This is a genomic window from Nonomuraea sp. NPDC054003, from assembly GCF_055585125.1.
Map to the genome: position 1 here is coordinate 555162 of NZ_JBVJKR010000003.1, position 57048 is coordinate 612209.

48 protein-coding genes and 1 pseudogene (2 of these 49 running past the window's edge) are annotated in these 57048 nt (G+C 73.3%); 23 read left to right on the forward strand and 26 right to left on the reverse strand.

What is annotated here, in order from left to right; translation table 11 throughout:
- A protein-coding gene (locus tag ACZ6YG_RS10150; protein WP_466017736.1) for a phosphotransferase crosses the window boundary here: on the reverse strand, position 1 shows a 1-nt sliver of it. The gene continues 698 nt to the left of window position 1, outside the view; only 1 of the gene's 699 nt is visible here; its start codon straddles the left edge of the window (only 1 of its three bases is visible, at position 1); its stop codon lies off the left edge, out of view.
- Positions 2-328: 327 nt separating this feature from the next.
- Here ACZ6YG_RS10150 and ACZ6YG_RS10155 point away from each other — a divergent pair, with 327 nt between their 5' ends.
- Both ACZ6YG_RS10155 and ACZ6YG_RS10160 read left to right on the forward strand, forming a co-directional pair.
- On the forward strand, positions 329-3241 hold the full coding sequence (locus ACZ6YG_RS10155) for a M36 family metallopeptidase (RefSeq protein ID WP_466017737.1): 2913 nt from the start codon (positions 329-331) through the stop codon (positions 3239-3241).
- Positions 3242-3345: 104 nt separating this feature from the next.
- A complete protein-coding gene (locus tag ACZ6YG_RS10160; RefSeq protein ID WP_466017738.1) occupies positions 3346-5904 on the forward strand; it encodes a M14 family zinc carboxypeptidase in 2559 nt (852 codons plus the stop codon).
- A gap of 43 nt (positions 5905-5947) precedes the next feature.
- On the opposite strand, the gene ACZ6YG_RS10165 is transcribed toward ACZ6YG_RS10160, so the two are convergent.
- The gene (locus tag ACZ6YG_RS10165) at positions 5948-6679 is read right to left on the reverse strand and encodes a hypothetical protein (protein ID WP_466017739.1); all 732 of its coding nucleotides are present in this window, start codon (positions 6677-6679) and stop codon (positions 5948-5950) included.
- Entirely contained in the window at positions 6676-7524 is an 849-nt protein-coding gene (locus tag ACZ6YG_RS10170; protein WP_466017740.1) for a hypothetical protein, read from the reverse strand. Before ACZ6YG_RS10170 ends, ACZ6YG_RS10165 begins: the two co-directional genes overlap by 4 nt.
- A 182-nt stretch (positions 7525-7706) precedes the next feature.
- Here ACZ6YG_RS10170 and folP point away from each other — a divergent pair, with 182 nt between their 5' ends.
- Positions 7707-8567, forward strand: a complete 861-nt coding sequence (gene folP / locus ACZ6YG_RS10175; protein WP_148033262.1) for a dihydropteroate synthase — start codon at positions 7707-7709, stop codon at positions 8565-8567.
- A complete protein-coding gene (locus tag ACZ6YG_RS10180) occupies positions 8564-9499 on the forward strand; it encodes a class III extradiol ring-cleavage dioxygenase family protein (RefSeq protein ID WP_466017741.1) in 936 nt (311 codons plus the stop codon). Before folP ends, ACZ6YG_RS10180 begins: the two co-directional genes overlap by 4 nt.
- A 78-nt stretch (positions 9500-9577) precedes the next feature.
- Here the strand turns inward: ACZ6YG_RS10180 and ACZ6YG_RS10185 are convergent, their stop codons facing one another.
- From ACZ6YG_RS10185 to ACZ6YG_RS10215, 7 genes are all read right to left on the reverse strand, one after another.
- Positions 9578-11191, reverse strand: a complete 1614-nt coding sequence (locus ACZ6YG_RS10185; RefSeq protein ID WP_466017742.1) for a Coagulation factor 5/8 type domain-containing protein — start codon at positions 11189-11191, stop codon at positions 9578-9580.
- A gap of 80 nt (positions 11192-11271) precedes the next feature.
- Complete coding sequence (locus ACZ6YG_RS10190) at positions 11272-12681, reverse strand: serine hydrolase domain-containing protein (RefSeq protein WP_466017743.1); 1410 nt, start codon at positions 12679-12681, stop codon at positions 11272-11274.
- Between the two features lie 89 nt (positions 12682-12770).
- Positions 12771-13379: a dihydrofolate reductase family protein gene (locus ACZ6YG_RS10195; protein ID WP_397198003.1), complete on the reverse strand. Its 609-nt coding sequence runs from the start codon at positions 13377-13379 to the stop codon at positions 12771-12773.
- A 151-nt stretch (positions 13380-13530) separates the two neighbouring features.
- Positions 13531-15549: an elongation factor G gene (gene fusA, locus ACZ6YG_RS10200; protein WP_466017744.1), complete on the reverse strand. Its 2019-nt coding sequence runs from the start codon at positions 15547-15549 to the stop codon at positions 13531-13533.
- Between the two features lie 315 nt (positions 15550-15864).
- Positions 15865-17043: a glycosyltransferase family 4 protein gene (locus ACZ6YG_RS10205; RefSeq protein ID WP_148033256.1), complete on the reverse strand. Its 1179-nt coding sequence runs from the start codon at positions 17041-17043 to the stop codon at positions 15865-15867.
- A gap of 165 nt (positions 17044-17208) precedes the next feature.
- On the reverse strand, positions 17209-17757 hold the full coding sequence (locus ACZ6YG_RS10210) for a TetR family transcriptional regulator (RefSeq protein WP_219552397.1): 549 nt from the start codon (positions 17755-17757) through the stop codon (positions 17209-17211).
- 78 nt (positions 17758-17835) lie between these two features.
- Positions 17836-18615, reverse strand: coding sequence for an IclR family transcriptional regulator (locus ACZ6YG_RS10215; protein WP_466017745.1), 780 nt, complete (start codon positions 18613-18615; stop codon positions 17836-17838).
- A gap of 104 nt (positions 18616-18719) precedes the next feature.
- Between ACZ6YG_RS10215 and ACZ6YG_RS10220 the strand changes: the two genes are divergently transcribed.
- Genes ACZ6YG_RS10220 through ACZ6YG_RS10230 form a run of 3 tightly spaced genes read left to right on the forward strand, consistent with a single transcriptional unit; the run spans position 18720 to position 22011 of the window.
- Positions 18720-19595 (forward strand): dioxygenase family protein, encoded by an 876-nt coding sequence (locus ACZ6YG_RS10220; protein WP_466017746.1) that lies wholly within the window; start codon positions 18720-18722, stop codon positions 19593-19595.
- Positions 19592-20440, forward strand: a complete 849-nt coding sequence (locus tag ACZ6YG_RS10225; protein WP_466017747.1) for a fumarylacetoacetate hydrolase family protein — start codon at positions 19592-19594, stop codon at positions 20438-20440. The genes ACZ6YG_RS10220 and ACZ6YG_RS10225 overlap by 4 nt, the downstream gene beginning before the upstream one ends.
- A complete protein-coding gene (locus ACZ6YG_RS10230; RefSeq protein ID WP_466017748.1) occupies positions 20437-22011 on the forward strand; it encodes an FAD-dependent monooxygenase in 1575 nt (524 codons plus the stop codon). The genes ACZ6YG_RS10225 and ACZ6YG_RS10230 overlap by 4 nt, the downstream gene beginning before the upstream one ends.
- Here the strand turns inward: ACZ6YG_RS10230 and ACZ6YG_RS10235 are convergent.
- The 5 genes from ACZ6YG_RS10235 to ACZ6YG_RS10255 form a co-directional block, all read right to left on the reverse strand.
- The gene (locus tag ACZ6YG_RS10235; protein ID WP_466017749.1) at positions 21998-23887 is read right to left on the reverse strand and encodes a protein kinase domain-containing protein; all 1890 of its coding nucleotides are present in this window, start codon (positions 23885-23887) and stop codon (positions 21998-22000) included. The genes ACZ6YG_RS10230 and ACZ6YG_RS10235 overlap by 14 nt on opposite strands.
- The gene (locus ACZ6YG_RS10240) at positions 23884-25800 is read right to left on the reverse strand and encodes a protein kinase domain-containing protein (protein WP_466017750.1); all 1917 of its coding nucleotides are present in this window, start codon (positions 25798-25800) and stop codon (positions 23884-23886) included. Before ACZ6YG_RS10240 ends, ACZ6YG_RS10235 begins: the two co-directional genes overlap by 4 nt.
- Positions 25801-25916: 116 nt before the next feature.
- Positions 25917-26249 (reverse strand): SdpI family protein, encoded by a 333-nt coding sequence (locus ACZ6YG_RS10245; protein ID WP_219551170.1) that lies wholly within the window; start codon positions 26247-26249, stop codon positions 25917-25919.
- Positions 26250-26275: 26 nt separating this feature from the next.
- Positions 26276-27403 carry a serine hydrolase domain-containing protein gene (locus ACZ6YG_RS10250; RefSeq protein ID WP_148033248.1) on the reverse strand — a complete coding sequence of 376 codons (1128 nt, stop codon included), beginning with the start codon at positions 27401-27403 and terminating at the stop codon, positions 26276-26278.
- A gap of 107 nt (positions 27404-27510) precedes the next feature.
- On the reverse strand, positions 27511-28824 hold the full coding sequence (locus tag ACZ6YG_RS10255) for an amidase (protein ID WP_466017751.1): 1314 nt from the start codon (positions 28822-28824) through the stop codon (positions 27511-27513).
- Positions 28825-29026: 202 nt separating this feature from the next.
- On the opposite strand from ACZ6YG_RS10255, the gene ACZ6YG_RS10260 reads away from it, so the two are divergent.
- Positions 29027-31480, forward strand: a complete 2454-nt coding sequence (locus tag ACZ6YG_RS10260; protein WP_466017752.1) for an NPCBM/NEW2 domain-containing protein — start codon at positions 29027-29029, stop codon at positions 31478-31480.
- Between the two features lie 106 nt (positions 31481-31586).
- Here the strand turns inward: ACZ6YG_RS10260 and ACZ6YG_RS10265 are convergent, their stop codons facing one another.
- On the reverse strand, positions 31587-32297 hold the full coding sequence (locus tag ACZ6YG_RS10265) for a SpoIIE family protein phosphatase (protein WP_219551180.1): 711 nt from the start codon (positions 32295-32297) through the stop codon (positions 31587-31589).
- Between the two features lie 237 nt (positions 32298-32534).
- Between ACZ6YG_RS10265 and ACZ6YG_RS10270 the strand changes: the two genes are divergently transcribed.
- From ACZ6YG_RS10270 to ACZ6YG_RS10280, 3 genes are read left to right on the forward strand one after another with little or no spacing between them, the layout of a single operon-like run.
- Positions 32535-33689, forward strand: a complete 1155-nt coding sequence (locus tag ACZ6YG_RS10270; protein ID WP_466017753.1) for a sensor histidine kinase — start codon at positions 32535-32537, stop codon at positions 33687-33689.
- A complete protein-coding gene (locus tag ACZ6YG_RS10275) occupies positions 33686-34807 on the forward strand; it encodes a hypothetical protein (protein ID WP_148033244.1) in 1122 nt (373 codons plus the stop codon). Before ACZ6YG_RS10270 ends, ACZ6YG_RS10275 begins: the two co-directional genes overlap by 4 nt.
- Positions 34777-35466 carry a response regulator gene (locus tag ACZ6YG_RS10280; protein ID WP_148033243.1) on the forward strand — a complete coding sequence of 230 codons (690 nt, stop codon included), beginning with the start codon at positions 34777-34779 and terminating at the stop codon, positions 35464-35466. The genes ACZ6YG_RS10275 and ACZ6YG_RS10280 overlap by 31 nt, the downstream gene beginning before the upstream one ends.
- Here ACZ6YG_RS10280 and ACZ6YG_RS10285 read toward each other — a convergent pair.
- Positions 35433-37061, reverse strand: coding sequence for an amidohydrolase (locus ACZ6YG_RS10285; RefSeq protein ID WP_466017754.1), 1629 nt, complete (start codon positions 37059-37061; stop codon positions 35433-35435). The genes ACZ6YG_RS10280 and ACZ6YG_RS10285 overlap by 34 nt on opposite strands.
- A gap of 18 nt (positions 37062-37079) precedes the next feature.
- Positions 37080-38354, reverse strand: a complete 1275-nt coding sequence (locus tag ACZ6YG_RS10290; RefSeq protein WP_246641233.1) for an MFS transporter — start codon at positions 38352-38354, stop codon at positions 37080-37082.
- A 125-nt stretch (positions 38355-38479) separates the two neighbouring features.
- Here ACZ6YG_RS10290 and ACZ6YG_RS10295 point away from each other — a divergent pair, with 125 nt between their 5' ends.
- Together ACZ6YG_RS10295 and ACZ6YG_RS10300 are read left to right on the forward strand one after the other, a co-directional pair.
- Positions 38480-39955 (forward strand): PucR family transcriptional regulator, encoded by a 1476-nt coding sequence (locus ACZ6YG_RS10295; protein ID WP_397197992.1) that lies wholly within the window; start codon positions 38480-38482, stop codon positions 39953-39955.
- Positions 39956-40091: 136 nt separating this feature from the next.
- Positions 40092-41375, forward strand: coding sequence for an extracellular catalytic domain type 1 short-chain-length polyhydroxyalkanoate depolymerase (locus tag ACZ6YG_RS10300; protein ID WP_466017755.1), 1284 nt, complete (start codon positions 40092-40094; stop codon positions 41373-41375).
- Between the two features lie 164 nt (positions 41376-41539).
- On the opposite strand, the gene ACZ6YG_RS10305 is transcribed toward ACZ6YG_RS10300, so the two are convergent.
- The 3 genes from ACZ6YG_RS10305 to ACZ6YG_RS10315 all read right to left on the reverse strand — a co-directional run bounded on the left by ACZ6YG_RS10305 (position 41540) and on the right by ACZ6YG_RS10315 (position 44104).
- Positions 41540-42466: an alpha/beta fold hydrolase gene (locus ACZ6YG_RS10305; protein WP_466017756.1), complete on the reverse strand. Its 927-nt coding sequence runs from the start codon at positions 42464-42466 to the stop codon at positions 41540-41542.
- A 71-nt stretch (positions 42467-42537) separates the two neighbouring features.
- Positions 42538-43167, reverse strand: coding sequence for a TetR/AcrR family transcriptional regulator (locus ACZ6YG_RS10310; RefSeq protein WP_466017757.1), 630 nt, complete (start codon positions 43165-43167; stop codon positions 42538-42540).
- A gap of 55 nt (positions 43168-43222) precedes the next feature.
- A complete protein-coding gene (locus tag ACZ6YG_RS10315) occupies positions 43223-44104 on the reverse strand; it encodes a class I SAM-dependent methyltransferase (protein ID WP_466017758.1) in 882 nt (293 codons plus the stop codon).
- 112 nt (positions 44105-44216) lie between these two features.
- Here ACZ6YG_RS10315 and ACZ6YG_RS10320 point away from each other — a divergent pair, with 112 nt between their 5' ends.
- Positions 44217-45596 carry a pyridoxal phosphate-dependent decarboxylase family protein gene (locus ACZ6YG_RS10320; protein ID WP_466017759.1) on the forward strand — a complete coding sequence of 460 codons (1380 nt, stop codon included), beginning with the start codon at positions 44217-44219 and terminating at the stop codon, positions 45594-45596.
- On the opposite strand, the gene ACZ6YG_RS10325 is transcribed toward ACZ6YG_RS10320, so the two are convergent.
- On the reverse strand, positions 45593-46714 hold the full coding sequence (locus ACZ6YG_RS10325; RefSeq protein ID WP_219551200.1) for a cobalamin-independent methionine synthase II family protein: 1122 nt from the start codon (positions 46712-46714) through the stop codon (positions 45593-45595). The two genes, ACZ6YG_RS10320 and ACZ6YG_RS10325, sit on opposite strands and share 4 nt — an antisense overlap.
- A 199-nt stretch (positions 46715-46913) precedes the next feature.
- Between ACZ6YG_RS10325 and ACZ6YG_RS10330 the strand changes: the two genes are divergently transcribed.
- Together ACZ6YG_RS10330 and ACZ6YG_RS10335 are read left to right on the forward strand one after the other, a co-directional pair.
- Positions 46914-47777 carry a hypothetical protein gene (locus ACZ6YG_RS10330; protein ID WP_466017760.1) on the forward strand — a complete coding sequence of 288 codons (864 nt, stop codon included), beginning with the start codon at positions 46914-46916 and terminating at the stop codon, positions 47775-47777.
- Positions 47778-47851: 74 nt separating this feature from the next.
- Positions 47852-48229 carry a peptidase inhibitor family I36 protein gene (locus ACZ6YG_RS10335; RefSeq protein ID WP_271276973.1) on the forward strand — a complete coding sequence of 126 codons (378 nt, stop codon included), beginning with the start codon at positions 47852-47854 and terminating at the stop codon, positions 48227-48229.
- 38 nt (positions 48230-48267) lie between these two features.
- Here ACZ6YG_RS10335 and ACZ6YG_RS10340 read toward each other — a convergent pair whose 3' ends face one another.
- The 4 genes from ACZ6YG_RS10340 to ACZ6YG_RS10355 are packed head-to-tail and all read right to left on the reverse strand — an operon-like array spanning position 48268 to position 52536.
- Complete coding sequence (locus tag ACZ6YG_RS10340; RefSeq protein ID WP_219551206.1) at positions 48268-49536, reverse strand: cytochrome P450; 1269 nt, start codon at positions 49534-49536, stop codon at positions 48268-48270.
- Position 49537: 1 nt separating this feature from the next.
- Positions 49538-49738, reverse strand: coding sequence for a ferredoxin (locus tag ACZ6YG_RS10345; RefSeq protein WP_148033233.1), 201 nt, complete (start codon positions 49736-49738; stop codon positions 49538-49540).
- The gene (locus ACZ6YG_RS10350) at positions 49735-50352 is read right to left on the reverse strand and encodes a TetR family transcriptional regulator (RefSeq protein WP_466017761.1); all 618 of its coding nucleotides are present in this window, start codon (positions 50350-50352) and stop codon (positions 49735-49737) included. Before ACZ6YG_RS10350 ends, ACZ6YG_RS10345 begins: the two co-directional genes overlap by 4 nt.
- Positions 50353-50400: 48 nt before the next feature.
- A complete protein-coding gene (locus ACZ6YG_RS10355; RefSeq protein WP_466017762.1) occupies positions 50401-52536 on the reverse strand; it encodes an NACHT domain-containing protein in 2136 nt (711 codons plus the stop codon).
- Between the two features lie 215 nt (positions 52537-52751).
- On the opposite strand from ACZ6YG_RS10355, the pseudogene ACZ6YG_RS10360 reads away from it, so the two are divergent.
- From ACZ6YG_RS10360 to ACZ6YG_RS10390, 7 genes and pseudogenes are all read left to right on the forward strand, one after another.
- Positions 52752-52823, forward strand: a pseudogene (locus tag ACZ6YG_RS10360) (LD-carboxypeptidase); the annotation flags it as partial.
- A 72-nt stretch (positions 52824-52895) separates the two neighbouring features.
- Positions 52896-53345 (forward strand): hypothetical protein, encoded by a 450-nt coding sequence (locus ACZ6YG_RS10365; protein ID WP_466017809.1) that lies wholly within the window; start codon positions 52896-52898, stop codon positions 53343-53345.
- Positions 53346-53401: 56 nt separating this feature from the next.
- On the forward strand, positions 53402-54121 hold the full coding sequence (locus ACZ6YG_RS10370) for an ABC transporter ATP-binding protein (protein ID WP_271276989.1): 720 nt from the start codon (positions 53402-53404) through the stop codon (positions 54119-54121).
- Positions 54118-54843 (forward strand): ABC transporter permease, encoded by a 726-nt coding sequence (locus tag ACZ6YG_RS10375; protein ID WP_466017763.1) that lies wholly within the window; start codon positions 54118-54120, stop codon positions 54841-54843. Before ACZ6YG_RS10370 ends, ACZ6YG_RS10375 begins: the two co-directional genes overlap by 4 nt.
- Positions 54837-56051 (forward strand): sensor histidine kinase, encoded by a 1215-nt coding sequence (locus ACZ6YG_RS10380; protein ID WP_466017764.1) that lies wholly within the window; start codon positions 54837-54839, stop codon positions 56049-56051. Before ACZ6YG_RS10375 ends, ACZ6YG_RS10380 begins: the two co-directional genes overlap by 7 nt.
- Positions 56052-56055: 4 nt before the next feature.
- On the forward strand, positions 56056-56700 hold the full coding sequence (locus tag ACZ6YG_RS10385; RefSeq protein WP_148033211.1) for a response regulator: 645 nt from the start codon (positions 56056-56058) through the stop codon (positions 56698-56700).
- A gap of 54 nt (positions 56701-56754) precedes the next feature.
- Positions 56755-57048, forward strand: partial view of a N,N-dimethylformamidase beta subunit family domain-containing protein gene (locus ACZ6YG_RS10390; protein WP_466017765.1) — the 5' end (the start) only. Its footprint extends 1086 nt past the window's final position; 294 of the gene's 1380 nt are visible here — the first part of the coding sequence; it begins with the start codon at positions 56755-56757; the stop codon falls past the right edge of the window.

A 57048-nucleotide genomic window follows, 5' to 3' on the forward strand; every position in this document is an offset into this window, starting at 1 on the left:
CGGTCCTCCTCACTGTCGCGCCCAAGCGGGTCGCGCCCCCGTCGTTGCCTCCATCGAGGCGAGTCTCCAACTCTCACCCACCTGCCTCTGGGCTCGCAGGAACGCCTCAGCTCAGGCTCTCAACAGGCAGGGCAATCTCCAAGATGGAGAACTGCCAAGGAACAAGCTTTGTCCACATTTGGACATACAAAAAAGCCAGCTAAACGGGTGTATCTGCTTATACGCCGATTTTTCGTGCTTGACAAGATCTTGTCAGGCCATCCGGCCGGTGCTACCTCTTGCGGATGCGGGTGAAACCGCGCGTCCCGGGCACCACTGGAGGGAAAACGTGCCGACCATACCCTGGTTACGCAGCACCGTTGTCGTCGCCGCCACCGCGGCGTTAGTCCTGCCCCTCGCCACGCCGGCCCTGAGCGAGCAGACCCGAACCGCCGGCAACGACCCGATCGTCCACGACTTCCAAGCAGAGGAACACGGCAAACCCGACGTCGACAACCGGCAGGGAACGGTCCCGCCGCCGATCGGGGCCAACGCGCGCACCGCCGCGCCCGAGGCGACCGTCCGATGGAACGCTCTCGGCACCCCTGCCGTCGTCACCGCCGCCCAACCGCTCGCCGAGGGCCTCGGGTCAGACCCTGAGCAGGCCGCGCGCGCGTACCTCAAGAACAACGAGCGGCTGTTCGGCCTGTCCGCCGAGGCGGTCGACGCGCTGGAGAAGGTCGCCGTCAACCCGATCGGCGACGGCCACGCCGTGCTCCTGCGCCAGCGCTTCGGCGACCTGCCCGCAGGGGTGGACGGCATGGTCGCCGTCGGCGTCCATGACGGGACCGTACGGCACGTCACCTCGACGCTGTCACGCGAGAGCGCCGCGCCGCCGGCGGCCACGCTCAGCGAGCAGCAGGCGCTGGAGATCGCGGCGAGGGACGGCGAGATCGACCTGGCCACCGCCGTCACCAAGCGGGTCACCAAGGTCGCGGTGCCCGCGCCCGACGGCGTGCACAGCGCGTACGAGGTCGTCCTGATCGGCGGCGCCGACGGCGAGGCCGCCGCGTACACCACGCACGTGGACGCGGTGAGCGGCCAGATCCTGGTCCGCGAGAACCTCGTCGACCACCACCACGACGCGGACAACCCGAAGTGGGACGTCTTCCCCGCCAACCCGCCGGCGAACTACTCCTCCCGCGACACCCGCGAGACCTGGTGCCACGAGGGCGAGCGTGGCTGTGACTACGTGCCCGGCGGGGACCCGGCGACCGGCAAGGCGTGGGACGTGGACCACGCCACGGACCAGCCCACCGGCACCAGCCTCGGCAACGCCGCGCGCACGTACGAGAACCGCGCCAGCGGCGACCCGTTCACCGTCGGCACCCGCAGCAACGTGCTCACGCCGGGCCGGAACTACCAGTACCCGTGGCGCAACACCTGGTTCGAGGCCAAGTGCAACCCGGCCGTGTTCGACCAGGAGGGCGAGGCCGACCTGGAGGCGGCGATCGCCAACCTGCACGTGATGCACAACCGCATGCACGACTGGTCCTACCGGCTCGGCTTCACCGAGACCGCGTGGAACATGCAGCAGGACAACGGCGAGCGCGGCGGGCTCGGCGGCGACCCCGAGCAGGGAAACGCGCAGGCCGGCGCCCGCGACCTGACCGTGCGCGACAACGCCAACCAGATCACCGGCCCCGACGGGGTCGCGCCGATCACCAACATGTACCTGTGGCAGCCCATCGCCGGCGCCTTCTACGCGCCGTGCGTCGACGGCGACTACGACATGTCCGTGATCGGGCACGAGTACAGCCACGCGATTTCCGGGCGCATGATCGGCGGCCCGAACGCCGGCTGGAGCGGCGCCCAGGCCGGCGCCATGAACGAGAGCACCTCCGACCTGATCTCGATGGAGTACCTGTTCGAGTACGGGTTCCGCCCCGCGGGCAAGACCCCGTACGTGACCGGCGGGTACGTCACCGGTGACCCGGAGCGCGGCATCCGCAACTACGACATGTCCAAGTCGCCGCTGAACTACAGCGACATCGCCTACGACCTGGTGGGCCAGCAGGTCCACGCCGACGGCGAGATCTGGACGGCGACCCAGTTCGACGTGCGCGAGGCGTTCGTCAAGCGGTACGGCAAGGGCACCGCCAAGCAGCAGCGGGAGTGCGCGGACGGCAAGAGGCCGGTGGACAAGTGCCCGGGCAACCGGCGCTGGGCGCAGATCTCGTTCGACGCGCTGCTGCTCATGGCCTCCGGCGCGGTCAGCTACGTCGACCACCGCGACGCGCTGCTCGCCGCCGACACCATCCGGTTCGGCGGCAGGAACCACGACATCATGTGGCGCGCGTTCGCCGCTCGGGGCCTGGGCGCGGACGCGGCCAGCAACGGCTCCGGCGACCCGGACCCGACGCCGAGCTTCGTCGACCCCGAAGGCCGTAACGGCTCGCTCAAGCTCAAGCCGCTGGGTGAGGCCAAGGGCGCGGCGCTGCGGCTGTACGTGGGCGACTACGAGGGCCGCGCGGTGCCGGTCGCCGACACCGACCCGGCCACCGAGCTGGGCGACACCGTCGAGATGACGCCCGGCGTGTACGACTTCGTGGTCACCGGAGCCGGCTTCGGGCACACCAGGATCAAGGGCGCGGTGGTGCCCGGCGTCACGCTGCCGCTCCCGCTGGCCCTGACCCGCAACCACGCCTCCGGCGCGGCCGGCGCCACGGCGGCGGGCGACGGCGTCAACCACGGCAGGCTCATCGACGAGACCGAGGCCACGAACTGGGCCTCGCTCACCGGCGCCCCGGCCGGCAAGTCGGTCACCGTGGACCTGGCGGGCGACAAGCCCGTCAAGATCCGCCGCGTCCAGGTGAGCGCCATGCTGCGGCCCAACGTCAACGACCCGGCCGACCCGGGCGGCCAGAACCGGTTCTCGGCCCTGCGCTCGTTCGAGGTGCTGGCCTGCGCCAAGGACTGCGCCGACCCGGCGAAGTTCAGGAAGATCTACACCAGCCGGGCGGACGCCTTCGACACGGCGCTGCCCCGGCCCCGCGGAGCCGACCTGCTCATCAAGTCGTTCCGCGTGCCCGCCACCGACGCCACCCACCTCATGATCCGCGCGCTGACCACCCAGTGCACGGGCAACCCGCTGTACGCCGGAGAGCAGGACGAGGACCCCAACTCGGCGACCGACTGCGGAACGGCCAGCCCGCTCCGCGACCAGGTCAGGGCCGCCGAGTTCCAGGCGTTCTCGCACTGACGTCCCGGATCGCGGCCCGCGCCCGGCACGGGCGCGGGCCGCGGTGACGGCGCGGACCCCCGGATCCGCGCCGTCGCATCGCACAACACCCGTGGAGGCCTTCCGTGCGTCTACCCGCCGCCCTCGCGGCCGTCGCCTTCTCCGTCGCGCTGCTCGCCCCAGGAGTGGCCGTCGCCGAGCCCGTACCGCCCTCCCGAGACTTCGGCAACGGGCCGGAGCGCAACGAAGAGGCCGCCGGCCTCGGCGAGCGGGCCTCCGCCCTGCGCGCCGCCCCCGGCGCGGACTTCCGCCGCCGTCCCGGCCATGACCAGGGCTACCCCCGGCGGAACACGCTGCCCGTCCCCGCCGAGAACCCCGCCGACGCCGCCATCAAGCTCGGTCTCGTCCCGTACCACGGCATCGCCGCCAAGCTGAACGACCTGCAGAAGCGCAGCGACCGGGTGAGCGCCGAGATCACCGGCCGCAGCCACGACGGCCACGACCTCTACCTGGTGACCGTCACCGCGCCCGAGAGCCGCGGCGAGGCGCGCGAGCAGGACCGGATCCGCGAGCGCATCGAGAACGACCCCGCCGGGGCGGCCCGCGACCGGAAGCTCGTCAAGAAGTACAAGGCGCCGGTCTTCTTCAACGGCAACATCCACGGCAACGAGTGGGAGGGCACCGACGCCGTCCTGCGCGTCATCGAGGAGCTCGCCACCAGCACCGACCCCAGGACCGCCGCCCTGCTGGGGCGGACCAGGCTGTACTTCAACGTGACCGCCAACCCCGACGGCCGCATCGCCGGGACCCGGCAGAACGGCGCCGGGTTCGACCTGAACCGCGACTTCATCACGGCCTCCCAGCCGGAGACCCGGGTGATGCGCCAGATCATGATCGACACGCAGCCGGTGGCCATGCTCGACCTGCACGGGTACGTCAACGGCACGCTCGTCGAGCCCACCACGCCGCCGCACGGCGCCAACTACGAGTACGACCTGTTCATCACCAACGCCTACCCCAACGGCCTGGGCATCGAGGCGGCCATCCTGGAGCTCGGCTACACGCCGGAGGCGGACGGGGTGTTCCCGCCGCAGATCCCGTTCCGGGACTCCGCCGAGGGCTGGGACGACTGGCCGCCGATCTTCACCCCGCAGTACGCGCCGTTCCAGGGGGCGGTCGCCTCGCACACGATCGAGTTCCCGATGCGGGTGAACGGCTCCGACTACACCAACCGGCCCGTCGAGGAGCTGCGCCGCCGCTCCGCCATCAACGTCGACATCGCCGCCGCGGCCGTCCGGGCCACGTACGCGTTCGTGGACTCCCGGCACGACCGGATCATCGCCGACCAGATCGAGGTGTTCAGGCGCGGCGCGGCGGGCGAGCCGGCCAAGGAGGTGCCGCTGGGCATCGTGCCCGGGTTCGGGCCCGAGGACGTCTACACCACCACCTACCCGCGCGCGTACGTCATCCCTGCGGGGAACGCGCAGCGCTCGGCCACGGCGGCGGCCCGCCTGGTGGACCACCTGGTCGCCAACGACGTCCGGGTGGAGCGGGCGAAGCTGCCGTTCCGGGCCGGCGGGAAGACCTATCCGGCGGGCTCGTACGTGGTCGACATGCGCCAGCCCAAGCGGGGGCTGGCGAACGTGATGCTGGAGCCGGGGCAGGACATCTCCCCACGGGTGGATGCCATGTACGACATCTCCGGCTGGAGCCACGCCCTGCTCTGGGGCGCCACGGTGGACACCGTCGCCTCCGGCTCGCTCCACGTGCTCGGCGTGCCGGTGAGCGCGGCCGCGCCGACCGGGTCCGTGCCGGACGGGCGCGGGCCGCTGGCGCTGGCCGTGCGTGACGCCAAGGAGGTGCGGGCCGTGAACGACCTGCTCTCCCAGGGGGTCGAGGCGGTCTGGGCGGACGGGGCCGTGGTCGTCCCCGCCGGGACCCGCGGCGCCGCCGAAGCCGTGGCCGACCGCTACGGCGTGGCCTTCACCAGGGCGCGCTCGGGCGACGGCGTCCCGCTGACGCCGGTCCGCGTCGCCGCGGCGGTCTCCGCCGACGAGCTGTTCACGCTGCGCGAGCTGGGCTTCGCCGTCACCCCGGTCTCCACCGCCGTGCTGAACGCCGGCTTCGACTGGAGCGGCGCGGACGTGCTCGTCGTCTCCAGCGGGCTCAGCTACGCCGCGCTCGACCCGCAGGCCAGGGCGGCGCTCGACGCGTTCCTCGCGAGCGGCGGCGTGGTCACACGCGGCGGCACCGGCGCGGCCTTCAACGCCGCCGCGGGGCTGCTCACCGCGACCTCCGTGGCGGGCCGGGGCGACGCCAACGGCGTCGTCAGGGTGACGAACGGCGACGGGCAGGTGGCCGGTGACGCGCCCGCCCACGCGTTCGTCTACTCGCCGCGCTGGTTCACCGGCCTCGGGCCCGAGGTCACGGTCGAGCAGTCGTACGCGGCCGGCGACCCGCTCGTCTCCGGCCACTGGCGTCCGAACCCGGACGGCACCGGCGGCCAGGACGCGGCGGCTGGTCAGGCGGCCGTGGTGAGCGGGCGGGACGAGCGGGGCGCGGCGGTGGTGCTCTTCGGCACCGAGCCACTGTTCCGCAACCACCCGAAGGGCCTGTTCCCGCAGGTCGCCCGGGCGCTCTACTGGTCCGCCGCCGTCACCGGCAGCCCCGTGACCACCCGATAGCCGGCGTGGCCGGCGGCCCCGCGCGGGGCCGCCGGCCCGTCCGTCAGTCCGGCGCCGGGACCAGGGGCAGGAACTGGTCGTAGAAGTCCGTCTTGATCCGCAGGACCCGCTGCTCGGTCTCGCGGAAGCCCGCCGCGGACTCCTCCCCGGTGACCAGCTCGGCCAGCCGGGCGCCGAGCTGGTCGGAGTGCGTCCCGGACGGGAGCGACTCCGCGCCGAGGGGGTGCGCCTTCGCGTCGTGGACGAGATGGGGATGGTAGAACCTCGACCGGTTCACGCCGTCGCCGGTCAGCACCTCGGCCATCCTCGGCCAGAGCCGCCCGTACTCGGCCGCCACCAGGATCTCGCCCCAGAACCGCAGGATCGTCACGAGCCTCAGGTCGGCGTCGGGCCCGCGGCCCGCCTCGGCGATCAGCCGGAAGATCGCGGTGGTCGCCTCCACCGTGACGGCGGTCGGCGCGGTCTCCACCAGCGCCTTCCTGGACACGCCCAGCCGGAGCATGTCCGCCTTCATGTCCTCCCGGTGCGAGGGCACGCGGCCGTCGCCGCCGGGGTACTCCTCGCGCAGGATGACGCGCGCGATCCGGCGGCTGGCCTCGTCCTCCAGCAGGTCGATGGCCAGGTCGTAGGCGGGGGTGAAGGCGAGCGACAGGAACCGCCGCTGGAGCAGCACGGCGGCGAAGCCGTCGGCGGAGAGCAGGGCCGCGCCGGCCAGCACCGGGTGCCGCTCGAACCGCTCGACGAGGTCGTCCTCGAACGCGTCCAGCTCCTTCATGTGGGCCTCCTGGGCGGGATGTCCTTGAGTGATGTGCGCCAGTCGGAGAGGTCGACGTCGTGGCCGACGGCCCAGAGCATGTCCAGCTCGCCCTGGATCTCCGCGCCCATCGGGGTGTCGGCGCCGTCGATCTCCAGCTGCGTCGAGTCGACGGCCAGCTTGCCGTGCAGGAACGAGCTGACGAAGTAGCGGTCGTCGGCGCGGTAGACGGCTATCGACGGCAGGGAGTCGTAGATGCGGACGCCGAGCAGGTGCTTCCTCGCCCCGGCCTTCTTGTGCACCGAGGCGAGGACGGACAGGCACCGCTCCACGTTCGCCGGCACGTCCTCTTCGAGCGCCGGGTCGCGCACCACCCGCAGCGCCTCCTCCCGGAGCTTGGCCACGGCCGACCGGGGATGCAGGAGCAGGACGCGCACCCGGACGCCGCGGTGCAGGGCCTCCTCCAGCGCGTCCTCCAGCCGGTGCAGGTGAGGTATCCACGTCTGCAGGATCGCGGCCTCGCGCCTGGCCGCGACCAGGTGGTCGATGAACACGTCCTCGGCGAAGCGGCGGTGGATCCGGGTGACGCCGCCGTAGTGGGAGACCTTGCGGTCGCGGGCGATGGCCTCGACGTCGAGGGTGACGATCAGGTCCTTGATCTTCTCGATCGCCCTGAGCCGGTCCAGCTCCAGGAGCAGGAAAAGCGTCACCGTGCTCAGGATGAGCAGCGTGATCTTCGGAATGGCCGCGCCGAGCATGCCCGGGTCGAACCAGCCGAACAGGGCGGCGGCCGAGACCACCGCGCCCAGGCCCACCGTGAGGGTGAGGGTGACGCGCTCCGCTATGTGACGTATTCCGCTGGCCATGGCAGATCCCGGGGGGTTGCGCGCTGCGATTACTTGCGACGATAACCGGGGATCGGCCGCCGCGCCGAGGGAGTGGTGAAGTGCGGTGTTTCGTCCCCGCGCAGGGCGGTCCCCGAGGCGCTGGCGTAGGATGGAGCGATGTTCTGCCGCGTCAGGGACGGCGTCGTGCCGGAGAGGGACGGATGAGGCTCACGCTCGGCTCCCGGACGTTCGGAGAGACGCCGCTGCTGATGGCGATCGTCAACCGCACCCCCGACTCCTTCTACGACCGCGGCGCGACGTTCGCCCGTGAGGAGGCGCTGCGCCGGGTCGACCAGGTGGTGGCCGAGGGGGCCGACATCGTCGACATCGGCGGGGTGAAGGCGGCGCCCGGCGGCGACGTCGACGTGCGCGAGGAGATCGAGCGCACCGCCCCGTTCGTGGCCGAGGTGCGCGAGCGCCACCCCGACCTGGTGATCAGCGTCGACACCTGGCGTCACGAGGTGGGCCGCGAGGTCTGCCAGGCCGGGGCCGACCTGCTCAACGACGCCTGGGGCGGGGCCGATCCCAAGCTGGCCGAGGTGGCCGCCGAGTTCGGTGCGGGGCTGGTGTGCGCCCACACCGGCGGGGTCGAGCCGCGCACCCGGCCGCACCGGGTGGAGTACGACGACGTGGTGGCCGACGTGATCGAGCGGACCGTCGCGCTGGCCGAGCGGGCGGTGGCGGCCGGGGTGCCGCGCGAGCGCGTGATCATCGACCCGGCTCACGACTTCGGCAAGAACACCTGGCACTCCCTGGAGGTGACCCGGCGCGTCGACGAGCTGGTGGCCACCGGCTGGCCGGTGCTGGTGTCACTGTCCAACAAGGATTTCGTGGGCGAGTCGCTCGACCTGCCCGTGGGGGAGCGGCTGATGGGCACGCTCGCCGTGACCGCGCTGTGCGCCTGGCAGGGGGCGCTGGTGTTCCGGGCGCACAACGTGCCGGAGACGCGGCAGGTGCTCGACATGGTCGCGGTGACGCGCGGCGTCCGCCCGCCCGCGCGCACCGTACGGGGGCTGGCATGATCGTCGCGGCGGCGACCGTTCCCGGCGCGCCGCTGCTGCTGCCCGGCGTCACCGGCGGGCCCGTGCGGGAGGTCGACAAGGCGCGCGAGGCGATGGCCGCGGCCGTCACCGCGCTGCTCGACCAGGGGGCGGAGGAGATCGTCGTGGTGGGCGGCGCGCCCGCCACCCGCCCGTTCCCGCCCGACGCCCCCGGCCCCGAACAACGCGTGGCACCGGGCTGGCGACGGCCGCATCGTGACCGCCGGTCCGCGCCCGACGGGCGGCGGGGCGGGGCGGGTGCTTCGCCGGAGGTGCCCGGCGGCCCTGAAGAACGGGTGGCACCCGGCAGCCCCGGTCGGCGATGGCCGGGTCTTGACCATCGGTCCGCGCCCAACGGGCGGCGGGGCGACGAGGTGCTGCCCGAGGGTGCTTACTCAGAGGTGTCCGAGCCGGGTGGCGAGAGTGTGCCGGGGCCGGCTGGTTCCGGGGGGAGAGACGGTGCGGGGGTGGCGGTGGAGGATCTTCTTCCGGTGTCGCTCGCCGTCGGGCGGTCCCTGCTGGGAGGGTGTCCGGTGCCGTGGACCTTGCGGGGGGTGGGTCGTCATGAGTCGCGTGACCGTTGCCTTGAGCTCGGCCGCGAGCTGAGGGAGGGCGGGCGTCCGGCGGGGCTGCTGGTCGTCGCCGACGGCAGCGCTCGGCGGAGTGAGAAGGCTCCCGGTCATCTCGACCCGTCCGCGATCGAGCTCGACGCCCGGATCGGGGCCGCGCTCACGGCGGCCGACGCCGGCGCGCTGCTGCGCCTGGATCCCGCCGCCTGCGAGCGCGCCCTGGTCGCCGGGCGGGCCGCCTGGCAGGTCATGGCCGCCGCCTGCGAGGACCGGCCATGGCAGGCCCAGGTCCTGTACGAGGAGGACCCGTTCGGCGTCGCCTACTGGGTCGTCACCTGGACCTGACGCGGACCTAGTCTCACCCGGGCTTGGACGCGAGCCGAGGAGTGCCCACCCCGGAAGGACGGGGTGGGCGGGTGTGTGTCAGCGGAGGCTTGCGTGCTGGGTGGCTGAGGCCCAGGTGCGGAGGTAGGACTCGGCGCCGGCGGCCAGGTCCTGGACGATCTCCGGGCCGGCGATGATCCGCATGTCCTCGATCCAGTCGGGCACCAGGCCGTAGTTCGCGACGCCGTCCTGGTTGACGTCCCAGACCCGCTCGCCGGTGCGCTGGCGGTCGAGGGTGACGCCGTCGAGGGAGGTGAAGGGGTACGTGACCGGGTTCGACGCGTTGCCGGCCCGGGGCGCGGGGAGGCGGCCCATGCCGTTGGCGTCCAGCCCGTACCCGTAACCCGGCACCTGGTGGGCCTGCCGGAGCGGCTCGGTGCGCCGCCACTCGTCCACGAAGTGCTCGGCGTCGTGGCCGTACTGGGTGACCATGCCGCCGAGGGCGTAGATGCGGTCCAGGTAGTGCGGGTCGGTCCAGCTGTGGGAGGAGATGACGCCCGGGTAACCGGCGGCTTCGAGCAGGTCGAGAGCGCTGTCGGCGGCCTTGACGCTCATGTGGTCGACCTCGATCATCATGCCGCGCCGCATCATGCCCTCGATCATGTACTGGCCGAGCGAGGTCAGGCCGCGCGTGTTGCAGTGCGGGGCCGCGGGATAGATGGGCAGCGAGACGCCCGGCGGCAGCAGGCGGGCGATCTGACCGGGCAGCACGCCCGCGGGCTCGATGGTGTTGTCGTGCTCGGCGGTGGTGCAGGTGCGCGCCTGCCAGAACCTGCCGGTGCCGAGCAGGTTGCCGATGTTCACGATCGCGCCCTGGGTGCCCGAGTCGAACCGCACCCCGCACAGCGCGTTGTCGTACTTGTGACAGGCGAACATGCTGCGCACGCCCAGCTCGTACATCTCGTCGAGGCCGCGGTCGATCTGCGCCCGCGTGCACGCGGAGATGCCGAGGACCTGCCGGCAGCCGAACGGCTCGGAGGTCTCCACGCCGAGCACCACGGCCAGCTTGCCCGCCTGGACGACCTGCCGCGCCTCGGCGGGGTCGCGGACGATCCGGAACCAGCCGCGGCCCGGCCCGCCGTGCTCGGCGTCGACGTGGGCCTGCAGTTCGCGGGCGCGCTGGGCCTGGAGCCTGATGGAGTCCATCTCGTCGCAGCCGTGGCGCCGCAGCGGGTAGATGGCGCACAGCTGGCGGTTGGCGACCAGGTGGTTGACCATCACCCGCAGCCCGCCGCGCCAGGCCCGCTCCACCCAGGTGTAGTACGCCTGCTGGTGGGTCAGCGAGTCGTGCGCGGGCCAGTCGCGGAACGTCGGCCAGCCCACCGGGTCGTGGGTGCCGGTGGGCGAGCCGGTGCGGGTGAAGTTCTCGAACCAGGCCAGCTCGCCGTTGGGCAGGTGGTCGGGGCAGTCGCGCAGCGCCTTGGCGATGCCGTCGGGATCGAACGGCTTGCCGCACATCAGCATGCCGCCGAACGCCTCGTACGAGAACAGGTGGCTGTGGGCGTCGACGAGGCCGCGCACGTCGGCGGCCGAAGTCGTGGCCGAGGTGGTGGCGGAGGTGGCGACCGCTGGTATGGGGCTCTGCGCGATCAGCGAGCCGGCCAGGAGGACGAGGCCGGAGGTGATGCGGACGAGGGATCGGAGGCTCTTCACGGACACCTCACAAGTGGGGGGTGCACCCAGCATCCGCCGCCCTCCAGGACCCGGCAAGGCCCAAACATGAGCTGCTCTCATCAACTCGCGAGCCGGACCAGCCGCGTGATCGTCACCAGGACCCCGGCGGCCGCGGCCGCCAGCAGCGCGATCGACAGCGGGGCGGCGTAGTACGTGACCTGGGCCCAGGTGACGGTCCGCCCGTTCATGAGGATCGAGACCAGGTCCGGATAGGCGGCCAGCAGCGCGACCGGCAGCAGCGCGGGGACCAGGCGCACCGCGACCCGCCACCGCGGCCTGCCCGCCCGCTCGGCGGCCCAGCGCCGCGCCCGGAGCGCGCCCGTGATCCCGAGGCCCGCCGCCAGCAGCGCGATCGCGGCCAGCACCGCCTCGAACAGCTGCCGGTCGCCTCCGGGCACCTCGGGCGCCCGGCCCTCGCTCATGGCCACGAGGCCCGTCATGACCGCGTAGGTCTCGTCCGTCAGCCCGGCGCTGTCCGTCATGACCGCGAACCCGTACCCCGTCCCGGGGGAGATCGCCTGGACGGCGTTGTAGGTGAACAGGTTGCCCGAGTGCACGAGCAGGCCGGACTCGCGGTCGGGGCTCCAGCCCATCCCGTACTCGTGGATCCCGGAGGGGGCGTGCATGGTCTCCAGGCTCTGCCGCTGCACCAGGGGGCGGCCGTCGCCCGTGTGGAGCCTCAGCCACCTGCCCATGTCGGCGGCGGTGGTGATGACGCCGCCGCTGCCGCTCTCGTCCAGGAACCCGTCCAGCTCGGGACGGGGCAGCCAGAGGCCGAAGATCGAGTTACGGCCGTCGGCCGGTCTGACGACCTCGTCGCTGACCGCGCTGGACGTCATGCCCAGCGGGGTGAAGATCCGCTCGCGCAGGTAGTCGCCGAAGCGGCGGCCGCTCGCGGTCTCGACCAGCCTGGCGGCCAGGTTGTAGTTGACGTTGCAGTACTCCCAGCGGGTGCCGGGGGCGGCCGCGAGCCGGTCGTCGGCCAGCCGCGAGGTGTAGTCCGCGAGCGAGGCGGCGTCGCCCAGATCCGTGACGTCCACCGAGGTGTCGGACAGGCCGGAGGTCTGGTTGAGCAGCTGCCGCACGGTGATCCCGGCCGCCCGCGGGTCGGCCATGCGGAACCCGGGAAGCTGCGCGGCGACCGGCTCGTCGAGCCGGATCTCGCCCCGCTCGACGAGCGTCATGACCGCCGCCGCGGTGAACGACTTGCTGACCGAGGCCACCCGCATCGGGGTGCCGGCGGTGATCGGGGCGCCGCGGGAGTCGTGCCCGTACCCGGCCGCGTGCACGACCTCGCCGTCCCTGGTCACCACCAGCGACATGCCGGGCACGCCCGTCGACTCCATCGCCTGCCGGGCGTAGGCGTCGACGGCGGCGGCCGTGAGCTCGCCCGGCACGCGGGCGTCTCCGTCGAGGGCGGCGGGGGTGAGGGCCAGGAGCAGGGAGAAACCGGCCAGAAAGGACTTCATGGGCAAGCACCGTACGAAGCCCGTTACCCCTGCCGGATCCGCCGAACGTCCAGTGACACCCCTGACGAAGGTGAGGAGTCCCGCCCGGGCTAGGCGACGGAGCTGTACACGGGGTCGCCCGTCCACGCGTAGGTCATGTAGACGACGCCCGCGTCGGTGGTGGTGCAGCCGGTGAGCTTGAGCCCGGCCGGGAGGGTGCCCTCGGCGAACATCCGCTTGCCCTCCCCGAGGACGACGGGGAAGACCATCAGGCGGTACTCGTCGACCAGCTCGGCCCTCTGCAGCGTGCGGATGAGGTCGCTGCTGCCCTGGGTGATGATCTCGCCGTCGGTGCGCCGCTTCAGGTCGGCGACCGTCTGCGCGGCCTCGCCCGCCAGCACCTCGGTGTTGCGCCACTCGGCCGTCATCGGCGACCTGGTGGCGACGTACTTGCGCATGCTGTTGATCTCGGCGCCGCCGTCCTCGTCGGACACGTGCGGCCAGTACGAGGAGAGGATGTCGTACGACCTGCGGCCCAGCAGCATGCCGTCCGCGCGGTCGAGCTGATCGCCCATAATGCGGTTGAACCCCTCGTCCACGTGCGGGGCCAGCCAGCCGCCGTGCTTGAAGCCGTTGTCGTCGTCCTCGCCGGGCCCGCCCGGAGCCTGCATGACACCGTCCAGCGAAACGAAGGCGGAAACCACCAGCCTGCTCGTCATCTCGTACTCCTTCTCCCCGATGGGACCAGGCCCTTTCTCCGGGCCCGCCGTGGTTCATGTCCCCAAGGCTGCCGATGCCCTCTTACGGGATGCTTCAGGTTTCCTTCAGCGAAAGGCCGGTCCCCCCAAAAGGAGGGACCGGCCCCGGCCGTCACGGCATCCGGGCGTAGCCCGCGGCACGGGTGGTGAACGTGCCCCGGCCCTGCGTACGGCTGCGTAGATGGGTGGCGTAGCCGAACACCTCGGCCAGCGGCACCGTGGCGGTGGCCACCACCGTGCCGGCCTTCGCCGCCGTGCCGCTGATCCGGCCGCGCCGGGCGGCCAGGTCGCCCAGCACGCCGCCCGCGGCCTCCTCAGGCACTGTCACCGTGACCTCGACCACCGGCTCCAGCAGCGCCATCACGCAGGACCGCAGCGCCTCGCGCAGGCCCAGCCGGCCCGCCGCGCGGAAGGCCGTCTCGGAGGAGTCCTTCACGTGCGTGGCGCCGTCGGTAAGCGTGACGCGCAGGCCGGTCACCGGGTGCCCGCCGAGCGGGCCCTCGACCAGCGCGTCGCGGCAGCCCGCCGCCACCGCGCGCACGTACTCGCGCGGCACCCGGCCGCCGGTCACCGCCGACTCGAACGCGAACCCGGTGCCCGGCTCCACGTCGAGCACCACGTGCGCGAACTGCCCGGCCCCGCCGTCCTGCTTGACATGCCGGTAGAGGAGTCCGGACACGCCGCGCACGACCGTCTCGCGCAGCGCCACCCGGGGCCGGCCCACGGCGACCGTCATCCCGTGCTCGCGGCGCACCTTCTCCACCGCCACCTCCAGGTGCAGCTCGCCCAGGCCGGACAGCAGCGTCTGCCCGGTCTCGGGATCGGTCCGTACGGACAGGGACGGGTCCTCGTCCGTCAGCCGCGCCAGCGCCGACGTCAGCCGCCCGGCGTCGGTGCTCCGGCGCGGTTCGACGGCCACGGACACCACGGGCTCGGTCGCCGACGGCGGTTCGAGCAGCAGCGGCGCCTCCCGCGCGCACAGCGTCGCGCCGGGACGCGCCGCCTTCGGCCCGGCCACCGCGACGATGTCCCCGGCGACCGCCCGGTCCACCTCGGTGTGCCGGTCGGCCTGCACCCGCAGGATGCGGGCGACCCGTTCGGTGCGTTCCGCGCCCGCGTCCAGCACCGTGTCACCCTTGCGCAGCGTCCCCGCGTACAGCCGCAGGAACGTCAGCCGGCCCGTCGCGGTGGAGCTGACCTTGAAGGCCAGCGCCGCGAGCGGCGCCTCGGGGTCGGCGGCGCGCTCCTGCTCCGCGCCGGCGTGCGTGCCGCGCACCGGCGGCACGTCCAGCGGCGAGGGCAGGTACGCGACGACGGCGTCCAGCAGCGGCTCGACGCCCCTGTTCCGGTACGCGGACCCGCACAGCACCACGACGCCGTCACCGGAGCGGGTGAGGTCGCGCAGCGCCGTCTGGAGCGTGCCGGCGGAGATCTCCGGTCCTGCGCAGAACTCCTCCAGCGCGCCCGGGTGCAGCTCGGCCACGGCCTCCTCCAGCAGTCTGCGGCGCCGCCGCGCCTCGTCCAGCAGGTCGTCCGGCACCGGGCCTTCCCTGAGCACGTCCCGGTCCCAGGTCAGGGCCCGCATGCGCGGCAGGTCGACGACGCCGGTGAAGGCGTGCTCGCGGCCGATCGGCAGCTGCGCGACCAGCGGCGTCACCCGCAGCCGGTCGCGGATCGAGGCGACGGCCGTGTCCAGGTCGGCGCCCGCCCGGTCCAGCTTGTTGACGAAGGCGACGCGCGGCACGCCGTGGCGGTCGGCCCGCCGCCACACCGACTCGCTCTGCGGCTCGACGCCCGCGACCCCGTCGAACACGGCGACGGCGCCGTCGAGCACCCGCAGCGAGCGCTCCACCTCGTCGGAGAAGTCGACGTGGCCGGGAGTGTCGATGAGGTTGATCCGGTGTCCGGCCCACTCGCAGCTCACGGCCGCGGCGAAGATCGTGATGCCGCGGTCGCGCTCCTGGGCGTCGAAGTCGGTGACGGTCGTCCCGTCGTGCACCTCGCCGCGCTTGTAGGTGGCGCCGGTGGCGTACAGGACGCGTTCGGTCAGGGTGGTCTTGCCGGCGTCGACATGGGCGAGGATGCCCAGGTTGCGGACGACGGCAGGCGATCGGGTGGTGTGACGGCGCACGGTCCATGACCCTTCTTGCGGGATGGAGAACAGGACGGCGCGATGTGCCGGACGAGAAGAGGGGCAGGGCAGACAGAGCAGGGCCCCGCCCCGGGAGGATCAGGGGTTCGTCACGGCGTCCGGTGGCGGGCGCGCAGCCGGCACCGGGCCGCCGGAGACACCAGGATCACCTCATACCGCGACGGGGGGACGGCGGCCGCGGTGCTGTGGTGGCGCACGGCGGGCTCCCCTCACACGTCGGAGCGCGCCACTGCGGCGCGCGGTACGGCGGCGAGTCTAATGATCGCGAGGGTGACGCGGAACCGGTTTTTCCGGTCAGCGTGACGTCCAGCGGGGGTCGTCGAGGCGCTCGCCGTTGTGCAGCGCGGTGAACAGGTCCTCCCACAGCGGCATGACGACCTCGGGCGAGTAGCTCTGGGCGGTCCTCGCCGCGGCGGCGCCCAGCCGCCGGCGGGTGTCGATGTCGCCCATCAGGCGAGACAGCGCGGCGCCCAGCGCCTCCGGGTCGCGCGGCGGCACCAGCACCCCGTCCACGTCGTGCGTCAGCACGTCCGCCGGGCCGGTCGGGCAGTCGAAGGCCACCACCGGCAGCGCGTGGCCCATCGCCTCGATCATCGCCATCGGCAGGCCCTCGATGCGGGAGCTGAGCGCGTAGATCGACGCCGCGGCCATCTCGTCGTGGATCGTCTCGGTGCGGCCCATCAGCTTGAACCGGCCGGTCAGGCCGGCCTCCTCGATGCGCTCGCGCAGCTTCTCCTCGGACGGGCCGGTGCCGAAGACCTTCAGCTCCCACTCGGGGCGCTCGTCCGCGATCGACGCGAACGCCTTGATGAGGTAGTCGAAGCCCTTCTGCTTGACCAGCCGGCCCACCGCGATCACCACCGGTGCCGTGTGGTCGGAGTGCACACGCCCGGCCATCGGGATCCCGTTGGGGATGCGGATGACCGGGCAGCCGGGGAGCGCCTCGCGGTATTCGGCGCGGCTGGTCTCGGTCAGCACCACGACCGCGTCGAAGCGGCTGTAGTGGCGGCTGATCTGCTCCCGCACGGGCTTCCGGTAGGAGCCCAGGTTCATGTGGTCCTGGGCCACCCGGATCACGCCGGACGTGGCGCGGCGGGCGGCGATGAGGTTCAGCGCCGGGCGGGTGGTCACCAGGATGCCGTCGCTCAGCGGGCTGACGTAGTCGATGACCGCGCGCTCCACGCGCTCGGTGAAGTAGCCGGCGGCGAACTCGCCCGCGGGCACGATCTTGCCCCGCGCCCGGCGCCACACCTTGCGGGCCAGGGAGTCGGTCTCGACCGCGTTCCGCTGGTCGACCAGCGCCCACACCTTCACCCGCGGATCGATGGCGAACTGCGGCTTGGTCCGCCGGCGGACCGCGCTGACGATCTCCACGTCGTGACCCGCGGCCGCCATGGCGTTCGCCTGGTTGACCACGGTGCGGATGGTCCCGCCCATGCCGTAGGCGTGCAACAGCATGTACCGGATCTTCATCTCTTGCGTCTCCGAGGCATGTCTCAGCCGGATGGCGTCCCGGGGCCACCCGTTTCATGCGGATCGAGGCTAATGCCTCTAGCTGGGAGTTCACTGGCAACGGCCCATGGACCCGCTCAGCCAGGGTACTGGCGATCCGGAGGACAATGATCAACGGAACGGGCGTCAGGGGCGGATCGAGCGGCGCAGCAGGGCCCAGGACCGCTCGGCCGCGGCCGGCCGGGCCTCCGCCGAAGCGCTGGACAGCACCCCGGCCAGCATGGCGATGACCAGCAGCAGGTCGTCGGCCGTGACGTCGGGGCGCACGGTCCCGTCGCGCCGCGCCTGGTCGAGCTTGCCGGCCAGCAGCCGGGCCACCCGGGTGCGCACCGCGGCCATGCGCTCGTCGGCCGAGGTGACCAGGTCGAGGAACGCCACCGAGGCGACGGTCTGCTCGATGATCCGCGCGAACAGGTCGTCGAGCGTGGTCGTCCGTTCGGCGGCGAGCGATTCCAGTTCGGTCACGTTTCCGTCGAACACCGCCAGGGCCAGGCTCGCCCGGTCGGGGAAGTGGCGGTAGAGGCTGCCCTGCCCCACACCGGCCCGCCGCGCGACCGCGCTCAGCGGAGCGCCGAATCCGGCGGTCGCGAACAGCTCCCGGGCCGCTGTGACGAGCGCCGCGCGGTTCTCCGCCGCCGCGCTGGGCCCTCTGTTGGCTTTCCGTACGTGCGCCACGGCAGCAACGGTAGCCACCGGACAGTAATGTCCTGGGGCTTGCGGCGAAATGTCCAGTACGTGCCATGGGCATTCCGGTCAGGAAGCGCGAGGGGAGCCGAGGCTGCGGGAGAGGGCGCGGGCGGTGGCGCGCAGGGCGGGAGCGAGGGCGCGTGGCTCGGCGCCGGAGGCGGGGACCACCACCGACAGCGCCGCCACCACCCCGTCGTCGGCGCCGCGGACGGGCGCGGCGACGGTGAGGATCGGCCCCGGCTCCGACCGCTCGGCCACCGCCAGCCCCGTCTGGCGCACCCGCGCCAGCGTCCGCCGCAGCGCGGCCGGTGAGACGGGCAGCCCCTCGGGCTCGTGCACCAGCGGCTCCGCCAGCACCCGGTCCTGGAGCTCGGGCTCGGCGTGCGCCAGCAGCACCAGGCCGACGCCGGTCGAGTGGAGCGGCAGCCGCCCGCCCACCCGGTAGAGCACGTCGACGGCGTCCCTGGCCGACAGCCGCTCCACCAGCAGGGCCTCGTGCCCGTCGCGCACCGCCAGCAGCACGTGCTGGTGCGTGGCCTCGTACAGATCCTCCATGTACGGCAGCGCGGCCTCGCGCAGCCCGTGCCCGCGCGGCGCGAGCGAGGCGAGCTCCCACAGCCGCAGCCCGATCACGTACCGGCCGCCGCCGTCGCGTTCCAGCGCGCCCCAGTGGAGCAGGCGGCGGGCCAGCCGCAGCGCCGTGCTCGGCGGCGTGCCGGTGGCCCGGCTCAGCTCGGCCAGCGTCATCGCCCGGCGGGTCGCGGAGAAGGCGCCGAGCAGCGCGAAGGCCCGGTCGATCACGGGGGCGCCGTGCGGCGGCCGGTGTCCGCGTGGAGCGTTCGTCACCCGTGCAGTGTGCCAGTGACGCATGCCATTGAGTGAAATCCTCCCTGGTGCACGCCGGGGCCACGCCCTAGGGTTTGCCGATCAAGACAGATGTGGAGGCGACGATGATCGCGAACCCCGGATCCGACCGGCTCGACGCCCTGCTCGCACAGGTGCTCGGCTCCGTCGGCGGCGCGGACCCGCGGGTGCGCGAGCTGGTCGGCGGCCTGGTCACCCACCTGCACGCGTTCGTCCGCGAGACCAGGCCCACCGAGGCCGAATGGCTGCGTGCCGTCGACTTCCTGGTCCGCGTCGGGCAGACCTGCACCGAGACCCGCAACGAGTTCATCCTGCTGTCCGACATGCTGGGCGTCACCTCGGCCGTCGACGAGGTGAACCACACCGGCCCGCCCACCATGACCCCCAGCTCGGTCGAGGGCCCCTTCCACTCGCCCGCGCCGCCCCGCCCCATGGGCGCCTGGATCGCCGAGGGGCCCGAGCGGCAGCGCGGCGAGCCCGCCGTCGTGCACGGCCGCGTCACCGACTGCGACGGCAACCCCCTCCCCGGCGCGGTGCTCGACGTCTGGCAGTCGAACGACACCGGCCTGTACGACAGCCAGGACGCCGAGCAGCCCGACGGGAACCTGCGCGCCCTGCTCACCACCGGCGACGACGGCGCGTACTGGTTCCGCACGGTGAAGCCGAGCAGCTACCCGGTGCCGACCGACGGCCCCGTGGGCGAGCTGCTGCGGGCGATCGGCCGCCACCCCATGCGGCCCGCGCACGTGCACATCAAGGTCCAGGCGGCCGGGCACCGGCCGCTCACCACCCACATCTTCGTCGCCGGCGACCCCTACCTCGGCTCCGACGCCGCGTTCGCGGTCAAGGACGCGCTCGTCACGGACTTCCTGCCGTCCGCCGGCGCGCGCTTCGGCATGGACGGCCCGTTCCTGGCGGCGGAGTTCGACATCAGGCTGGTCGAGGAAGGAGACCCGCGGTGAAGCTCGTCGGCATGGCCGCGCGCGACAACGGACGGCACGTCACGGTCGGCGTCCTGGCGGACAGCACCGTCACGCCCCTCGCCGAGGTGACCGACTTCTACAGCGACGTCCCGTACTGGCTGGACCGGGCCCGCAAGGCTGGGCCCGGCGGGGTGCCGCTGGCGGAGGTGGAGCTCGCCCCGCCCGTGCCGCCGTCGGCGCGGGTGCTGTGCGTCGGGCTCAACTACCGCGCGCACGCGGCGGAGGGCGGCTTCGAGCCGCCCGCGCACCCGACCGTGTTCGGCCGGTGGACGGCCTCGCTCTCGGTGACCGGCACGGCCGTGCCGGTGCCCGCCGGAGAGCCGGGGCTGGACTGGGAGGGCGAGGTCGCCGCCGTCGTCGGCGCGCGGCTGGCCGACGCCGGCGAGAGCGAGGCGGGGGCGGGCGTCCTCGGGTACGCCGCGTTCAACGACATCACCGCCCGCACCGCCCAGAAGCTCACCAGCCAGTGGACTCTCGGCAAGAACGCCGACCGCAGCGGCCCGATCGGCCCGATCGTCACCGCCGACGAGACCGGGAGCCCCGCGGACGGATGGCGCGTGGTCACCCGGGTCAACGGCGAGGTGATGCAGGACGGCGACACCAGTGACATGATCTTCACCGTGCCCGCACTCCTGTCCCGCATCAGCGCCACGCTGACACTCCACCCCGGCGACGTCATCGCCACCGGCACCCCGGAAGGCGTCGGCTACGTCCGCACGCCGCCCCGGCTGCTGACGCCCGGCGACGTGGTCGAGGTGGAGGTCGACCGGCTGGGCGTGATCCGGACGCCGGTCACCGGCCCGGCCGGCAGGAGGGGCGCGTGAGCCGGGTCCTCGTCGCGGGCGGCGGCCCCGCCGGGCTGGCCGCGGCCGTTGAGCTCGGCCGGCGCGGCGTCACCGTCACCGTGGTCGAGCCGCGCACCACGATCGACCAGGACCGGCCGCGCGCCAAGACCACCAGCATGCGCACCATGGAGCACCTGCGCCGGTGGGGCCTCGCCGACCGGCTGCGCGCCGCCGCGCCGCTGCCCGTCTCCTGGTCGCAGGACGTCCTGTTCTGTACGAACCTGCTCGGCGTCGAGCTCACCCGCTTCCCCCACGCCTTCGGCCTCCACCCCGAGCGCGACGAGCGGTGGGCGGAGCCCGGCCAGCAGGTGCCGCAGCCGATCGTCGAACGGCTGCTGCGCGAGGCGGTGGCCGAGCTGCCCGCCGTCACGCTGCTGACCGGGGTCGCCGTCACCGCGATCGACCAGGACGGCGACCGGGTCCGCGCCCGGCTCTCCGACGGCTCTGCGCTCGAAGCCGACTACTTACTGGGCTGCGACGGCGCCGCCGGGGTCAGCCGCGAGGCGATCGGCGCGTCGTACGAGGGCTCGTCCGGCGAGCGGCCCAACCTGAGCGTGGTGTTCCGGGCGCCCGGCCTGGCGCAGAAGATCCCGCTCGACCCGGCCGTGCAGTACTGGGTGATCCATCCGGAGGTGTCCGGCCTGATGGGCCGGATGGACCTGGACGACAAGTGGTGGGCGATCATGGTGGGCGTCGACGTGCGCACCTCCGCCCCGGACCCGGAGCGGCTGGTGCGCGTGCTCATCGGCGCCGACCTGCCGATCAGCGTCGTCAGCACCGACCCGTGGGTGGCCCGGATGCTGCTCGCCGACCGCTACCGCGCCGGCCGGGTCTTCCTGGTCGGCGACGCCGCCCACCTCAACCCGCCGTGGGGCGGCCACGGGTTCAACACCTGCGTCGGCGACGCGGTCAACGTCGCGTGGAAGCTCGCCGCCGTGCTCCAGGGCTGGGGCGGACCCGGCCTGCTCGACAGCTACGAGGCCGAGCGCCGCCCGGTGGCCGTCCAGACCGTCGCCGACAGCTCCGCCCAGGAGAAGCTGCTCGCGCCCACCTTCGCCGACCGGCCGCTCACCGGCCCGGGCCCGGAGGCCGCCCGCGCCCGCGCCGAGACGGCCGCCGCGCTGCGGGTCAAGGCCGGCGAGTTCTACAGCGAGGGGCTCGTGCTCGGCTACCACTACGCGGGCTCGCCGATCGTGGCCGACGACGGCTCGCCCGTCCCGCCGCACACCCCGCAGGACTACCACGGCTCCGCCCGGCCGGGCGCGCGGCTGCCGCACGCCTGGCTGCCCGGCGGCCGTTCCCTGTACGACACGCTGGGCGAAGGGCTCACGCTGCTGCGCCTGACACCGGAGCCCGGCCCCGCCTTCGAGGAGGCGGCGCGGGCCCTCGGGGTGCCGTTCACGGTGGTGGACCTGGCGGGCGAAGGGCTGCTCGACAGGTACGGCGCGCCGCTCGTCCTGGTCCGGCCCGACCAGCACGTGGCCTGGCGGGGCGGCGGCGGCGACCCGGCGGCGATCCTGCGGACGGTGCTCGGGTTCAGCGGGGAGTGAACCAGACGCTGATCTGGTTCAGCTGGCCGGCCGGGCCCTCGGCGAGGACCCGCACGGCCTCGCCGTCCATCCCGCCGAGCACCAGCCGGCCCTTCTCGGGGCCGATGACGGTCGCCAGGAAGTGGCTCCTGTCCAGCCAGCCGTTGAACACCATGCCCTTCGCCGGCGGGATCACCGCCTCCCGCTCGCCGGTGGCCGCGTCCCACAGGCAGATGTCGCGCGACCCCTCCCGGCAGGTGGTGGTGAAAACCCGGCCGGCCGTGGTGTCCGCGACGCCGCCCCGGATCAGCGCGCCCTTGCCGGTGAAGGTGCGCAGCACCCGGCCGTCGAGCCCGACGTACCGGATGGCGCCGTCGCCGCCCTGGGTGACGAGCGTCGAGCCGTCCGGCCCCCACCCGTAGCCGGCCTCGCCGCCGAAGTCCGTGCGGCGGGTCTGGACGCTCTTGGCGGCCGGGTCGACGACGACGAAGCCGACGGTGCGCTGCTCGTCCGGGCCCGCCCTGAGCGTCAGGAGCAGGCGGCCGCCGTCGGCGGTCCAGGCCGGGTCCAGCGTGAGTCCTGGCTTGCCGGCGGTCCGCAGCGTGACGTCCTCGCCGGTGCCGCGGTCCACCAGCCGCAGCGTGTTGTGGTCGGTCACGTCGAGGTTGGAGACCGGGAGCGCGGCCACGTACCGGCCGCCGGGGGAGACGACCGGGATCTGGAAGCTGCCGAACCGCCGGAACTGCCCGGTCCGGGGATCGCGGACGTAGGCGGGGAAGTCCGCCTCCGCGAAGCCGCCGTAGTAGGAACTGGCCCAGATCGGGTCGGCGGGGTTCTCGTGCAGCTCGACCCCGGTGCCGGGGAGCGTCGAGGTGGTGGTGGAGCCGGTGCTCATCGGACCGGAGGAGACGCGCTGCGGCGCCGGCGGGATCGGGTCGTCCGGCGTGCTCCGGAGGCCGAGCGCGGCGGCCGTCGCCGCGCCCGCCAGCACCACGGCGGCGGCGCCCGCGACGAGCACCCGCCGCCGCGGCCCGCGCGGGGCGGGCTCGGGGGCCGCGCTCCTGGTGCCCTCGGCGAGCAGGCGCCGCGGCTCCACCCGGTGACCGAGCAGCCGCAGCAGCGCGGTGCGCGCGGTCGGCCGGGCCGCCGGGTCCTTGGCCAGGCAACTGCTCACCACCTCGCGCAGGTCGCCGCGGAGATCGCCCAGGTCCGGCTCGGCGCGCAGGATCCGGTTCACCAGCGCGGGCACGTCGCCGGAGCCGAACGGCGGCGAGCCGGTCGCCGCGCACACCACCGTGGCCGCCCACGCGAACAGGTCCGCGGGCGCGCCCGCCCCGCGCCCGAACTGTTCGGGGGCCATGAACGGCGGCGTCCCCGTCAGGTGGTCGCCGTCCGGTTCCGCGGCGTCGAGCGTCCTGGAGATGCCGAAGTCGATCACCCGCGGCCCGTCCCTGCCGAGCAGCACGTTGCCCGGCTTGAAGTCGCGGTGCACCACCCCCGCCTGGTGGATGGCCGCCAGCGCGGTCACGCTGCCGATCGCCAGCCGGCGCAGCTCGGCCCCGCCCAGCGGCCCCCGCTCGGCGAGCACCCGGGCGAGCGACGGCCCGTCGACGAACTCGCTGATCACGTACGGGACGCCGTCGAGCTCGCCGCTGGCCAGCACGCTCGCCGTGCAGAACGCCTTGACCCGCCGCGCCAGCTCCACCTCCTTGGCGAAGTCGGCCCTGGCCTCCTCGTCCAGCGCGTGCGCCAGCAGCTTGATCGCCACCCGCTCGCCGGTGGCCGACTCGCCCAGGTAGACGACCCCCTGCCCGCCCTCGCCCAGCCGGCCCGCGACGCGGTACGACCCCACCCGCGCGGGGTCCTCCGTCAGCAGCGGCCTCGGCTCCACGGTCACCGCCGGATCGCCGCCCACTGGCGGTTGCTGCCGCGCTCGTCCACGTCCGCGAGCACGCGCTTCGTCCTCCCGAGGAAGTCCACGACCTTCACCTGGAGGCGGCCCTTCTTCTTGCCGGGATCCTCGATCAGCAGGTGGTCGTCGTCGAACCAGCCGATCAGCCGGACGTCGTCGTCGAGGCCCTCCACCGTGGCCTTGCGTGCGCCGGTCACCGCGTCCCAGACGCACACGTCCCCGCTCTTCGGACAGACGGTGAAGAACTGCCTGCCGTCGGGCGAGTACCAGTCGCGGTCGCGCGGCATGCCCACCCAGTGCTTGGTGGTCGTCACCTTGCCCGACATGTCGTACGTCTCGATGCCCTGCGACTTCTCACCCGAGTAGCCGCGGGCGATCGTCCCGTCCGGGAGGAACGTGAACGGCAGCGAGATCGCGTCCTTGTACTGGGTGTTGACCACCGTGGAGGTGCGCGCGGCCACGTCGACGACGACGAAGCCCGAGAACAGCTTCGCGTCCTCCGTCCTGATCGACAGGAGCAGCCGGCGGCCGTCGCGCGACCATGCGGGCACCTGCGTGGACTCGGGCTTCTTCACGGTCTGGACGGTGAAGGTCTCGCCGGTCGACAGGTCGCGGAACCGGACGTGGTCCATGTCGGAGTTCTGGTACTTGAGCCACGGGTTGAGCGCCACCCACCGGCCGTCCGGCGACACCCGGGGCTCCTCGGCCAGGCCGACCTCCTCGAACCGGCCGGACGCGTCCCTGACGAACGTCTTGAAGGGCCGGCTCACCTGGAGGTAGGCCGTCAGGCGCGCGACGTCGTCCGGGTGCTCGTGCAGCGTGGCGCCGATGTCGGGCAGCTCGACGTCCTTGTCCGCCTTCGGGGGGACGCTGGCGACCGGCGCCGTGGTCACGCTGGGAGTGATCGGCGCGCCGGAGGTGATGACCGCGCCGGGCGAGGGGGACGAAGCCGCCGAGGTGGTCACCCACGGGGGCGCCAGCGTGTACACGGCGGCGCCCGACAGCAGCGCCCCGGCGGCGAACGCCGCCACCGCGACCAGCGGCCCCCGCCCGCGCCGCGCGGGCGGCGGCTCGTCCCTCCCGCCGGCCTGCGGGAGCAGCTTGCCGGTCAGGAACCGCGTCTCGCCGACCAGCCGCAGCAGCACGTCGCTGGAGGAGGGGCGGCGTGCCGGGTCCTTGTCCAGGCACCCCTCGACGACGCCCCGCAGGTCCCCGAGATCGGGCAGGTCGGGCGGCTCGCCGACGATCCGGTTGACCGTGCCCGCCATCGACCCGCCGTCGAACGGGGAGCGCCCCGTGGCCGCCGACACCAAGGTCGCGGCCCACGAGAACATGTCCGCCGCCGGCCCCGGCTCCGCCCCGTCGAGCCGCTCGGGCGCCGCGAACGCGGGCGTCTCCACCTGCCGGGTCGTCGTCTCGGCGGAGGCCGCCATCGCCCCCGCCACGCCCACGTTGATCAGCCGGGGGCCGTCGGGACCGAGCACCACGTTCTCCGGCCGCACGTCTCCGTGGACCGCCCCCGCCTGGTGGATCGCCACCAGCGCGGTCACCGTGCCGACCGCGAGCCGGTGCAGCGCCGCCTCCCGCAGCCGCGTCCCGCCCGCCGTCACCGCCGCCAGCGTCGGCCCGTCGATGTACTCGCTCACCACGTAAGGGCGGCCGCCCGCCGTGCCCGAATCGAGCACCTGGGCCGAGCAGAAGGCGGACACCTCGCGGATCGACTCGACCAGCCGCAGGAACCGCTCCTGGTCGACCTGCGGGCCCAGCAGCTTCACCACCACGGGCCGGCCGGCCTCCGCGCCCTCGGCCGCGTACACGCCCCTGCCGAGCCGGCCGATCAGCCGGTACGGGCCCACGTGGGTCGGGTCTTCCTCGCGTAGCGGTAAGAACTCGGGCATCCCGGTTTCTCCTCCCGGCAGGTGAGGCTGCCGCGTAGATCACCGATTATGAGTGTTCACCGGGCGGATTGACATGCCCTTGACACCCATTGTGCGCCCGGATCCGCGCGGGAGCGCTACCCCGGATCCCGGTGCGCCCGCACCGCCCCCACCAGCAGAACGACCAGCCCGAGCACGATCCCGGCGAGCACCAGCGGCTCGTTCCAGCCGGTGACGAAGGGGGTGGCCGCGGTGACCGCCCAGAGGACGGCGACCGCGTACGAGAAAGGGGCGAATCTGACGTGTATCCGCCGCCAGGCCTCGTCGCTCGCCATGGACGTCCTCGTACGGACCCCGAAGAGAGGGTTGCGCGGCAGCCGCCGGGACGCGCCCAGCAGGCCCAGGGCGAGCGCGAGGAACGCCGCCCCGCCGAAGAGGACCGCGACGATGATCTGCTCGCCCGCCGTCATGATCGCCCCTCCTCGGATCGAGGCTGTCACGCGCAGAGGGCGGTGTCCAGGGCGGCTTCCAGGTTCTTGACGGCGGGCAGGTCGGACGGCAGGGAGGTGACCGCGACGGTGGCGGCGCGGCCGTCCTCGGTGACGCCGTTGCCCGTGGCGTAGCCGGGGGCGGAACCGCCGTGGGACCAGGCGAAACCGCCGCAGCTCAGCTTGAAGGTGGCGATGCCCAGCCCGTACCGGGCGCCGCCCACGGTGTCGAACTCGGGCGCGGCGACGGTCTTCTTCATCTGCTTGAGCTGCGCGGGCCTGAGCAGCTCGCCGTCCATGAGCGCGGTCATGAACGTGTTGAGATCCTTCGGGGTGGCCACGAGCGCGCCCGCCGCCCACGCCATCGACGGGTCCAGCCGGGTGACGTCCCGGTACGGGTCGCCGGGCTTCAGCGCGAGGTAGCCCTTGGGGTGCGGGCCGCGGATGTCCCGCTCGCCGACGCCGGGCCAGTACGTGTCGCGCAGGCCCAGCGGCTTGATGACGCGCCTGGTGATCTCCTCGCCGATCGGCCGGCCGGTGACCTTCTGCACGACGAGCCCGGCCAGGATGTAGTTGGTGTTGCTGTAGTCCCAGCCCTTGGCGGGGGAGTCCCGGCGCGCCAGCGCCGTGTCCACCAGCTCGCGCGGCTCGAAGTGGCGCTCCAGCACGGAGAAGAAGTCGCCGATGAGGACGTCGTCGTAGTCGCGCAGGCCGCTCGTGTGCTGGAGCAGCCGGCGGGTGGTGATCTTCCGCCCGTCGACGCCCTTGCCCCGGACCACCCCGGGCAGATACTTCTCGATGGGCGCGTCCAGGTCCAGCTTGCCCTCACCGGCCAGCTGGAGCGCGACCACGGCGGTGAACATCTTGGTGTTGCTGGCGATCCGCACCCGCCCGTCCGCCGGCATCTTCGCCTCGGTCTTCAGGTCGGCCACGCCGGACGTGTAGGTGCGGGTCCGTCCGTCGCGCCCGCGCACGGCCGCGATCGCGCCGGGGAACGACGACTCCTGGACGAGCGTGTCCAGGCGCTTCTGCACGGGGTCGGCGGGGGCGGCGTGCGCGACCGGGGCGGTCAGGCCCAGCCCGGCCAGCGTGGCGAGTGCCGACGCCGCCAGGATGCGTGCGGGGTGCTGCGACATGGGTGGCTCCCTCTGCTCGGATGGCTCGTTCTCGAACACCACCCAGCCTGTCGGCGCGCCCCCTCAAGATCGATCCAGCCCGCTGGAGACCGCTGGTACAGCCTGCACTACGTCGTGGGAACGGCGGCGGCGAGCAGGTGCTCGTCGCCCGGCCGGCAGACGAGCTGCAACCCGACCGGCAGCCCGCCGGCCAGGCCCGCCGGCACGGACAGCGCAGGGAACCCGAGCACGTTCCACGGAGAGGTCAGGGCCAGCAGCGCCGCGCGGACGCCGACCGGCCGGCCGTCGAGCACCGTCTCCCGCAGGCCCAGCGGCGGGGCGGTGAGCGGTACGGTCGGCAGCGCGAGCACGTCGTGGTCCTCGAACAGCTTCTCGGCCACCCCGGCGAGCCGCCGCCGCTCCGCCGTCGCGCGGACGTACTTCCAGCCCGGCACCCGCATCGCGCCCCTGAGCCGGTCGAGCACCTCGGGCTGGAACAGCTCCGGCGCCTCCGCCACCCGCTCGGCGTGCACCTCGGCCGCCTCGGCGCCGCCGATCGTGACGTACACGTCCATGAACGCGTCGGCGGCCCCCGGCGGGAGCGCGACCCGCTCCTTCGCGCCCGCAGCCTCGGCGGCGACCCGCATCACCTCGGGGTCGCAGGGGTGCAGGTCGGAGGGGTCGAGCCAGGCGACGCGGGGCGTGACGGAGCCGCTCTCGACGGCGTCCCTGCCGCTGAGGAGGCGGTAGGCGAGGAAGCACTCGCCGGCGGTGCGGGCGAGCACGCCCACGTGGTCCAGGCTGGGCGACAGCGGGAAGGCGCCGTCAGCCGGGATCGCGCCGTACGCGGGCTTGAGACCGGCCACCCCGCACAGCGCCGCGGGGATGCGCACCGAGCCGCCGGTGTCGGTGCCGATCGCCAGCGGCACCAGCCCCGCGGCCACGGCGGCGCCGCTGCCGCCGCTGGAGCCGCCCGACATGCGCGCGGGGTCCCACGGGTTGCGGGACGCGCCGTTGGCCGAGCAGTCGCCGGTCGGCCCGTACGCGAACTCCTGGGTCGTGGTCTTGCCCACGATGACCGCCCCGGCCTCGCGCAGCCGGGTCACGCACGCCGCGTCGGTGTCGGGGACGTACCCCGCGAAGTGCCGCGAGCCCATGGTGGCGGGCATGCCCGCCACCAGGAGCAGGTCCTTGACCCCCACCGGCAGCCCGTGCAGCGGGCCCCGGTCGGCCCCGCCGGCCAGCTCGGCGTCGGCCTCCCTGGCCGCCGCCAGCGCGCCGTCCTGGTCGACGCTCACGAAGGCGTTCAGTACGGGATCGAGCCTGGTGATGGCGTCGAGCGCCTCCCGCGTCAGCTCCTCGGCCGTCGTGCGGCCCGCCCGCAGGTCGCGGCCGAGGTCGTCGATGGTGCGGCCGGCGAAAGGCCCGGAAGACGTCGTCATGCAGTCACTTCTACATGCTCACGCCACGCGCCCCAAATGTGCGGGTGATTAACCGATTCAGGGTTCACGACATGACCTTAGTTGTGTTGGGCTGGCGAAACTTTCAGTCGGTTCGGTGAACCAGTTAAGAAAAGCGTTGACGCTGTGGATCAGCGTAGGTAGCGTCCCCGATCGCGTACCCCGCCATCAGCCGGAGGCGTCCATGCGGCTCACCGCCCTCGTCACCGCCCTGCTCGTCGCCGGAGCGACGCTCGTCGCGGCGCCGGTCCAGGCCGCGGCCCCTGCGCCGCCGACCGCGGGGCCCGCCCTCGCCGCCACCCCGCCGATGGGGTTCAACAACTGGAACGCGTTCGGCTGCGAGGTCAGCGAGACCCTGATCAAGGAGACGGCCGACGTCCTGGTCTCCAGCGGGCTCAGAGACCTGGGGTACGAGTACGTCAACATCGACGACTGCTGGTCCCTGCGCGAGCGCGGACCCGACGGCAGGCTCGTCCCCGACCCTGACAAGTTCCCCGGCGGGATCGACGGCGTCGCGGACTACGTCCACGCCAAGGGCCTCAAACTGGGCATCTACGGCGACGCCGGCACCAGGACGTGCGCCGGTTATCCGGGCAGCCTCGGCCACGAGGAGATCGACGCCCGCACGTGGGCCGGCTGGGGCGTCGACTACCTCAAGTACGACAACTGCAACAACCAGTCCGACGGCTCGCAGGAGGACTACATCCGCCGCTACACGGCGATGCGCGACGCGCTCGCCCGAACCGGGCGGCCGATCGTCTACTCCATCTGCGAGTGGGGCACCTCCCAGCCGTGGACCTGGGCCGAGGGCGTCGGGCAGCTGTGGCGCACCACCGGCGACATCAGCGACGACTGGTCCAGCGTCCGCTCCATCATCCGCCAGAACGCCCCCCTCGCCCCGTACGCGGGACCGGGACACTGGAACGACCCCGACATGCTGGAGATCGGCAACGGCGGCATGACGGCCACCGAGTACCGCACCCACATGAGCATGTGGGCGATGATGGCCGCCCCGCTGATCATCGGCACCGACCTGCGGGCCGCCTCCGCCGAGACCCTGGAGATCCTCGGCAACCGCGAGATCATCGCCGTCGATCAGGACCGGCTGGGCGTCCAGGGCGCGGTCGTCTCCGACGAGAACGGGCTCATGGTCCTCGACAAGCCGCTGGCCGGCGGCGACCGGGCGATCGCCCTCTACAACTCCACCGACACGCTCGCCACGGTCAGCGTCGCCGCCGCCGACACCGGGCTGCGCCGGGCCGGGGCGTACCGCCTGCGCGACCTGTGGACCGGCCGGACCCTCCAGGCCCGGTCCACCATCTCCGCCGCCGTCCCCGCGCACGGCACCGTCGTCTACCGGGTGAGCCCGCTGCGCGGCCCCGGCGACGTGCCGCCGTCCGTCGTCGCCGGCGCCGCCCTCGGCACCGTCGTGCCCGCCGACGGCGGCACGCTGACCACGGCGGTCACCAACCGCGGCGCCGGCGACGTACGCGACGTCAAGGTCACCGTGCGGACGCCCGAGGGCTGGACCGCCACCGCGACCGGCCCGTCCGGCAGCGCCCGGCTCAGGACGGACGCCGCCCTGGAGACCACCTGGCGGATCGGCGTCCCCGCGACCGCGGCAGCCGGCCGCCACCCGATCGAGATCACCGCCGCCTACCGGTGGGGCCGCCGCTCCGCCGGCACGTCCAGCGAGATCGTCGCCGTGGTCGTGACCGCCCCCGGGGACGGCCGCCGCCACCTCAGCACCGTCGCCCCGGTCAGCACCGTCAACGCCACCGGACCCGTCGAGGCCGACCAGAGCAACGGCGGGCCGCTGGAGGACGACGGCAACCTCATCACCATCGGCGGCCGCGTGTACCAGCGCGGGCTCGGCACCACCACCGGCAGCGAGATCAGCTACTACCTCGGCGGCCGCTGCTCCCGCCTGGTCACCGACGTGGGCGTCGACGACGAGGCGGCGGCCGGCGCCCCCGCCACGTTCACCGTCCACGCCGACGCGCGCACCGCCGCGACCAGCGGCCCCATGACCTCCGGCCAGGCGCCCGCCACGCTCACCGCGGACCTCACCGGCGCCGACTGGCTGCGCCTGACCGCCGAGTCCGGCGCGGCTGCGGTCCACGCCGACTGGGCGTCACCGGTGCTCACCTGCGGCGACGTCCCCGACGACAGCCCGGTGCTGCCGGTCTCGCGCACCCTGTTCTCCTTCGAGACCGGCACCGACGGCTTCACCATCGCCAACCCCGGCGACGGCGGCACCGTCGCCCGGTCACCCCTCTTCCACACCCACGGGACCAGCGGGCTCAAGGTGTCCACCCCGGTCGCCGGCAACTGGTTCGGCAGGCCGCTGGACGAGCCGCTCGACCTCACCGGCACGAGCATGCTCAGGTTCGACGTGCGGGCCGGCGAGGTCGGCACCGTCGGCGAGATCGCCATCCAGGTCGGCGAGGACATGTCGTGGTGCCAGGGCGGCCGGTGGGGCTGGATCGGCCCGCACTCCAGCAGGACCGTCACCGAGCGGTTCGACCAGATCGCGTGCCCGCTCGGCGTCACCCTCGACCCGGCCGACGTCCGCGCCGTCTGGGTGTTCCTCAACACCGGCGGCGACGTGCACATCGACGACGTCCGCGCCGAGTAGGGCGCGCTGTGCGACGATGCGGTGCGGTCGGCGCTCGGCCCGCCGGCCCGTAGCGCGACCTACCGGGCCCGCTTCGTGTACGGCCTCTACCAGGGCAAGGAACGCGTCACGCGGTGACGAAGTCGGCGACGAGCACCGTGGCGTCCTCCTCCGGCTCCACCACCGACATCTCGTCGTACAGCTGATCCAGGCAGGACGCCGGGGACCGGCCGTCGGCGAACAGGGCGGTCATCCGCTCCGCCCCGAGCGCCGTGACCACGCCGTCGGTGACCACCACGATGCGATCGCCCTGGTGGAGCGGCACGCTGCCGACCTCCGGTTCGGCCGTCCCCACCGGGCCGTCCCCGGGCCTCGTCAGCCGCCGCGGCCGCCCGCCCTTCGCGCAGTACCAGATCGCGCCGCCGCCGACGTGGGCGTAGCGCAGGCGCGGGCGCTCGCCCGCGTCGAGCACGATCAGGTCCAGGCCGGTGGCCCGCTCCGCCAGGGCGAGCTCGTCGCGGGCCGCCCGCGCGCAGCCGCCCAGATCCTCCTCTTCCGTACCGGCCGTCTGCGGCCGTGCCGCGACCACCGCGCCCAGGGCCAGCGCGGCCGCCGTGTGACCGCGCCGGCCTCGCCCCCCTCCGTCCGCCACCGCGATCAGCCGCTCCTGGATCACGTAGACGTCGGACGGACGGCCGTTCGAGCCCTCGTACGTGCCGCCCGCTGCCGACAGCCGCGGCCGTGCCACCGGAATGCCCGGTGGCCACGGCCCCCGCCTGCCACGGACCGCCATCACCGACAGGCAGGAGATCAGGATCGAGATCGAGATGAGCGTCATTGAGGTCCCCCCTCGGCCGCAGTGATCGCGACACGGATCAGTACACGCCGCCCCGCCCGGGGTGGCATGACGGTCGATCAGCCGTCATGCCGCAGAGGGCGCGGACGGTGGAAGGTTCGAAGGTGAGACAGGCCCGAGGAAGGCTGCCATGCGATCCATGACCGCGCACCCGGCCCGCCCGCGCCCGGTGCGTTATCGTGAGTGCCGACTTGTGATCTCGTCGCGGGCGGACGGGCGATGGCTCACCTCGGTTCCACGCGCTACGACTCGGCGGCCAGGCAGCTGGAGCGCACCGCCGCGCGCACCGCTGCCGGCGCGCGCGGTGTCGTCGGCCTGGTCGCGGCCGTCGCCGCGGCGCTCGGGGCCGCCCCGCCCGTCTCCGCGGCCTGGCTGGCGCCCGCCCTGGCGGTGGAGCTCGGCTGGACCGCCCTGTTCCTGTGGCGGATGTGGCGCGGCACGCGGCTGCCCGCCTGGCTCGTGGCCGGCGACGTGGCGATCACCGTGGCGCTCTGCCTGGCGCAGCGTCACCTGGTGGCAGGGGAGGCGCTGGCCGGCGGCGCGAGCTGGGTCGCGGGGCTGGTCACGATGACGATCATCGTGCCCGCCGTCGTCTGGCGGCCCGCGGCGGCCGTGCCCACCGGCCTGGTCGTCGCGGTGGCGTACCTGGCCGGGATGCGGCTCGCCGACCCGGGGCAGGACGTGACCGTCTCGCTCGGCATCCACCTCGTCCAGGTGCTGGCCATCGCGGTGCTGATGACGCTGCTGCGCCGCTCCGCCGCCTCCGCCGACGGCTTCCTGCGGGAGAGCGCCAGGGCCGACGTCGCGCTCATGGTCGAGCGGCTGCGCCGCGAGGACGAGCTGAAGCAGGTCGGCAGCGTGCACGAGACGTCCCTGCACACCCTCACCATGGTCGGGCTGGGAACCTACGACGGGCCCTCGGCCACGCTGCGCGAACAGGCGTCCCACGACTTGTCCGCGCTCGACCGGCTGCGCGACACCCCCGGCAGGGAAGGCGTGCCCATCGCCCTGGACGCGCTGCTCGACGAGGTGGCCGGGCGCGCCACCGGGCTGCGGGTGCGCAGGCGGCTCACCCACGAGACCGTGCCGGGCGAGGTGGCCGAGAGCTTCGCCCGCGCCGTCGCCGAGGCCCTGTCCAACGTGGCGCGCCACGCCGGCGTGCGCGAGGCCGAGCTGACCTCGCGCAGGAGCGGCGGCGAGATCCGCGTGGAGGTCGCCGACCACGGCCGCGGCTTCGACCACGACCGGCTGCCGCCCGACCGGTTCGGCGTGCGCGGCTCCATCCTCGACACCATGCGCGCCCTGCCCAACGGCGGCGCCGACATCGCCTCCGGCGGCGACGGCACCCGGGTCACCCTGTGGTGGCGGCCATGACCGGCGACATCGAGCAGGTCGCGCGGCGCTACGCCCGCTACACGGCGATCGGCGCCGTGGTCATCGCCGGCGTCTGGCACGTCGGCTACGACCTGACGGTCACGGTCACCGGCTGGCACGACTTCCGCTGGCCCGTGCTCGCGGCCGTCGCCTGGGTGGTCTACACCGCCGTCGGGGCCGTCGCCGCCGTGGCCCTGTTACGCGGCGCCGAGCCGTCCACCGCGGGGACGGGCCTGCTCGTGGCCGCGACGCTGGCCGTGGACGTCGCGGTCATGCTCGCCTGCCACCCGCGCGACCTGCTCGGCACCATCGACTGGGGGTGGGGCTCGGTCGGCTGGGTCGGCGTCATGCTGCTGTGGAACCGGCCGCGCTGGCGGGCCGAGCTCATCGCGTTCCTGGCGGCGAACGCCGGGCTCATGCTCGCCGCGATGGCCGTCACCGGCACGTTCGACCGCGTCTCGGTCGCCAAGTATCTGGTGGTCGTGGCCGGCAGCATCACCCTGCAGCTCGGCTACAGCGTCGGCTGCCACGCGCTGCGCGCCAGCGCCGAGGACGCGGCGCTGCTGGCGCGGCGGCTCGCCGCCGACGACGCCTGGCGGATGTCCGCCCAGCGCATCCACGCCGACCGGCTGCGCCGCTACGCCGCCATCCGCGACGTGGCCGAGGACCTGCTGGAGCGGCTCGCCGACGGCGCCGACCCCGGCGACGCGCGGGTCCGCGAGGAGTGCACGGCCGGCGCCCTGCGGCTGCGCCGCCTCATCACCGAGCGCGAGGACGTGCCCGACGCGCTCGTCACCGCGCTGCGCGAGCGCATCGACGCCGCCGAGCGGCGCAAGGTGCTGGTGACGGTCCCGCCGTTCGGCGGCACGCTGCCCGACCTGGCCGACCGCGTACGCGAGGACCTGCTCAGAGTGCCGCTCCAGGCGCTGGACGGGGCCAGGTCGCGGGCCAGGGTCACCGTGTCCGCCATGTCGACCATGGTGAGCGTGGCCGTCGTGGCCGACAACGACGACCTGCCCGTCAGCCCGGCGCCGGTGCGCGAGGCGAGCGGGGTCGTCATCACCTACCAGCGGCAGGGAGGGGAGGTATGGGTCAACAGCATCTGGCAGGCCCCGTGACGGTCGCCCTGGTCGAGGACCACCAGGTGGTGGTCGACGGCGTCCGGTCCTGGTTCGGGCAGCCGGGCCCGGTGACGCTCGTCGCCCAGGGGCCCACCATCGAGTCGGTCCGCGGCGTCCACGCCGACGTGCTGCTGCTCGATCTCAACCTCAACGGCACCATGATCGTCGACCGGATCGGCGACCTGTGCGAGGGCGGGCAGCGGATCATCGTCTTCTCCGAGCACGAGGAGCCGGAGACGGTCCGCGCCGTGCTGGACGCGGGCGCCTCCGCGTTCATCGGCAAGGGGCGGGCCACCCGCGAGTCGTGCGTCGAGACCATCCTGGAGGTGGCCGCCGACCGGCCCAGCGTCACCCCGCCGATGGCGCAGGCGATCGCCACCGACGAGAGCCCGCACCGGCCCCAGCTCTCCGACCAGGAGCGGCTGGCCCTCCTCTACTGGTTCCAGTCCATGTCCAAGGCGTCCGTGGCGGCCCGGATGGGCATCAAGGAGCGCACCGTGCGCCAGTACATCGACCGGGCCAGGGTCAAGTACGCGGCGGCCGGCCGGCCCGCCCCCACCAAGGAGAAGCTGCTCATCTGCGCCATCCAGGACGGCCTGATCAGCCCGGGGGAGGTGGACGTCTACACCTCGCTGGCCGCCCGTCCCGACCGGTAGGCGATCCGGCCGCCGAGCATGGTCAGCCACGCGTCCACGCCGGACAGCTCGTCGGCCGGCAGCGACCGGACGTCCGCGTCGAGCACCACCACGTCGGCCAGCTTGCCGGGGGCGAGCGAGCCGATCACGTCCTCCATGCGCAGCGCGTACGCCGCGTCGACGGTGTGCGCCCGCAGCGCCTCCTCCAGGGTGACGGCCTGCTCGGCGCCGATCGGCCCGCCCTCGCGGGTCCGCCGCCGCACCGCGTTGGACACCGTCTCCATGGGCCGCAGCGAGGAGACGAACGAGTCGCTCGACAGCACCGGGCGCAGCCCCGCGTCCAGCTCCTCGCGCATCGGTTGCAGCCGGTGGGCCCTCCTGTCGCCGAGCCGGCGCACGAAGTCGGTGCCGCTGTCGTACAGGAAATTCGGCTGGTTGACCGGGATGACGCCGAGTGAGGCGAACTCGCGCACCTGCGCCGGCGTGGGGTGGCCGCAGTGCTCGATCCGCGGCCTGGCGTCGTCGCCGGACACCGCGACCGCTGCCTTGAGCGCGTCGAGCGTGTAGCCCATCGCCCGGTCGCCCTGGGTGTGCACGCCGACCTGCCAGCCCGCCGACGCGGCCCGTCGCACCAGGTCGACGAGCTCCTCCGGCCGGTGGTAGAGCGTGCCGGTGAAGCCGTCCCCGTACGGCTCGTCGAACATCGCGGTGCCGCCCAGGAGCGTGCCGTCGCAGTAGAACTTCATCGCGCCGAACCGCAGCCGGTCGTCGCCGAACGGGCCCGCCAGGCCGATCGAGGTCAGCTCGTCGAGCATGTGCGACAGCGGCATGACCACCGTGCGCACCGGCAGGGTGCCCGCGTCCCAGGCGGACCGGTAGATCTCCAGCTCGCGGCGCGACACCTGCGGGTCGCACACGGTGGTGACGCCGGCCTTCAGGTACGGTTCGGCGGACATCTCCAGCCAGGAGCGCAGCTGCTCGCGCGGCAGGTCGACGTGGAAGTTCGGGCCGTGGCAGCCGATGTCGACGGCCACGGGCAGCAGCAGCTCCATGGCGGAGTCCAGCACCATCCCGGTCAGCCGGCCGCTCTCGTCCCTGACGAACGCGCCGCCCGCCGGGTCGGCCACGTCCTCGCCGATGCCGCGCCAGGCCAGCGCCGCGGAGTTCACCACGGCCTGGTGCCCGGAGACGTGGTAGACGATCACCGGGTGGTCGGTGGTGGCCTCGTCGAGCTGCCGCCGGGTGGGCCGGCCGCCGGGGAACTTCGCGTCGTCCATGCCGTACGCGCGGATCCACTGGCCGGCCGGGGTCCTGGCCGCCTCGGCGGCGATCCTGGCCACCAGATCCCGCGCGCTGCCCACCCCCGGATAGCGGGCGTCCACCGCCACCAGCGACTCCGCCGTGGACAGCAGGTGGTTGTGCGGGTCGATGAACCCGGGCAGCACGCTGCGCCCGCCCGCGAGCACGACCTCCGCGCCCGGCCCGGCCGCGGCCAGCACCTCGGGCTCCCGCCCGACGGCCAGCACGCGGCCGTCACGCACGGCCACGGCCTCCGCGGCGGGGTTCGCCGGGTCCATGGTGATGACCTTGCCGCCGGTGATGACGATGGTGGACACGCGAGTCTCCTTACGGGATCAGTGGGTGGCCGGGGCGGCCGGGGCGGGGTCGCGGTAGCGGGGCGCCACGGCCAGGCAGATCGCGCTCAGCGCGCACATGCCGACCAGCATCGCCACGGCCGGCCAGGCCGCGCCGCCGGCCGCGCCCACGAAGGCGGTCGCGACGATCGGGGACAGGCCGCCGAAGATCGCGCCCGCGCCCTGGTAGGCCAGCGAGATGCCGGTGTAGCGCACCTGCGGCGGGAACATCTCGGACAGGATGGCCGCCATCGGCCCGTACGTCCCCGAGGTGGCCAGCCTCATCAGGCCCAGCATCGCGAAGATCAGGAACGCGTTCTGCGAGCCCAGCACCGCGAACTGCGGCACGGCCAGCGCGGCGGTGATCACGAGGAAGAAGACCACGACCTTGCGGCTGCCCAGCCGGTCGCCCACCCAGGCGATGGCCAGCGTGGCCACCAGCTCGACGAACGCGGCGAAGCTCAGACCGCTGAGGATGAGCTGCTCGGACGCGCCGACCGACTCGCCTGTCGCGTACGCGAGCAGGAAGGTGGTGAGGATGTAGTAGCCGCCGATGGCGACCGGCAGCGTGCCGATGCCGAGCAGGACCGACCGCCACGAGAGGCGGAACACTTCCTTGATCGGCGTCGCGGCCTTCTCCACCTTCTGGAAGACGGGCGACTCCTCGACGCGGAGCCGGATGAACAGGCCCACGAACACCAGCACGGCCGAGACGATGAACGGCACCCGCCAGCCCCACGTGTGCAGCACGTCGTCGCCGAGCAGCGTGATGAGGCTGAACGCGCCGGTCGCGAGCAGCGCGCCGGCCGGGTTGCCGAGCTGGGCGAACCCGCCGAAGAAGGTCTTGCGGCCCTCCGGCGCGTGCTCGACCGCCATCAGCACGGCCCCGCCCCACTCGCCGCCGACGGCCAGCCCCTGCACGAAGCGGAGCACCACCAGCAGCAGCGGCGCGAGCGCGCCGATGCTCTCGTACGTGGGCAGCACGCCGACCGCGAAGGTGGCGACGCCCATCATGACCAGCGTCACCACCAGCGCCGACTTGCGGCCCACGCGGTCGCCGAAGTGTCCGAACACGATGCCGCCGAGCGGCCGGGCGAAGAACCCGACGGCGTAGGTGGCGAACGACGCCATCAGGGCGACCGTGGGGCTCGACGCGTTCGGGAAGAAGAGATCCCCGAAGACCAGCGCGGCCGCTGTGGCGTAGATGTAGAAGTCGTACCACTCGATCGTGGTCCCGACGAAGGCGGCGCCGGCCGCTCTGTTGGCGCGTTTCATGGGGTCCTCCGGGGTCATCAGGGGGTGCGATGACGATATGCGCAGGTCACAGCACCGGCCCCCGGGGCAAATCGCACCGTTGGCGATGAATTAGAGTGCGGTATGCACCTTGCAGAGGATGCGTCATGGCCCTGACCGTCGCCCAGGCGATGACGCTGCCCGGGATGAGCATGCGCCTGCTCGCCGGACGGGCGGGGCTGGGCCGGGAGGTCCGCTGGGCGCACGTGTCGGAGCTGGCCGACCCGGTGCCGTGGCTGCGCGGCGGCGAGCTGGTCCTGACCATCGGGCTCGGCCTGCCCGGCGACGCCGAGGGGCGGCGCGCGTACGTCGAACGGCTGTCCGTCGCGGGCTGCGCGGCGCTCGCCTTCGCGCTGGACGAGGCGATGGCGGAGGTGCCGCGCGACGTCCGGGACGCGGCCGATTCGTGCGGGCTGCCGGTCCTGGAGATCCTCACCCCGTTCGTCGCCGTGACCGAGGCGGTCGCCCGCTGGCACGCCGACGAGCGGGTGCGCGGCGAGCGCAAGGTCGTCGCCGCCCAGGAGGCGACGGCCAGGGCCGCGCTGACCTCGGGCACGACGGGCATCCTGCGCGCGCTGGCCGAGCACGCCGGCGGCGAGGCGCTGCTGCTCGGCCCGCACGCCGAGCCCGCCGCCGCCAGCCCGGAGGGGGAGCGGCCGTGGCACGCCCGCGCCGTGGAGGCGGCCGGCCGCGCGGCCCCGCGCAGCGCCGGGGTGCTCGACGACGGCATCCAGGCCGTCCAGGTGCAGAGCCTCGGCTTCGCCGGGCCGCCGATCGGCTGGCTGGCGGTGTGCACCGCCTCGCCGCTGGACTGGCACGTGCGGATGCTGGCCAACCAAGCCGCCTGCCTGCTCGCCCTGGAACTCCTGGGGGTGCGGGCCGGCCGGGTCAGGGAGCACGTCCAGCGCGGCCGGCTGCTGTCGGCCGCGCTCGACGGGGTGCTGCCCGCACCCGCGCTCGGCGAGCTGTGCCAGGTCGCGCCGCCTCCGTACGAGGTCGTCCTGGTACGGGAGGAGATCGCCCTTGAGACGGCCGTCGAGGCGCTCGAAGAGGTGGCGGCCGGCTCCCACGCCTTCGTCTGCGCCCGGCCCGAGGGCACGCTGTTCGTGCTGCCCGAGGACGGGCGGCGGCGCGGCGGCGACCTGTGCGGCCTGCTCGGCGCCGCGGGCGGCGGCTGCCGGGCGCACCGCCTGGACGAGCTGCCCGCCGCCGTCCGGCACGCGGCCGGGCTCGCCGCGCTCGGCGGCTACACCCACGTCGACGACCTGGAGCCGTGGGCGCTGCTGCGGGAGGCGATCGTGCCGGACGCCGCCGGCCGCTTCGCCGCCGCGGTGCTCCGCCCGCTGCGCGAGCACGAGGAGCGGCACGGCGGTGACCTGATCGCGTCCGTGCGCGCCTACCTGGAGTCGGGGGAGAACCTGGAGACCGCCGCCCGCCGCCTGGGCGTGCACCGCAACACGCTGCGCCGCCGGCTCGCCGCCGCCGAGCGCGTCTCCGGCCGCCCGCTGTCCGATCCGGACCACCGGCTGCAGATCTGGCTGGCGCTGTCGCTCGCCGACCTGGTCCCGCCGGGCCGGCCATGAAAGTTTCTTGCCGTTGCTAGATCGTCTGCGCATGTCAGAGGGCTGACCTGCTGAGGGCGGGCGCGCCGCCGGTTGCTCGACAAAAAATTTCGGCTCACCATCGAAATGTTTCGATCCCCCGATGGGAGAGGCGCGGATGAGAGCACGTCACCGTATAGCCGGAGCCGCGGTCGCCACCGCCCTCCTGGCCGTCCTCGGCCTGGTCCTCGCCGCCCCGGCCTCGTCGGCCCAGCTGGTGGAGGTCACCGGATTCGGGACCAACCCCACCAACCTGCGGATGCACCTGTACGTGCCCGACGGCGTGGGATCGCGGCCGCCGGTGCTGCTGGCCGTGCACTACTGCACCGGCTCGGGCCCCGCCCTGCACTCCGGCACCGAGTTCGCCTCGCTGGCCGACCGGCACAAGTTCATCGTCGTCTACCCGTCGGCCACCAGGAGCGGGGCCTGCTTCGACGTCTCCTCGCCGCAGGCGCTGCGGCGCGACGGCGGCAGCGACCCCGTCGGCATCATGTCCATGGTCCGGTACGTCCACCAGCGCCACGGCGGCGACCCCGAGCGCACCTTCGTCACCGGCGTCTCCTCCGGCGCGATGATGACCAACGTGCTGCTCGGCGACTATCCCGACGTGTTCAAGGCCGGCGCCGCCTACATGGGCGTCCCGTTCGGCTGCTTCGCCACCACCGACGGGTCGAGCTGGAACAGCCAGTGCGCCAACGGGCAGATCGTCAGGACGCCGCAGCAGTGGGGCGACCTCGTCCGCGCCGCCTACCCCGGCTACGCGGGCCCCCGGCCGCGCATGCAGATCTGGCACGGCACCGAGGACAGCACGCTGCGCTACCCCAACTTCCAGGAGCAGATCAAGCAGTGGACGAACGTCCACGGCCTGGGCCAGACGCCGTCCTCCACCGACACGCCGCAGGCCGGCTACACCCGCACCCGCTACGGCGGCACGGGCGGCACGGCCCCCGTCGAGGCGATCAGCCTCCAGGGCGCCGGCCACGACCTGCCCCGAGGCGGGATGGCCGCCGAGACCATCCGCTTCTTCGGCCTCGACTCCGGCGGCGGCCCCACCTCCACACCCACCATCACGCCCACCGTCTCCGGGCCCTGCCAGGTCGGCTACACCATGAACACCTGGAACACCGGCTTCACGACCGCCGTCTCCATCACCAACAGGGGCGCCTCGCCCGTCACCGCCTGGTCGCTGGCCTTCACCCTGCCCGCAGGCCAGACGATCACCGGCGCCTGGAACACCACGATCACGCCGTCGAGCGGCCAGGTCACGGCCACCAACGCGCCCTACAACGGGACCATCGCCCCCAACGCCTCGGTCACCTTCGGCTTCCAGGCCACCCACACCGGCAACACCGCGAAACCCTCCGCCTTCACCCTGAACGGGGCCGCCTGCGCGGTCCAGTGAGTCCCCGGGACGCCAGGAGGATGACCGCCCGGCGAGGCGGCGCGCGGGTCACCACCGGGGGTGACCCGCGCGCCGGCCGGACAGGCGGCAGGCGCGATCTCCGGGAGCCGTCCGGGCCCTCGACCGCCGGTGCAGCGGGCGATCGAGGGCCCGGCGGTGTGCCGCTACCCGGCTCCGAAGAACCGGGTGATCGCCTCGGCGAGCGCTTCTGGATGGGTCAGCGGGGCGGCGTGCCCGGCGCCGGGGATCTCGCGCATCCGGCCGTCGCGGACGTGACCGGCCACATGCCGCGCGCCCGCGCGGTAGAAGGCCATCGTGTCGCTCCCGTACAGGACCAGCACGGGAGCGGAGACCGCGCCCAGCACGGCCGGGTCCTCGACGGTGGGACCTCCGGACGCCTCCACCTGCCCGAGGAGGCTGAGCAGGTGCGGGACGTATCGGCCTGCGGCCTCGAAGTAGCCGGCGTCGTTGGCGACGGCGAGCTCCTTGTCGCTGAAGGGCCCGCCGGCGAACGCCCGGATCGCGGCCGTCACGTCGCCTCCGGCGGCCAGCTCGCCCATGCGGGCGATGGCGCCGACGATGACGGCTAGCTCCCGCCCGTCCATCAGGCCCCGCATCGGAGGCTCCAGAAGGACCACCGCGTCCACCGCTCCGGACCGCGCCGCCGTGTCGGATCGCGCTGCCGTGTCGGATCGCGCTGCCGTGTCGGATCGCGCTGCCGTGTCGGATCGCGCTGCCGTGTCGGATCGCGGCGTGCCGGACCGCGCCGCCGCGCCGAGCGCCAGGTTGGCGCCGGCGGACCAGCCCACCAGTCCGGCCGGTTCGCCCAAGCTGTCGAGGTAGGCGAGGACGTCGTCGACCTGCCTGCCCGGGCTGAGGTCGGGGTGGTCGCCGCTGAGGCCGCGGCCGCGCATGCTCGGCAGATGGCAGGTGAACCGGCCGGTGAGGTGTCCCACCAGCCGGCCCCAGTCGAGGTCGCCGTCGCCGATGGCTCCGTGCAGGAACACGAGCGGCCGCCCCCGGCCGTGCACGGTCCCGCCGATGGTGACGCCGTCGGTGGTGGTGACGTGGTGCGTGCGCTGTGTGCTCATGGCAGGCTCCGGCGTTCGGGCGAAGTAAACAGGTTTACTTTAGCCGGGGCCTCTTCGGTAAGTAAACACGTTTACTTGCTGGTGTCACCGTGCAGCAGCGCCCGCACTCCCTGGCGGACGTACTCGACCACCTGCTCGGGCGGCGCGGTGGCCAGCCGTCCCTCCGGGGACGCCCACCGCATCACCCGGATCCCGGCGAGCAGCGCGGCGGCCAGCTCAGCGCGCAGCCGGGGGTCGTCACCCGCCGCGACCGTGGTGAACGGCCCGACGACGGTGTTCTCGGCGTAGTCCCGCACCTCCTCGGGCAGCTCCACCTGACCAGGGGTCTCCCCGAGGAGCCGCCAGACCGTGAGCAGGTCGTCCAGGGCGAGCGGGCTCTCCGAACCGGACCCGTACAGCTCGGCCATCCGATCCGGCAGCTCCTCGGCCGGCACGTCCAGCTGCCCGAACATGGCCGAGTCCGCCGCGGCCATGGCGAACAACCCCGCCTTGGACCCGAAGTAGCGGTACACCAGGGCGACGTTGACGCCGGCGTCCGCGGCGACGTCCCTGACGCTGACCGCCTCGTAGCGGTCACCGGCGAACCGCCGGCGGGCCGCCTCCAGCAGCGCCTGCCGCGTCGCGGCGGCATCGCGGCGTCGCCGCGGCGCCGCCGCGCCCTCGGGAGTCTTCTTCTCCGCCGCCATCACCGTCACCACCATGACTCGACGTCAACGGCGGTAACGCTAGCGGACACCCGCCGGGCCAGGAGGGTCGTCAGTCCGCCTGGAAGTGCCAGATGACCATCGAGGACAGGCCGGCGCTCGCGGCCCTGGCCGCCTCCGGGGCCAGGTCGGTCAGCACCCACGGCCACACGTCCCACGGGCCGAGCGCCTCGGCCGGGGCGGGCGGCGGGCCGTCGTCCGGCTCCGGCGTCAGCTCCTCGCAGCGGCGCGGGCGCAGGCCGGCGGCCAGGGCGGCGCGCAGGTAGTCGCCGATGCCGTGCCGGTACGTGGTCACGCGGCCGGGGCTGCCGTCCGGCAGGCGCACGGGCGGGACCACGCCGCGCGCCACGCTGTCCGGATGGATGTCGGAGAGCACCACGTGCCCGCCCGGCCGCAGCACCCGGGCGAACTCGGCCAGCACCGGCCCGAGCGCGGGCACGTGCGTCAGCGCGAGCGAGCAGGTGACCAGGTCGACGGCGTCGTCGGCCACCGGCAGCCGGTCCAGGTCGCCGGGCAGGAACTCGCGGCCGGGCGCCTTCTTCCGTGCCAGCGCCAGCATCTCCGGCGAACTGTCCACGCCCCGCACGCGGTGGCCGTACCCGGCGAGCAGGGCCGTGAGCCTGCCGGTGCCGCACGCCGCGTCCAGGGCCTCGCCCGCCGGGATCGCGCCGAGGATCTCGTGGAGGATCGGCTCGTCGAGGTCGAAGGCCGCGTTGGGGCCGTCGTAGGTGGCCGACCAGATGCGGTAGCCCGCGACGGGGTCCACGCGGGCGACGTCCACGGCGGCGTCGGCCAACCGCGGGTCATCCAGAAATTTCCGGATCTCGGCGATGCGCGCCTCGGTGAACTCGCGCCCGTGCGCGCCGGTGAAGGCCCGCAGCAGCGCCATGCCCTCGATGCCGAGCAGGTATCCCAGCGGACTTTCGTGAATCATCGCCCGCCACGCTAAGCCCCAGCCTCCGGCGTCCGCCACGGATTATCCGCTCCGGGCCACTTGCCGGTGATTGGCCCGATACTCCCGGCGGCCTCGTCCCTACGCTGGGGCCATGGACCCGCGACTCGACGACGATCTCGTACAGCTGCCCGACCTGCTCAAGGAAACCCAGGAGCACGCCGTACGCCTCCTGGAAGGGCTGGCGGAGCGGCCGGTGGCGCCGCCGCCAGGGCGGCGCGAGCCGGTGGCGCTGCCGGAGCGCGGCGAGGGGGCGCGCGGTGCGCTGGAAGCGTTCGCGCGGCGCTGGGAGCCCGGCTTCTCGGCCAGCGCGGGCCCCCGCTACCTGGGGTTCGTCACCGGCGGCAGCACCCCCGCCGCGCTCGCGGGCGACTGGCTGACCGGTGCGCTGGACCAGAACGTGGTGGGCGACCTCGACTCGGCCGCCGCCGGCCTGGAGCGTGAGACGGTCTCGTGGCTGCGCGAGCTGCTCGGCCTGCCGGTCGCGTACGAGGGCGCGTTCGTCAGCGGCGCCACCATGTCCAACGTCACCGGACTGGCCGTCGCCCGCGAGTGGATCGGCGAGCGGCGCGGCGTCTCGGTCGCGGAGCAGGGGCTCGCCGCGCTCGGCCCGGTGCGGGTGCTGTCCGGCAGCCCGCACTCCAGCATCGGCAAGGCGCTGTCCGTGCTCGGCCTCGGCCGCTCGGCGCTGCGGCGGGTCGAGTCGCTGCCCGGCAGGGAGGCGGTCGACGTGGACCGGCTCGCCGAGGCGCTGCGCGAGCTGGACGGGGAGCCGGCGATCGTGGTGGCGAACGCCGGCACGGTCAACACCGTCGACTACGACGACCTGCGGGCCATCGCCGCGCTGCGCGAGCGGCACCCGTTCTGGCTGCACGTGGACGCCGCCTTCGGCGCCTTCGCCGCCCTCTCACCCGAGCACGCCCACCTGGTCGACGGGCTCGGCGAGGCCGACTCGATCTGCGTCGACCTGCACAAATGGCTGAACGTCCCGTACGACAGCGCCGTCCAGCTCACCCGCCGCCGCGACCTCCAGGCGCGGGTCTTCCAGAACTCCGCCGCCTACCTCGGCGCGGTCGGCGACGACCCCGACTTCGTCCACCTGACCCCGGAGAACTCGCGGCGGCTGCGGGCGCTGGCGGCCTGGTTCACGCTCGCCGCCTACGGGCGCGAGGGCCACGCGGAGATCGTCCGGCGTGACGTCGCGCTCGCCGCCCGGCTCGGCGAGCGGCTGGCCGCCATGCCCGCCTACCGGCTGCTCGCCCCGGTACGGCTCAACGTCGTCTGCTTCACCGTTGCCGCGGAGCCGTCCCGCGCCGACGAGGTGGCGCGGGCGGTCGCCGCGTCCGGCGAGGCGTTCATCACCCCCACCGTGTACGCGGGCGTGCCCGCCCTGCGCGCCGCCTTCTCCAACTGGCGTACGACCGAGGCCGACGTCGAACGGGTGGCCGAGGCGCTGGCACGGGCGGCCGGCTAACCCCACACCAGCCGGGCCGTCCGCGCGACCAGCTCCAGCTTGCGCCGCTGGTCGTCGACGGTGAGCAGGTTGCCCCTGGAGGTGGAGGCGAACCCGCACTGCGGGCTGATCGCCAGATCCTCCGGAGGCACGAACGCGGCGGCCTCGTCGATGCGGCGGCGCAGCTCGTCGGGTGACTCCAGGACCGGCACCTTGGACGAGACGAGCCCGAGCACGACCGTGGTCCCCCGGGGCACGAACCGCAGCGGCTCGAAGCCGCCGGCCCGCTCGGTGTCGTACTCCAGCAGGAACCGGTCCACCGGGACCTCGCCGAACAGCCGCTCGGCGACCGGCTCGTAGCCGCCGCTGGACATCCAGGCGCTGCGGTTGTTGCCGCGGCAGATGTGCATGCCGACCGTGACGTCCGGGTTGATCGCCTTGGTGGCGCGGACCAGCTCGGCGTCCACCGCGATCGTGGCGTCCAGCAGCACCTCCGGGGGAGGGGCGGCGGCGCCGAACATCCGCATGCGGAACCCGGGGTCGATCACGAAGTTGTAGCCCAGCGAGTCGAGCTGGATCCACCGCACGCCGAGCCCGATCAGCTTCCTGATCTCCTCGATCCGCAACGCGACCAGGTCGCGCATCATCGCGCCCGGGTCGGGATACGCGTCCGCGCTGATCTCCGGCCGCCACAGCAGGTTCCCCATGGACGAGCTCATCATGGTGATCTTGAAGGGGCCTGGCGCGTGCCGCCCCAGGAAGTCGGCCTCGGCGGCGGTGAGGTGCTTCTTCTGGGTGAGCCGGGCGTTCGCGGCCACCATGTCGAAGGAGGTCTCGTCGGGCGGCACCGGCTGACCGTCGCCTCTGAACCAGGCCGAGTTCGTCACCTCGGCCGGCACCACTCCGCCGAGCGACTCCAGCAGGCCGGCCATCCAGGTCGCCCGCCGCATCTCGCCGTCGGTGAAGACCTCGATCCCGGCCTCGCGCTGCAGGTCGATCGCGGCCAGCGCCGCGTCCTCCGTCAGCTTCGCGAGGGTCTCCTCGCTCAGCTCGCCGCGCCGGTGCGCCTCACGGGCCCGCAGCAGCTCGGGCGGCCGCAGGAGGCTGCCGACGTGCTCGGCGTGATGGGTGGTGGGCATGCGTTCCTCCCGGTTCGTCAGGTGGAGCGTCCGCAACCACTTTCCGCCCGCCGCCCCGGATCGTCCACCCGTTCCCACGAGATCGCGTCCTCATCTGCGCCTTTTCGTCAGGACGCAATGGTGTGGCCTCATCTTCACCTCCTGGCACAAGCTGTGGATCGGGGGAGATCCACTCGGGGGCTTGAGGGGGAGCTGAAACGTGGCTTCGGACGACGGGGGAACCAGAACCATCCGTGACCGCTTCGTACCGCTCGCCGCGGCGGCATGCCTGCTGTCCCTGGCCGCGTGCGCGGCGGAGCCGGAGCCGCCCCTGGACCCGGGCCTCCGTCTCGACCAGCGGCCACTGGTGCTCCCGCTCGACGCCTATCACGCCTCCCCTGAGGAGGAGGCCGTCGTCCTGCGGGCCCGGACCGAGCTCTTCCGCGGCTGTATGGCGAGGCTCGGCTTCACGGCGCCCACGGGCGCCCCCGCCACGGGGATCGACCGCAACCACGAGCGCTATTTGCTGGAGGACGAACGACTCGCCAGGACTCGCGGCTACCACCCGTCGGAGGCGTCGCGGGCCGGGCCGCAGCGGGTGCCCGACCCGGGCTACCTCGCCGCGGCCAACGGCACCGGACGTCCCGGCGCCGCCGTCCCTCCCGGAGGGTGCGAGGCGGAGGCGCACGACCGGCTGATCCCCGTGCCCGCCGCCGAAGCGATGCGGCGCGTCACCGACCTGAAGGGGTGGAGCTGGGAGCGCTCGCTGAGCGACAGCCGGGTGACCGGCGTCTTCGCGGCCTGGTCGTCGTGCATGGCCCGGCTCGGCCATGACTATCCCACGCCGCGGGCGGCGAACAACGACGTCGCGTTCAGAACCGACCGGCCGACTCCCCGGGAGATCGCGACCGCCGTCGCGGACGTCCGGTGCAAGCGGCAGACGGATGTCGTCCGCACCTGGGCGGCCGTCGAAGCCGCCTACCAGCAGCAGGCGATAGCCCGGCACCTGGACGAACTGCGGGAAGGGAAGAAGGCGATCACCTCCCTGGTGGCCGCCTCCCGGGCGATCGCGCGGCAGCGCTGACGGCTCCCGCCCTCATGCTCCCGGACCGGGGCTCTCCCGTTCCGGGCTCACCAGAAAGAAAGGCATCACCACCGATGAAGCGTGTCACGCGTTCTGTCGCAGCCCTGGCCATGCTCGGCGCGGCGGCCATGGTCACGACCGCCACCCCGGCCGCGGCGGCCGCCTGCACCGACGCCGTCTGCGTCTACGAAGGGCGGGGCGGGACCGGGACTGTCGCCGGGTTCACCACCGCCGACAACAACTTCTCCAACAACAAGTTCCTCAACGGCACCAACGTCAACGACCGGATCTCTTCCATCAGCGTGGCGACCAACCGCAACGCCGCGATGTTCTACACCGATTCCTACTGGCGCGGCCACGCGCACCGGATCGAGAATTTCGGGCACAGCCGGCCGCACGACGCCGTATGGGACAACCAGTACAGCTCGTTCCGCTATGTCGTCATCGACTGAGTCCTGACCCGGCCGGTGCCCCGCTGGGGCACCGGCCCTCAGCCGATGCGGACCGGCAGCGAGCGCGGCCCGCGCACCTGGCCCGAGGCCCACCGCACCGCCTCCGGGTCGGCCAGCGAGAAGGACGGGATCCGCTCCAGCCACACCTCCAGGGCCACCCGCAGCTCCATCCGGGCCAGGTGGGAGCCCACGCAGCGGTGGATCCCGAGACCGAACGCCGCGTGCCGGTTGACCTCGCGGTCGATGACGACCTCGCCCGCCCGGTCGAACTGCTCCGGATCACGGTTCGCCGACGGGAACGACAGCAGGATCCAGTCGTCCGCCTTCATGTCCACGCCCTGCCAGGTCATGTCCTCCTTGACCAGCCGGGCCATCGTGACCGGCGCGTATGCCCGCAGGAACTCCTCCATCGCCGTCGGCAGCAGCCCAGGCTCGGCCACCAGCCGCTCACGGTCGGCGGGGGTCTTCGCCAGGTGCCACAGCGACGCGCCGATCGCGCTCCACGTGGTGTCGATGCCGGCGATGAGCAGCAGCGCCATGGTGCCGGACACGTGCTCCGGCTGGAGCTTCTGTCCGTACAGCTCGGCGTCGATCAGGTACGTGGTCAGGTCGTCGCGCGGGTTGTCCAGGTGATCGTGGATCTGCGCGTACAGGTAGTCGAAGAGCTCCTGGAAGTTGGCCATGCGCTCTTCCGGCGGCAGGTTGACGCCTTCGAGCACGTTCTCGATGAACACCCGGAACCGCGGCCCGTCCTCCGGCGGGAAGCCAAGCATGTCCGAGATGACCCGGATCGGGATGTGCTGCGCGTAGTCGGCGGCGGCGTCCACCACGTCACGGCCCTCGAACGCGTCGATGAGCGAGTGGCAGTACGCCCGCGCCGCCGCCTCCCGCCTCGACACCGCGGTCTTGGTGAACGCGGGCAGCAGCAGCTTGCGCGCGTCGTGGTGGAACGGCGGGTCGGAGGAGATCGGCGGGGTGCCGCCGACCGGCGCGAGCTCTCGCGGCGGCCGGAAGTTGCTCATGACGATCGACCGTGAGGAGAAGCGCTCGGTGTCGTACGCGACGGCCGCCACGTCCTCGTACCGGGTCGGCAGCCATCCGCCGCCGAACCGGCCGGTGTGCGCGATCGGGCAGCGCTGCCGCAGGTCGTCCAGGATCGGGTACGGGTCCGCCGCCCACTCCGGCTCCAGGTGCGAGAAGTCCGTCGCCCAGTCCTCGACGGGACCGGTGATGATCTCGCTGCGGGTGCCGAGGGCCTCGTCCTCCTCCTCGCGAAAGTCCCGGGTGAAGCGGTCGTCGACGCTCATGTCAAGCCTCCTCCGATACGGTGATCGCGTTCTCCGGGCAGTTGGAGACCGCCAGACGGGCCGTACGTTCCTCGCCCGGCGGCACGACGCCGTCGCCGATGACCGTCCCGTAACCCTCGTCGTCCTCGCCGAACAGACCGGGCGCGATGTCGTAACAGCGGCCGTGACCTTGGCAGCGCTCGGGGTTGATCTGAACTTTCACGGTGTCGAATCCCTTTTTATGGTGTCTTCGGCGGGCGCGAGGCCGTGGACGACGCGGGCGAGCAGCGCGGCCCACTCCGCCTCGTCCACCGCGTGCAGGTCCGGCGGGACGAGCGCGCTGCCGATCGCGAGCAGGAAACAGAAGTGGGCCAGAGCCTCCGGCGACAGCGCCGGGTCGAGCTCGCCGTCACCCTGGGCGACGCGCACCAGCCCGGCGATCCAGTCGGCGCGCTCGCCGACGTAGTCGCGTGTGGGCGTGGCCACGTCCGGGTCGCGGCGGGCGGCGACCAGCGCCTCCACGAGAAGGTAGCCGGGGGCGTCGCGGCGGTGGGGCAGCCGGCGCCCGATGGCCAGCAGCAGCTCGGTCGCCGACCGGTCCGGATCGTCGGCGAGCAGGTCGGCCAGCATCCGGCTCGCGTGCGCCCGCAGCGCCGCCACCAGCAGCTCCGCCTTGGAGCCGAAGTGGGCGTAGAGCGCGCCGTTGCTCACCCCCGCCGCGGCGGCGATGTCGGCCACCCGGGTCCCGTCGTACCCGCGCTCCGCGAACACCTCAGCGGCCGCCCGGAGCAGCCGCTCACGGGTCTCGGCGGCGGTGACACCGGCGATACGCCCCATGCACGAATTAAAAGACCGTTCATTTGATTCGTCAACGGGTGACAGTGATCATCCGGATTGGAGTGGTTGCGGGACCGGGTGTCGGGCGAGGTAGTCCTGCAGTTCGCGGTGCCGGAACTGGTAGGCGATCCCGGCCGTGCGGATGAGCCCCGCGTGATAGCACCACTGCAAGAAACCTCCCAGCCTGAGTGGGAGCCGCCCCCGCGTGCACAGCAGCAGCGCGAGGTATCTCGTCCCCGCGATCCCGGCCGCGAGTCCGAACGTGACGCTGCCGCCCACGAGTCCCGCCGCGAGCCCGAAGGTGACTCCGGCCGTGAGGTTGATCGCGAGGCCTACCGCCATCCCGTAGGCGATGGCCACGAGCGCGACCCCGCCTTGGAGTGAGGACCACAACCCGACGGCTGCCGCCGCCATGGACCCGTACATGAGCCCGGCCGCGAGTCCGACCTCGATGTCGGATCTCACGACGTCGCGGGGGTTCGTGGCGCCCTCGGCCGCCGGCGCCGTGAGCCCGACGGTGAGCCCGACGGTGAGCGCGGTGATGACTCCCGCCGCGACTCCCAACCAGTGCCCGAGGGGGAGCGAGATGGTGAGCCAGGCCAGGAACCCGGTCGCGAGCCCGCCCCGGAGCCCGGCCCCGAGCCTCTTCCGACCCTTGCCGGTGGGCCGTCGTAAAGTGCCCAGACGGGAGGGTTTGGGCCAGGTCGGTCCCCAAGCCGAGAAGCACATGTACACCCCGACGGCGATGAAGATCGCCACCAGGTACGGGTCGGACGAGGTGACCATTCCCCCGGGCAGCAGCGCTCCGCCGAAGGCGAGCCAGACAATGGTGAGCCAGACGATGGCGGTGAGCGCGATGGCGAGAAATCGGGGGCGGTTGCCGGCCAAGGGCCAGAGCTCGTGAAGAACGATGTCGGTGCTCGACAGCGGACGACCGCCGACGGTGCGGCCGGTGCCGGCGTTGGTGTCCAGGTAGGAGGCCAGCACCGCCAGCCAGGCGTGCACCTTCTCGGGACGGTAGGGTCCGGCAGAGTGCCCGCGGGGTGCCGTGACAGCGGGGATGTAGAGCGCGAGGAGATGGTCGCGGATCTTGTCGGGATGGTCCAGGGCCGAGCCGGCCAGCTCGGCGGGATCACGGAGGTAGCGGCCGGTGGCGGGGTCGCGTTGCTCATAGACGGTGATGGCCATGGTGAGTCGCCAGGGACTGTCCAGAGCGCGGGAGAGCGGCGCCTCGGGGCGGAAGTCGATGGCGTCCAGGACGTCCCGCCAGCGGTCCATGTTCTGGTTGCTGCCGACCCGAGATTCTGTGAACGTCAGCGCCTTGCTCGCGCTGAGCGGGGTGATCTCGACGCGGGCGGCGTTCTCGGCCCACACCTCAGTGCGAGTGAGCGCGTCGTACTGGCCGGTGCGGCAGGTGAGTACGAGCTCGGCCTTCTCCCGGCCGCGCTGATAGTCGTTCAGCGCCCGCAGCGCCTGCGCGGCACGGGAGGCGTAGCCGGGTTCCGGGTCGGTGTCCATCTCGTCGAGGCCGTCGACGACCGGCAGCACCCGCCCGGCAGCGACGAGGGCGGCGGCCGTACGCGGCGCCATCCGATAGGCACGGGCCAGGTGCCTGGTCAACCAGTCCCGCACCCGAGTGCCTGGATCCCAGGACGCCGCGGACAGGCGAACGGGGATCGGGTCATCGGGTTGACGTCCGGTGAGCAGCCCCAGCATCAGCTCGACCGCCAAGACCGTCTTGCCCGCTCCGGGCGCTCCGGTGATGACCAGCCGCCGGGGCCGCAGCTCGCGATAGTAGGCCGCCACCTCTCGCAGGCTTCCCGCCGCGGGGGCGTCGGCGGCGTTGTGCGCGGGTGCGGGCCTGAACACGAAGTCGACGTCGATGGTTTTGTCAGCACGGCCCAGCATCTGGTGCCGCGCTTGGGTCTCGGCCTCCAGGACCGCGTCGGCCAGCCACCTGGACCAGGCGTTCACATCGATGTCGGTGTATCGCTGCGCGAGCACGGCCTGCCGACCGGCCCACACCGCCACGGCCAGGGCCGCCAGTGCGATGATCGCACTCGCCGGATCGACATCTCCCCACGTCGCGCCGGGCAGGCCGAATAACCCCACCGCAGCCGCCACCACGACCAGGGTCACGCATACGACCGCCCACGCCCAGCGCGCCCCCCGAGCCTCACCCATAACCACCCAGCATGCCACCGGCTCACTGCCACGCACCCGAATCCGAACCACTGATCAACGGCCAGGCTCATTCGTCGGGCGTATGCGGCTGGAAGTGACGGACTCCGCCGGGGACAGCGACGCCGTGGCCGTCCAGCAGAGTGATCGTCGCCTGCGTGACGGAGGCGGGCATGGCGAGCGCAGCGTAGCGGGGCCCGTCCGGGTTCCGCTCGGACCCGAAACCGCTGGTGGGATTCAGCGACATCACCTACCTGCACCTGACCATCTGGCGTCAGTGCCGGGTCCCCGGCATCCACGGCTGCCTCGTCGGCCCCCACGCCACCGCGACCGTCCGCCATCTGCTGACCAGCACCGAACCCGTGACGCACCATCGCCATCCTCGGCTGCTCTCCGTCGCCGCCGAGGTGCCAGGCCACGCCCGCGGCCACCTGCTGGGCGGATGGCTGAGCGCGCTGGCCGGACTGCCCGACCTGACGGGGGCGATCCTGCTGATCGAAACCGAACGGACGATCGGGCTCGGACAGGTCGATCGGCAACTCACCCAGCTCATCCGCTCCCGCGCCCTGGACGGCCTGCGGGGGATCGTCCTGGGACGGTTCCCCGGCTTCGAGGACTACACCGACCGCGGCTGGAACCTCGTCGACGTGCTCCGCGACCGGCTCACCCCGCTCGGCGTCCCCGTGCTCGGCGGGCTCGAATTCGGGCACGGCCCGGATCCCCACGCCGTCGCCCTCGGCACCATGGCCGAACTCGACACCGGCAGCGGCTCCCTCACGCTCCGCCCGCCGGCGCACGACCGGTACGGCTGACCCCATCAACCGATCGGTGGATGTCGGCGGCGGCGCCCGGCGGCGAGGCTCGAAGCATGACAGCGATCATCGAGATCAACGAGCTGAGCAAGAGCTACAAGGCGGGCAAGGCGGTCGACGGCGTCACCCTGACCGTGCGGCGCGGCGAGATCTTCGGCATCGCCGGCCCCAACGGCGCGGGCAAGACCACGCTCGTGGAGTGCGCCTCCGGGCTGCGCCGGCCGGACGGCGGCACGCTGCGCGTGCTCGGCCTGGACCCGTACGACGACCGGCGCGCGCTCCTCCAGCGCATCGGCGCCCAGTTGCAGGAGGCGGCCCTCCCCGACGCCATCAAGGTGGGCGAGGCGTTGAGGATGTACGCCTCCTTCTACGACAAGCCGGCCGACTGGCGGGCGGTCATGGACGAATGGGGGCTCGCGGACCGGAGACGGGCCCGCTTCGGGAACCTGTCCGGCGGCTGGAAGCAGCGCCTGTTCATCGCGCTGGCCCTGGTCGGCAACCCCGAGGTCGTCTTCCTCGACGAACTCACCACCGGCCTGGACCCCGCCGCCCGCCGCACCACGTGGGGCCTCATCCGCGAGATGCGCGGGCGCGGCGTCACCGTCGTGCTGGTCACCCACTTCATGGACGAGGCGGAAGCGCTGTGCGACCGCCTCGCCATCGTCGACCGCGGCCGCGTCGTCGCCGAGGGCAGCCCGCGGGAGCTGATCGCCGAGGCGGGAGCCGACTCCCTGGAGAACGCGTACTTCGCCCTGACCGAAAGGGAAATGGCATGAAAGGCCTCGCGAACGTCGTCGCCGTCGAGCTCAAGCTGATCGTCCGTGACCCGATGTCGGCCTTCTTCGCGCTCGTCTTCCCAGCGATCATGCTCTGGGTCAAGCTGCGCGGCGGCAACAAGCCCTTGCGGGGCGGGACGCCGCTGATCGACGCCACCGTGCCGATGCTGACCGTGTTCGTCATCGGCCTGGCCGCGCTGGTCGTGCTTCCCGCCACGCTGGCCCACTACCGGGAGCGCCGGGTCCTGAAGCGGCTGCGCGCGACCCCCGCCTCCCGCGCCATGCTGTTCGGGGCACAGTGGGCGGCGCACATGTTGCTGGCGGTGCTCGGCTCGGCGCTGCTGATCGTCATCGGCCTGGCCGCGTTCGGGCTGACCGCGCCGGCGAACGTCGTGGGCGTCCTGGTGGCGTGGCTGCTGGGCGCGCTCAGCCTGGGCTCCATCGGGCTCCTCCTCGGCGCGCTCGTCCCCACCGGCCGCGCCGCGACCGTGATCGGGCTGGCCGTGTTCTTCCCGATGGTGTTCCTGTCCGGCGCCATGATCCCCCGGGAGACCATGTCCGGCTCGATGCGCGCGATCGGCGATCTCCTCCCCATGGCTCCGGCGGTCCAGGCGGTCCGCGACGGCTGGGCGGGCGGCGCCACCTCACCGCTTACGCTGGGCGTCATGGTCGCGATCTCGATCGTCGCGGGCGGCCTCGCCCTCAGGACGTTCCGATGGTGACGACCGACCCGGGCCTGACGCGCTGGGACCGGGTCCAGGCCGCGCTGCCCTACCTGCTGGTCCTGCTTCCCGCGCTCTTCGCCCTGCTGCGGGAGTGGCGGCTGGAGGTGCTGGTCCTGGCGCTGTTCGCGGTGGCCTGGCACTGGCTGATGGTGACCTCCCACCCTGGCTGGATCGCCCGCCCCGTGGTGCTGATCGCCTACTTCGCCGTCCTGCTCGCCGTCATCGGGGTCCTGGTCAGGATCGACAACGTGTTCACGGTGACGGGACTGGGGGCGTTCGTCCAGTGTTTCGCCCTGCTGCCGGGGTTGTGGGCGTACGGCGGGGTGGCCGTGACGGTCGGCGTGCTGATCGCCGCCCGCCCGCAGCTCGGGCGCACCCCGGTCGAGCTGCTCGGCTCCTTCGTCGTCGGGGTGCTGGCCGCCTCCACCGTCGGCCTGGTCATCAAGGCCGTCTCCGACCAGAACGACCAGCGCAAGGTGATGATCGCGGAGTTACGGGAGACGAGCGCCAAGCTGGTCGCGCTCGCCGACGACAACGCGAACCTCCAGGCCCAGCTGCTGACCCGGGCCCGCGAGGCCGGCGTGCTGGAGGAGCGGCAGCGGATGGCCAGGGAGATCCACGACACCGTCGCGCAGGGCCTGACCGCCATCCTCACCCAGCTGGAGGCCGTCGGGGACGTGCCGCCTCCGGCCCGTGCCCGCCTGGACACGGTTCAGGCCATGGCCAGGGAGAGCCTGACCGAGGCCCGCCGCTCGGTGCAGGCGCTGCGCCCGGCGTCGCTCCAGCACGAGGGCGAGCTGGCGACCGTTCTGGAGAGGCTCGCGGCGACCTGGTCGCGGAACACCGGCGTGCCCGCCGCCGTGTCGATCACCGGCGACCCCCGGCCGCTGCACGCGGAGGTGGAGACGGCCCTGCTGCGGGTGGCGCAGGAGGCGCTGGCCAACGTGGCCAAGCACGCCTCGGCCGGGCGGGTCGGCCTCACGCTCTCGTACATGGACGACGTGGTGGCGCTGGACGTCCGCGACGACGGCGCCGGCTTCGCCCCGGCGGCCGCGTCCCACGGCGAGGGCTTCGGCCTCGTCGCGATGCGCCAGCGCGTCACCCGCCTGGCCGGGAGCTTCGCGATCGAGTCCGCCCCCGGCCAGGGCACCGGCGTCTCCGCCACCGTCCCGGCCATCCCCGCCGACCCCGACCCGGGACTGTGAGGCCATGCCGCCGATCCGTTTGATCATCGTGGACGACCACCCGATCGTCCGCGACGGCCTGCGCGGCATCTTCGCCGCCGACGCCGGCTTCGAGGTCGTCGGCGAGGCGGCCGACGGTCCCGAGGCCCTCGCGGTGGCCCTGCGTACGGATCCCGACGTCGTGCTCCTGGACCTGCGCATGCCGAGGATGAGCGGCGTGGAGGTCATCCGCCGGCTCCGCGAGCAGACGCCCGGTATCCACGTGCTGGTCCTGACCACGTTCGACGATGACGCCGACGTCCTGCCGGCGATCGAGCAGGGCGCCACCGGCTATCTCCTCAAGGACACGCCCCGCGCCGACCTGCGCCGTGCCGTGCTGGCGGCCTCCCGAGGCGAAACCGTGCTGTCTCCGACGGTGGCCGGTGTGCTGACGGCGAAGGACCGCGCGCCGGAGGCGCCGCGCACGCTGAGCCGCCGCGAACTCGAGGTGCTCAAGCTGATCGCCCGGGGCGCGACCAATCGCGACATCGCCGGGAAGCTCTTCATCACCGAGGCGACGGTCAAGACGCATCTGCTCCACGTCTTCGCCAAGCTCCAGGTGAAGGACCGGGCGGCGGCGGTGGCGGCGGCGTACGAGATCGGCCTGCTCAGACCGGCCGCCGACGGCTGAGGGTAAGTACTTCGCCAAAGGCGGGCGCCCGCCCGGGGACGGGCGTGAGCATGGGTGACCGTGCGTCATGTCCTCGCCGTCCTGGTCCTGCTCACCGCCGGCTGCGCCGCCACCGCGCCGGTCGCCCCCGGGCCCGCCTCGGTGTCCGCCGGAGCCTCCGAACGCGCCGCGCCCGCGCAGGCGCCGCCCGCGCCGTGGCGCATCACCGAACGTGGCGGCGAGCACGAGATCGAGGGCTACGCCGACCGGGTCAGCGTGCTGCCGGGGGAGCGGTTCCGGCTGCTCGTCTCCACGACCGCGCCGCGTTTCACCGCGTCGGCGTTCCGGATGGGCGCCCGGCCGGTGAGG

Bases quoted from the DNA above. Each gene is read 5' to 3' on its own strand.
- ACZ6YG_RS10165 (WP_466017739.1), bottom strand. From the start codon at position 6,679: ATGAAGGAGCTGGACGCGTTCGAGGACGACCTCGTCGAGCGGTTCGAG.
- ACZ6YG_RS10170 (WP_466017740.1), bottom strand. From the start codon at position 7,524: ATGGCCAGCGGAATACGTCACATAGCGGAGCGCGTCACCCTCACCCTC.
- folP (WP_148033262.1), top strand. From the start codon at position 7,707: ATGAGGCTCACGCTCGGCTCCCGGACGTTCGGAGAGACGCCGCTGCTG.
- ACZ6YG_RS10180 (WP_466017741.1), top strand. From the start codon at position 8,564: ATGATCGTCGCGGCGGCGACCGTTCCCGGCGCGCCGCTGCTGCTGCCC.
- ACZ6YG_RS10190 (WP_466017743.1), bottom strand. From the start codon at position 12,681: ATGAAGTCCTTTCTGGCCGGTTTCTCCCTGCTCCTGGCCCTCACCCCC.
- ACZ6YG_RS10195 (WP_397198003.1), bottom strand. From the start codon at position 13,379: ATGACGAGCAGGCTGGTGGTTTCCGCCTTCGTTTCGCTGGACGGTGTC.
- ACZ6YG_RS10205 (WP_148033256.1), bottom strand. From the start codon at position 17,043: ATGAAGATCCGGTACATGCTGTTGCACGCCTACGGCATGGGCGGGACC.
- ACZ6YG_RS10220 (WP_466017746.1), top strand. From the start codon at position 18,720: ATGATCGCGAACCCCGGATCCGACCGGCTCGACGCCCTGCTCGCACAG.
- ACZ6YG_RS10240 (WP_466017750.1), bottom strand. From the start codon at position 25,800: ATGCCCGAGTTCTTACCGCTACGCGAGGAAGACCCGACCCACGTGGGC.
- ACZ6YG_RS10245 (WP_219551170.1), bottom strand. From the start codon at position 26,249: ATGACGGCGGGCGAGCAGATCATCGTCGCGGTCCTCTTCGGCGGGGCG.
- ACZ6YG_RS10250 (WP_148033248.1), bottom strand. From the start codon at position 27,403: ATGTCGCAGCACCCCGCACGCATCCTGGCGGCGTCGGCACTCGCCACG.
- ACZ6YG_RS10255 (WP_466017751.1), bottom strand. From the start codon at position 28,824: ATGACGACGTCTTCCGGGCCTTTCGCCGGCCGCACCATCGACGACCTC.
- ACZ6YG_RS10260 (WP_466017752.1), top strand. From the start codon at position 29,027: ATGCGGCTCACCGCCCTCGTCACCGCCCTGCTCGTCGCCGGAGCGACG.
- ACZ6YG_RS10265 (WP_219551180.1), bottom strand. From the start codon at position 32,297: ATGACGCTCATCTCGATCTCGATCCTGATCTCCTGCCTGTCGGTGATG.
- ACZ6YG_RS10270 (WP_466017753.1), top strand. From the start codon at position 32,535: ATGGCTCACCTCGGTTCCACGCGCTACGACTCGGCGGCCAGGCAGCTG.
- ACZ6YG_RS10275 (WP_148033244.1), top strand. From the start codon at position 33,686: ATGACCGGCGACATCGAGCAGGTCGCGCGGCGCTACGCCCGCTACACG.
- ACZ6YG_RS10280 (WP_148033243.1), top strand. From the start codon at position 34,777: ATGGGTCAACAGCATCTGGCAGGCCCCGTGACGGTCGCCCTGGTCGAG.
- ACZ6YG_RS10290 (WP_246641233.1), bottom strand. From the start codon at position 38,354: ATGAAACGCGCCAACAGAGCGGCCGGCGCCGCCTTCGTCGGGACCACG.
- ACZ6YG_RS10295 (WP_397197992.1), top strand. From the start codon at position 38,480: ATGGCCCTGACCGTCGCCCAGGCGATGACGCTGCCCGGGATGAGCATG.
- ACZ6YG_RS10300 (WP_466017755.1), top strand. From the start codon at position 40,092: ATGAGAGCACGTCACCGTATAGCCGGAGCCGCGGTCGCCACCGCCCTC.
- ACZ6YG_RS10305 (WP_466017756.1), bottom strand. From the start codon at position 42,466: ATGAGCACACAGCGCACGCACCACGTCACCACCACCGACGGCGTCACC.
- ACZ6YG_RS10310 (WP_466017757.1), bottom strand. From the start codon at position 43,167: ATGGTGGTGACGGTGATGGCGGCGGAGAAGAAGACTCCCGAGGGCGCG.
- ACZ6YG_RS10315 (WP_466017758.1), bottom strand. From the start codon at position 44,104: ATGATTCACGAAAGTCCGCTGGGATACCTGCTCGGCATCGAGGGCATG.
- ACZ6YG_RS10320 (WP_466017759.1), top strand. From the start codon at position 44,217: ATGGACCCGCGACTCGACGACGATCTCGTACAGCTGCCCGACCTGCTC.
- ACZ6YG_RS10325 (WP_219551200.1), bottom strand. From the start codon at position 46,714: ATGCCCACCACCCATCACGCCGAGCACGTCGGCAGCCTCCTGCGGCCG.
- ACZ6YG_RS10335 (WP_271276973.1), top strand. From the start codon at position 47,852: ATGAAGCGTGTCACGCGTTCTGTCGCAGCCCTGGCCATGCTCGGCGCG.
- ACZ6YG_RS10340 (WP_219551206.1), bottom strand. From the start codon at position 49,536: ATGAGCGTCGACGACCGCTTCACCCGGGACTTTCGCGAGGAGGAGGAC.
- ACZ6YG_RS10350 (WP_466017761.1), bottom strand. From the start codon at position 50,352: ATGGGGCGTATCGCCGGTGTCACCGCCGCCGAGACCCGTGAGCGGCTG.
- ACZ6YG_RS10355 (WP_466017762.1), bottom strand. From the start codon at position 52,536: ATGGGTGAGGCTCGGGGGGCGCGCTGGGCGTGGGCGGTCGTATGCGTG.
- ACZ6YG_RS10370 (WP_271276989.1), top strand. From the start codon at position 53,402: ATGACAGCGATCATCGAGATCAACGAGCTGAGCAAGAGCTACAAGGCG.
- ACZ6YG_RS10375 (WP_466017763.1), top strand. From the start codon at position 54,118: ATGAAAGGCCTCGCGAACGTCGTCGCCGTCGAGCTCAAGCTGATCGTC.
- ACZ6YG_RS10380 (WP_466017764.1), top strand. From the start codon at position 54,837: ATGGTGACGACCGACCCGGGCCTGACGCGCTGGGACCGGGTCCAGGCC.
- ACZ6YG_RS10385 (WP_148033211.1), top strand. From the start codon at position 56,056: ATGCCGCCGATCCGTTTGATCATCGTGGACGACCACCCGATCGTCCGC.